Genomic DNA, 41,263 nt, shown 5'->3' with positions numbered 1-41,263 from the left:
TTTTCACCCGCATTATCGTTACTCATGTCAGCATTCGCACTTCCGATACCTCCAGCAGCCTTCTCAAGCCACCTTCAACGGCGTACGGAACGCTCCTCTACCGCGCATACAAAGTATGCACCCCAAGCTTCGGTTTCGTGCTTAGCCCCGTTAAATCTTCCGCGCAGACCGACTCGACCAGTGAGCTATTACGCTTTCTTTAAAGGGTGGCTGCTTCTAAGCCAACCTCCTGGCTGTCTGTGCCTTTCCACATCGTTTTCCACTTAGCACGAAATTTGGGACCTTAGCTGTGGGTCTGGGTTGTTTCCCTTTTCACGACGGACGTTAGCACCCGCCGTGTGTCTCCCGCGCAGTCTGTCTTGGTATTCGGAGTTTGCCATGGTTTGGTAAGTCGCAATGACCCCCTAGCCATAACAGTGCTCTACCCCCAAGAAGATTCACGCGAGGCGCTACCTAAATAGCTTTCGAGGAGAACCAGCTATCTCCGGGTTCGATTAGCTTTTCACTCCTAATCACACCTCATCCCCTACCTTTGCAACGGGAGTGGGTTCGGGCCTCCAGTACCTGTTACGGTACCTTCACCCTGGGCATGACTAGATCACCCGGTTTCGGGTCTACTGCCCGCGACTATGCGCCCTTATCAGACTCGGTTTCCCTTCGCCTCCCCTATACGGTTAAGCTCGCCACGAACAGTAAGTCGCTGACCCATTATACAAAAGGTACGCAGTCACCCCGAAGGGCTCCTACTGCTTGTACGCACACGGTTTCAGGGTCTATTTCACTCCCTTCACCAGGGTTCTTTTCGCCTTTCCCTCACGGTACTGGTTCACTATCGGTCGGTCAGGAGTATTTAGCCTTGGAGGATGGTCCCCCCATATTCAGACAGGGTTTCTCGTGCCCCGCCTTACTCGATTTCATTGAATGAGGTCTTTCGCATACCGGGCTGTCACCGTCTATGGCCGACCTTTCCAGATCGTTTTGCTAAACCTTACTCAACTTAAGGGCTGCTCCCCGTTCGCTCGTCACTACTGGGGGAATCTCGGTTGATTTCTTTTCCTCCGGGTACTTAGATATTTCAGTTCTCCGGGTTCGCTTCCAGCAGCTATGTATTCACTGCAGGATACCTATTGCTAGGTGGGTTTCCCCATTCGGACATTGCGGGATCAATGCTTGTTGCCAGCTCCCCCGCACTTTTCGCAGGCTGCCACGTCCTTCATCGCCTCTGACCGCCAAGGCATCCACCGTGTGCGCTTATTCGCTTGACCATATAACCCCAAGTCGCCTCAGGATTATCGTAGTGCCGGGGGGTACAAAGCCCCGACGCGAATTACGACAACTTCAAATGTTAGGGCCTCGAGGGCCCCGCCTTAGCCTCACGACACGTCTGTAGACCTTCTGTCTCAGAACGCTCGCTACAATTCCCAGTTTTCAAAGAACACGAATCCGGCTTCAGCGCCGCAATCGTTTCAAATCTTCATGTGTGTGCGCAGTTCAGAGTTGCCGTCGGGATTAGTGGTGGGTCTGGGAGGACTCGAACCACCGGCCTCACCCTTATCAGGGGTGCGCTCTAACCACCTGAGCTACAGACCCAAAAGTCTTGCCTGGCGTGGTGGAGCTTGTCGGGATCGAACCGACGACCCCCTGCTTGCAAAGCAGGTGCTCTCCCAGCTGAGCTAAAGCCCCATTGAAAACGGGACGCTCCCGCGGTCAATCACGGCGCGAATAACAACGTATTCGCCCCCTGACTACCGGGAACTCTGAATGCAGGTCACTTGTGCGGACGTCTGACAGGCTTAGCTGTCTTTGTCTCTAAAGGAGGTGATCCAGCCGCACCTTCCGATACGGCTACCTTGTTACGACTTCACCCCAGTCATCGGCCACACCGTGGCAAGCGCCCCCCTTGCGGTTAAGCTACCTGCTTCTGGTGCAACAAACTCCCATGGTGTGACGGGCGGTGTGTACAAGGCCCGGGAACGTATTCACCGCAGCAATGCTGATCTGCGATTACTAGCGATTCCGACTTCATGGAGTCGAGTTGCAGACTCCAATCCGGACTGAGAGAAGGTTTCTGGGATTGGCTCGCCCTCGCGGGTTTGCAGCCCTCTGTCCTTCCCATTGTAGTACGTGTGTAGCCCTGGCCGTAAGGGCCATGATGACTTGACGTCATCCCCACCTTCCTCCGGTTTGTCACCGGCGGTCTCCTTAGAGTTCCCACCATTACGTGCTGGCAACTAAGGACAAGGGTTGCGCTCGTTGCGGGACTTAACCCAACATCTCACGACACGAGCTGACGACAGCCATGCAGCACCTGTGTTCGCGTTCCCGAAGGCACCAATCCATCTCTGGAAAGTTCGCGACATGTCAAGGCCAGGTAAGGTTCTGCGCGTTGCATCGAATTAAACCACATACTCCACCGCTTGTGCGGGCCCCCGTCAATTCCTTTGAGTTTCAGTCTTGCGACCGTACTTCCCAGGCGGCGAACTTAACGCGTTAGCTTCGATACTGAGTGCCAAGTTGCACCCAACATCCAGTTCGCATCGTTTAGGGCGTGGACTACCAGGGTATCTAATCCTGTTTGCTCCCCACGCTTTCGTGCCTCAGTGTCAGTGCTGGTCCAGGTAGCCGCCTTCGCCACGGATGTTCCTCCCGATATCTACGCATTTCACTGCTACACCGGGAATTCCGCTACCCTCTACCGCACTCTAGGTCGCCAGTATCCAATGCCATTCCCAGGTTGAGCCCAGGGCTTTCACATCAGACTTAACGAACCACCTACGCACGCTTTACGCCCAGTAATTCCGAGTAACGCTTGCACCCTTCGTATTACCGCGGCTGCTGGCACGAAGTTAGCCGGTGCTTATTCTTCCGGTACCGTCATGACACCGGGTTATTAACCCGATGCTTTTCTTTCCGGACAAAAGTGCTTTACAACCCGAAGGCCTTCTTCACACACGCGGCATGGCTGGATCAGGCTTGCGCCCATTGTCCAATATTCCCCACTGCTGCCTCCCGTAGGAGTCTGGACCGTGTCTCAGTTCCAGTGTGGCTGATCATCCTCTCAGACCAGCTACGGATCGTCGCCTTGGTGGGCCTTTACCCCGCCAACTAGCTAATCCGGCGTCGGCTCATCTTTCTGCGTGAGGCCTTGCGGTCCCCCACTTTCACCCGTAGGTCGTATGCGGTATTAGCGTAAGTTTCCCTACGTTATCCCCCACAAAAAGGCAGATTCCGACGCATTCCTCACCCGTCCGCCGCTCGCCGCCAGGGTTGCCCCCGCGCTGCCGCTCGACTTGCATGTGTTAGGCCTGCCGCCAGCGTTCACTCTGAGCCAGGATCAAACTCTTCACTTAAAACTGCATGGATCCGAAGATCCAAATATTTTGAGTGCAGACGTCGTTCCTGAGCCCCAATCACTCGATTACTCGCAATTGCTTGCTTTCTTGACTCATTTGGACTCTGTTACGAACGGCTGCTGATGGACAACGCCACCGGCCAGACGCCCGCACAAGTCACCTGCGCACACTGTCAAAGATCCCAGGAATTGGCCTCAGCGCCGCTTCCCCTTTACCGCTTCCCCGCCGCACCAAAGTGCCCGAGGGAGCCGACTATCTTACAGCCAATTTCGATTCCGTCAACACCACGTCGCAATCTTTTTTGGCCTCCCCGCCTTCCCGTTCCGCCCCTCAAGGGCTACCCGGTCAGCGGGGCGCGCATTGTGCACAGCTGCGATCCAAATGGGAAGAGGATTCCCGACAAATTTCCGCTTGACGGAGCACCGTTGCCGCGCGCTCAGCTTGCTCAGCGCGCCCAGCAGTCAGGTCGCAGCGCTCCAATCGCGTTGTCGCTTCATGCCGACACCAGGCGAACTCGCGCAAACGTGCGCTTGCCTACCGCGAGCACGCCTTCGAAACCAGGCGCGAAAACCCGCTGCGCATCCTCGACCACCTCGCCATCGATCCGCACCGCCCGCTCCTTGAGCTTGCGATTGGCTTCCGAGTTGCTTGGGGTGAGGCCCGCAGCCGTGAGCAGCGCGGCTATGCGCAGTCCGTCCGCCGGCACCAGCACGTCGCTCAGCGGCAGGGATGCCGTATCGCCCTCGCCGCGCACCGCTGCATTCCAGCCGGCGACGGCGGTTTCGGCGGCAACCGGACCATGGAAGCGCGCGGCAAGTTCACGCGCCAGGCGCAGCTTGAGGTCACGCGGATTAAGGGCGCCGCATTCGATTTCGCGCTTCAACGCAGCCGCTTCGGCGATGGAGATTTCAAAGCTGAGCAGGTCAATCCAGCGCCACATCAGGGTGTCGTCGATCTTCATCGTCTTGGTAACGATATCGATCGCCGGCTCGTTGATGCCGATGTAGTTGCCGAGCGACTTCGACATCTTGTTGACGCCATCGAGTCCTTCAAGCAGCGGCATCGTCAGGACGATCTGCGGCGCCTGGCCGAAGTGTTCCTGCAGCCCGCGGCCCATCAGCAGATTGAACTTCTGGTCGGTTCCGCCGAGTTCAACGTCTGCCTTCAGCGCGACCGAGTCGTAACCCTGCACCAGCGGATACAGGAACTCGTGGATCGCGATCGACTGCTGCGCGGCATAGCGCTTGGCAAAATCGTCGCGCTCGAGCATGCGCGCCACCGTGTGCTGCGCGGCCAGCCTGACCATGTCGGCGGCCGACATCTGGCCGAACCATTCGCTGTTGAAGCGGACTTCGGTGCGCTCCTTGTCCAGGACCTTGAAGACCTGGTCGGCGTACGTCTGCGCGTTCGCGAGCACGTCCTCGCGCGTTAGCGGCTTGCGGGTAGCGTTCTTGCCGGTCGGGTCACCGATCATTCCAGTGAAGTCGCCGATCAGGAAAATCACCTGATGGCCGAGCTCCTGGAACTGCCGCATCTTGTTGAGCAGGACGGTATGGCCCAGGTGCAGGTCCGGGGCAGTCGGATCGAAGCCGGCCTTGATGCGCAGCGGCCGTCCGCCCTTGAGACGGACCTCCAGTTCGTCGCGCTTGAGGATTTCCTCGGCGCCGCGCGAGATCAGATCGAGGGTGTCGTTGGTGCGGGAGTCGGGCACGGCATTTTTCCGATGAGTGGCGCCCGCCTGAATGCGATGGCCGGCGTGAAATTCGTTAGGGGCAAGTTAACACGGTGTTAAACCGGGCTGCACGTCAAAATTCCTTTGCGCTTCAATGATTTGACGCGGACAGCTCACGTGTCTATGGTACCGCCGTCGCGTGCACGTCACACGCGTACAGCGTTCGGAACCACGGAGTGGCTACCGGAAATTTCGAATTGAATTGAGGGGGATGGTAGCGATGGGCAAATCCGGATTGGGCGCGCAACGGCGCGAACGACTCAAGGCGCTGCGCGAGGCGGCGCTGCACCGGCCGGTTCTGGCCCGCCATCTTTCTGCCGGTTTCAACGGCCGCTGGTCGCGGCGGCAGTGGGCGCAGGCGAGCCTGGTGGCGACGCTCGGCATGCTGGTGGCGGCGATCATTCCCGGTTTCACCCCGACCCACTCGGCACCGGCACCTGCCCAGCATCTTTCAATGGCATTGCCGCTCCCGTCGCTGCCGATGGCGCGCCTGCATGGGGAAGCCGGTGACAGCTGGCAGCTGGTGCGAGTCGAACGCGGCCAGACCCTTGCCGCGCTGTTCAAGGAATTCGGCCTGTCGCCAGCCACGCTGCACCAGGTGTTGCAGCAGCCGGGCGCGCGCGAATCCCTGACCCGGCTCAAGCCCGGCACGGAACTGGCATTCGACCTGCCGGTCGGCGAAGGCGGCCAGGGCAGCGAACTACGCGCCCTGCGCTTTGACCGCGACGCCACCCACCGCGTCGAGCTGACTTTCGACGGCGAGCAGATCCATCAGAAGGTGATCGAGCGTGCGACGGATACGCGCACGGTCGTGCTCAGCGGCAAGGTCGGCCGTTCGCTGTTCCGCTCGGCGCGCAAGGCCGGGCTGACGCCGGCGAACATCAACACGCTGACGGACGACATCTTCAAGTACGACATCGACTTCAACGACGACGTCGCCGCGAATGATCGCTTCAGCGTCGTGGTCGAGCAGACCTGGCGCGAAGGCAAGCTGATCAGCACCGGCCCGGTGCTCGCGGCCACCTTCACCACCGGCGACAAGCTGCACACCGGCTTCCGCTTCGCACGCAGCGGCAAGGCCGAGTATTTCACTGGCGACGGCCGTCCGCTCAAGAAGAGCTTCATCCGCATGCCGATTCCGTATGCGCGCCTCACGTCCGGCTTCGGCGCGCGTCGGCACCCGGTGCTCGGGCGCATGCGCATGCACAAGGGCGTCGATTACGCCGCCAGCGTCGGCACGCCGATCATGGCCGCTGGCGATGCGCGCGTGGTCTCGGCGGGCTGGCAGGGCGGCTACGGCAACGCAGTCGTGCTCGACCACGGCCGCGGCTACACGACCCTGTACGGCCACATGTCGCGCCTGGGCAAGATCAAGCGCGGCCAGCGCATCGCCCAGGGCACCGTCATCGGCTACGTGGGCACCACCGGCATGTCGACCGGGCCGCACCTCCACTACGAATTCCGCGTCAACGGCGTGCATCGCAATCCGCTGTCGATCACGATGCCGCCGCCGGAACCGCTGAGCGGCGTGGCGCTGGCGCAGTTCCGCCAGCAGACCGCGGTTGCGCTCGCGCGCATACAGAAGGTCGAGAACATCATCTACGCCGACGCCAGCCCCGCGTCCAAGCAGCAGGTGGCGGTCACGGCGGGCGGCAAGAAGGGCAACCGCAAGAGCTGAGACGCCCTGCGCATGAAGTGCCCGGCGCCCGCCGGGCACTATCCAAGCGCGACCCGGGATTGTTTACTGCGCGAATGGCGCAGCACACCCACGCAACGCAAGTCTTCCTTGGCCTGATCTCGGGCACCAGCGCCGACGGCATCGATGCCGCGCTGGTGCGTTTCGACGACGACGGCCACCACTGCGAACTGATCCATGGGCGCACTTACGCTTGGCCCGAGGCCTTGCGCGCGCGCCTGATTGCACTGGGCCAGGGTGCGGCGATCGATTCGATCGACGAAGTCGGCACTCTCGATGTGCGCATCGGTGAACACTTCGCCGACGCCGCCCTGCGGCTGACGGTGGAGGCAGGGTTCACCCCCGCGCAGGTGCGCGCGATCGGTTCGCACGGACAGACCGTGCGCCATCGGCCGGCAGGCGCGGCGTTCGACGGCGTCGATCCGTTCACGATGCAGCTCGGCGATGCCCACGTGATCGCGGAACGAACCGGGATTGCCACTGTCGCCGATTTCCGCCGGCGCGACGTCGCCGCGGGCGGACACGGCGCGCCGCTGCTGCCCGCGCTGCACAACGCCCTGCTGCATTCGCCGGACGAGGACCGCGCGGTGCTCAACCTCGGCGGCATCGCCAACTTCACCCTGCTGCCGCGGCAGGGCGAGGTGCGCGGCTTCGACACCGGCCCAGCCAATGCGCTCATGGATGCGTGGTGCGCGCGGCATACGGGCCAGGCCTACGACGCAGGTGGCGCCTTCGCGGCCAGCGGCGCGAGCGATGCGGAGCTGCTGCAACGCCTGCTGGACGAACCGTGGTTCGCGTTACCGCCACCGAAGAGCACCGGCCGCGAGGTCTTCCATCTGGACTGGGTGGAATCGCGCCTGGCGGGGCGCGAGTCGCCCGCCGCCGTGCAGGCGACCTTGCTGGAACTGACCGCGGCCAGCGTGGCCGCGGCCCTGCGGTCGCACCAGCCATCGACGCGCCGCGTGCTGGTGTGCGGCGGCGGCGTGCACAACCCGCAACTGTTGCGGCGGATCGCCGCGCACCTTCCCGGCATGCAGGTCGAATCCACCGCGATCCACGGCATCGACCCGGACTTCGTCGAAGCCATGGGTTTCGCCTGGCTTGCGCGCCAGGCCCTCGCCGGGCTGCCGGGAAACCTGCCCAGCGTCAGCGGGGCACGCGGCCCGCGCGTGCTCGGTGTGGTCTATCCCGCGGCTTGACCGCGCCGGAGCGCGGGCTACACCGGGTCCTTGCGCTCGCCGAAACCGGCGAAGCTGAAACTGGCGTCAGCGGTGGGCGCATCCGCTTTGTCGGGATGCTCGACGCGGCCAATCAACGAGAAGCCGGGATCGTTGGGCACGTCTTCCAGGGCGGCGATGGCCGCACGCAGGGCGTCGCTGTCGGTGTCGCTGAAACGGACATTCATGTCCGACTCCACCGCGTACAAACCCTGCTCGAGCAGGTGCTGCAAGGTGCGGGGCAGGTCCCAGCGACGCGCGTCCGCGATGCGGCGGATGCGGTCCGCCAGGACGGGATCGATGTCGCGCAGGACGATCTCGGTCATCGGGGGATGCTGACACGGGTAGGCCGAGGTCAATACTACTTCGATCATTCCCTGGTCACATATCGTCCGACGCCGTGGACCTCGACACCCGATCCGCCTCCCGGAACCGCGGCCACAGATATATGAAGAGCGCGGTCGCCGGCAGGACTGCCAAGGTGGCGATCACGAAATACGAACCATAGCCGGTCGCCTCGACGATGCCGCCGGCGAACACTCCAAGCACCTTGCCCGGCAGATTGACCATCGAACTGAGCAGCGCGTACTGGGTCGCGGTGTGCTGGCGGTTGACCAGGGTGGACAGGAACGCGACCGCCGCCGTCCCCAGGAATCCGAGCGTGATGTTCTCCGCCGAAATCACCAGGGTCAGTGCGGCGAGATCGCCATGATGGCCGATCAGCCAAACGTACAGCAGGTTGCAACTGGCGCAGAGCACGATCGATGCGATCAGCGGGCGCCGAACGCCCCACCGCGCGATCGCCATGCCGGCCAGGAACACGCCAAGGATGCCCATCCAGATGCCGTAGATCTTCGTGATCGCACCGATCTCGGTCTTGCTGAAACCCATGTCCAGGTAGAACGGACTCATGATTCCGCCCACCAGTGCCTGCTCGGGAATCTTGAACAGGAGGATGAACAACAGCGTCAACGTGGCCGTCTGCCACCCGTAACGACGGAAGAAGTCCACGAATGGTTCGGCGACGGCCTCACGCATCGCCTCGTTCCAGCCGGCGGGTCGTTTGCGCAGCACCTCAGGCTCGCGCGCGATGCACGTCACCGCGATCGGCAGGAGCATCAATACAGCCATCAACTGGTACACCGCGGCCCATGCCATCCGGTCGGCCATGAACAACGCGAACGCTCCGGTGATGATCAGCGCGATCCGGTAGCCGAGCGAATACGTGGCGGTAAGCGCTCCCTGCGCGGAAGGCGGCGCGATTTCGATTCGGTAGGCATCGACGGCGATGTCCTGGGTCGCGCCCGCGAAGGCAACCAGCAATGTGCAGCCGACGAACAGGCCCAGCTGCGACGGCGTAACCAACGACATCGCGAGCAGGCCGGCGGTCACGCCCGTCTGTGCGAACAGCAGCCATCCCCGTCGCTGCCCCAGGCGCGAGAAGATAGGCAGGCGTGAGTGGTCGAGCAACGGCGCCCACAGGAACTTCAGCGCGTAGGTCATGCCGGCGCTGGCGATGACCGTGATTTCCTTGAGCACGATACCGTGCTCCTTCAGCCAGTACGCCAGGGTGCCGGCGACCAGCAGGAACGGCAGGCCCGACGCGAAGCCGAAGAAGAACATCGTCCACGCCGCGGGTTGGGTGAACGCCTTCCAGACCGACGGCTTTGGGGGCTTGCTGGCGGGCACGGCGGCATCGGTCATGGGGCGTAATCCACGGAGAAGGGGGCGTGGTCGGAGAAGCGTGGCGTCGGGTGGATCGCGCACGCCTTCAGCCTGTCCCGCAGCGACGGCGTCACGAACTGGTAATCGATCCGCCAGCCCACGTTCTTGGCGCGCGCCGCGCCGCGGTTGCTCCACCAGGTGTAGTCCTGGCCTTCGGCATGCAGATGGCGGTAGGCATCGACCCAGCCCACGTCCGCTTGGCACATGCCGTTCAGCCAATCGCGCTCCTGCGGCAGGCAGCCCGAGTTCTTCTGGTTCGAAGTCCAGTTCTTGATGTCGAGGCGGCTGCGCACGATGTTCCAGTCGCCGCACAACACGTAGTCACGGCCGGAATGGAGCCATTGCTGCAGGATCGGCTCTAGCCACTGCATGACTTCGAACTTGAAGCCCTGGCGCAGCTCGCCCGAGGAGCCCGAGGGGATGTACATGGACACCACGCTCAGGTTGCCATACCGCGCTTCGATGTAGCGGCCCTCGTCGTCAAAGGCCGGCCAGCCCATCGCGGTCAGCACTTCGTCCGGTTCGCGCCTGGAGTAGATGGCGACGCCGCTGTAGCCCTTCTTGGTGCTGGCGTCCTTGAAGCAGGCGCGATAGCCCTGGGGGCGGAAGACGTTGTCGACCGGGCCATCGGGATCGCCGAGCTGGTGTTCCTGCGCCTTGGTCTCCTGCAGGCACAGCACGTCCGCGTCCTGCGCGGCGAACCAGTCGAAAAACCCCTTGTTGGCGGCGGAGCGGATGCCGTTGGCGTTGAAGCTGATGATGCGCATGAAGGCCGGGGCGGGGACGAAGGTCGCAGCCTAGCGCACGCAGGCGCAATTGCGATGCGGCAGAATTCACCTACTCTCCCCAGCCGCACGCCGATGAACGACCACCGTTCCCGTTTCCTCCAGCTCGCATTGCGCGCACAGGCGCTGCGCTTCGGCGAGTTCACCCTCAAGTCGGGGCGCCATAGTCCGTACTTCTTCAACGCCGGCCTGTTCAATAGCGGCGCGCTGCTGGCCGAACTGGCCACCTGCTACGCGGATGCGATCGACGCGCACGGGGTCGGCTTCGACCTGCTGTTCGGCCCGGCGTACAAGGGCATCCCGCTGGCGACCGCGGTCGCCTGCGAATACGCGCGGCGCGGCCGCGACCTGCCGCTGGCCTTCAACCGCAAGGAGGCCAAGGCCCACGGCGAGGGCGGCATCCTGATCGGCGCGCCGCTGGCCGGACAGCGGGTACTGATCGTCGACGACGTGATCACCGCCGGAACGGCCATTCGCGAGGCGCTGGCGATCATTCGCGAGGCCGGCGGCGTCGCCGCGGGCATCGTGATCGCGCTGGACCGCCAGGAAGCCGTGGATCCGAGCGCGTCGCGACGCTCCGCGGCACAAACTGTCGCGGGCGAACATGGCCTGCCGGTGATCTCGGTCGCGAGCCTGGCCGATCTCCTCCACCTCGCCGGGGGCCAGCCCGACCTGGCCGCCCAGCGCGAACGGCTGCTGGAGTACCGCGCCCGCTACGGCAGCGAAGCCGAAGCGTGACGCGACCGCGAGCACGACTGGCGCGGTCCTTGCATGCTCCAGTGCAAAGGACATTCGGCATCACTTACATGAGCAAGTCGTACTACGCACCGTTGGTGTTGGCACTCGCCACCGTCCTGGTGGCCGCTCCCGCGGGCGCCCAGGAGGCGCCGAAGAAGAAGCTGTACTGCTGGAACGAGGGTGGCCGCAAGGTGTGCGGCGATGCCCTGCCCGCCTCGGCTGCCGACAGCGCGCGCACCGAAATCAGCGCCAAGAGCGGCCTGGCGACCGGGCAGGTCGACCGTGCGCTCACCCCCGCCGAACGCGCCGCCGCGGCGGCGCAGGCCCAGATCGAGGCGGAGACGCAGTTCCAGCAGGCCGCCCGGCGTCTGCGCGAACACGCGATGGCCGAGTCCTACGCTACCGAGGCCGACCTGCGTCGGGCCTTCAACGAGCGCATCGCCCTGCTCGACGACACCATCAAGGCGTCGCAGCTGAGCATCGGCGGCCTGCGCCAGAGCCTGATCAGCCTGCTGCGGCAGGCCGGCGAGGCCGAACTGGCCGGCAAGCCCGTGCCGGCCAACCTCACCGGCACCATCCAGACCCAGCATGCCGAACTGATGCGGCAGCAGGCGATGCTGGTGAGCCACCGCAAGAACCGCACCGAGATCGATGCCGAACTGGGGCATGCGTTGCAGACCTATCGCGAGTTGAAGGCACCCAAGGGAGCGACCGAAGCCCCGGTCGAGGGCACCTGACGCCACGCGGCGCAACGCGCAAAAAAGCCGGTCCTGGACCGGCTTTTTTGTGCCTGCTTCACGCCCGCATGGGGCTCAGAACGGCAGCGGGAGATCCCGCTTCAAGGCAAGCAACTGCTCGCGGAAGGCCTGCTGGATGCGCTGCAGTGCGCCCTGGTTGTCGGCGTCGAATCGCATCACCAGCACCGGCGTGGTGTTGGACGCGCGCACCAGGCCCCAGCCGTCGCTGAAATCCACGCGCAGGCCGTCGATCGTCGACATGCGCCCGCCCTCGAACTGCGCCGCACTCCGGAACCGCTCCACGAAGGCATGCGGATCGCCGTCGGGTGCATCGACCTTGATTTCCGGCGTGGACACGCCATCGGGCAGCGCCGCCAGCGTGGCCGCCGGGGTCCCGGGCTGCACCGAGAGGATCTCGAGCAGGCGCGCCGCGGCGTAGATGCCGTCGTCGAAGCCGTACCAGCGCTCCTTGAAGAAGAAGTGGCCGCTCATCTCGCCGGCCAGCTCCGCGCCGGTTTCGCGCATCTTGCCCTTGATCAGCGAGTGTCCGGTCTTCCACATCAGCGGGCTGCCGCCGTGGCGGAGGATATGGCCCGGCAGACGGCCGGTGCACTTCACGTCGAAGATGATCATCGCGCCGGGGTTGCGTTCCAGCACGTCCTGCGCGAACAGCATCAGCAGGCGGTCGGGGTAGATGTTCTGGCCGTCGCGCGTGACCACGCCGAGGCGGTCGCCGTCGCCGTCGAAGGCGATGCCCAGGTCGGCGTCGAGGCGCTCGACCATGCGGATCAGGTCGTTGAGGTTGTGCGGCTCGCTCGGGTCCGGATGGTGGTTGGGGAAGGTGCCGTCGATCTCGCAATACAGCGGCGTGACCTCGGCGCCGATCGCCGACAGCACGCGCGGGCCGATATCGCCGGCGACGCCGTTACCGGCATCGACCACGACCTTGAGCGGGCGGTCGATCTGGACATCGCTGGCGATGCGCTGGACGTAGTCGTCGCTGATGTCCTGGAAGCGCACGTTGCCGGGCGCATCGGCGGTATGCAGGCGGTCGTCGGCGATGCGGCTGTACAGGTCGGTGATGCTGTCGCCGGACAGGGTCTCGCCGCCGACGACGATCTTGAAGCCGTTGTAGTCGGGCGGGTTGTGGCTGCCGGTGACCGACACGCAGGAGCCGGCGCGCAGGTGGTAGGCGCCGAAATAGATCACCGGCGTCGGCGCCATGCCGATGTCGATGACGTTGCGGCCGGCCTTGCGCAGGCCATTGATCAGGCCCTCGGTCAGTTCCGGCCCGGAAAGCCGCCCGTCGCGGCCCACCACGATGTCGAGCAGGCCCTGCTGCTGCATGAGCGAACCGATCGACTGGCCCAGGAGCTCGGCGATGCCGGCATCCAGGGTCTTGCCGACCACGCCGCGGACGTCGTACGCCCGGAAAATGCCGCGATCGATGATCACGCCGGTCTTCGGCGCCGGCGCGGCTTCGGGCTGCTTCGCGACGGCCGCCGGCGGCGGCGCGCCCAGGTCGGCCGCCACCTGCATCTGCGCCAGCGTCGGTTCGGCTTCGCCGACCGCCGTGGCCTGCAGGCCGCGGCGACGTCCCGCGAGCGTGGGGTAGAACCATGCGCCCAGCGCACCAAGCGCCAGCAGCACGGTCGCGATTGCACACGGCAACCAGCCCAGGCCGAGCGGTCCGCCCGCGACATCCGGCACCGCGGCGGCGATGCGCAGGTCGCTGCCCGGGACCTTGGCCGCCATGGCCTCGGCGCCATTGCCCAGGGCCTTGTCACCACGCTCGACCAGGCTCGAGGAACCCTGGCGCAGGGCCAGGTAGGTCTCCTCCGGCACCCGCGCGCCTTCGACGCCGCCGGCGAGCTTGTCCAGCGGCAGGCGCACGCTGGCGACGCCCACAAGCTCGGCGCCGCGCAGCACCGGCGCGGCCAGGGCGAGCTTCCGCTTGCCCAGGCCGTCGGTCACGACCCACGCCACCGGCTTGCGGTCCGCCAGCGCCTGCTCCATCGCGGCGAGCCGGCCGTATCCCGTCTTGGGCAGGCCGGCGTAGGCGGGATCCAGGTCGGTGGAGAGGACTTCGCCGTCGGTCGCCGATGCCCACCCCTGGGTCAGCGCTTCACCGGCCAGGCGCAGGTCGTTGGCGGCCAATGCCGCCTGCACCGGCGCGCTCTGCAGCTGCGCCGCGAACTGCTTCTGCTCCGCCGCGAGCAGGCCCTGCGCGCCCTGCACGGCCGCGTCGCGGGCCCGTGCCACCGCGTCCCTGCGGTTGCTGTCGCGGAACTGCTCCCACGCGCTCCATCCGAACCACGCGGCCAGCAGCGCCAGCACGACTGCGGCGAGCTGGCACAGCAGCTTGAGCTGCGCGGGGGCAAGGGTCTTCTTCTCGGTCATCATCCAGTCCTGTCGTAATTCCGCCGTCGCAGCGCTGCTCAGCGCACGCCGGTATGCCCGAAGCCGCCCGCGCCACGCGCGCTGGCTTCGAATTCGTCCACCACCTGCAGCGTCGCCCGCACGATCGGCAGCACCACGAGCTGGGCAATGCGGTCCCCGGGCTGAATCGTAAAAGCCTCACGACCCCGATTCCACACGCTGATCATGAGCGGCCCCTGGTAGTCCGCGTCGATCAGGCCGGTACCGTTGCCGAGCACGATCCCGTGCTTATGCCCCAGGCCGGAGCGCGGCAGGATCACCGCGCACATGGTCGGATCGCCGACGTGGATCGCGAGGCCCGATGGCACCAGGGCGGCATCGCCCGGGGCCAGCGTCAGCGCCGTGTCGAGCGCGGCGCGCAGGTCGAGGCCGGCGCTGGCCGGCGTGGCGTATTCGGGCAATGGCCACTCGGCGCCGAAGCGCGCGTCGAGGATCTTCAGTTCAAGCGTGTGGTGCATGCGGTTCCTGCGGTTGCGTTATCGCCGCGCGCGGCGCCAGGCGCTCAGTCCAGCGACGCCGAGATCAGTTCAAGCAAGTTGTCTGCCAACTCGGCCTTCGACGCCGGCCCCAACGCCCGCTCGAAACCGGCGCGCCCGTACACCACCAGCGCGTTGTCGTCGCTCTCGAAGCCGCTGCCGGCGACGCCGACGCGATTGGCGGCGATCAGATCGAGGCGCTTCTTCTCCAGCTTGCCCCGTGCGTACTGCTCCACATGGTCGGTTTCTGCCGCAAAACCGACCACCAGGCGCGGCCGCGACGCATGCGCGGCGACGTCCGCGAGGATGTCGGGGGTGCGGACCAGCTCCAGCACCAGCGTGTCCATGCCGGCCTGCTTCTTGATCTTGCCGGGAGCGACGTGGCGCGGGGTGAAGTCGGCGACGGCGGCCGCACCGATGTAGACGTCGGCGGGCAAGGCATCCAGCACCGCCGCATGCATCTGCGCGGCGCTGCGCACATCGATGCGGGCGACACCGGGCGGCGTCGGAAGCGACACCGGGCCCGCGATCAGCACCACCTGGGCACCCTGGCGTGCCGCGGCGCCGGCAATGGCAAAGCCCATCTTGCCGCTGCTGCGGTTGCCGATGAAGCGGACCGGATCCAGGTCCTCGAAGGTCGGTCCCGCGCTGACCACGACGCGGCGTCCGCGCAAGCTCATCGCATCGCCCCGGCGAGCGCGGCGACGATGTCCATGGGTTCGCTCAGCCGCCCCGGGCCGGATTCGCCCTCGGCCAGCGGGCCGTCGGCGGGGCCGATCACCTGCACCCCGCGCGCGCGCAGCGTGGCGATGTTGGCCTGGGTGGCGGGATGCAGCCACATGCGGTGGTTCATCGCCGGGCACACCGTGATGGGCGCGCTGGTGGCCAGGCAGAGCGTGCTGACCAGGTCGTCGGCGAAACCGTGGGTGAGCTTGGCCAGGGTGTTCGCGGTGGCGGGCGCGACCACGATGCGGTCGGCCCAGCGCGCCAGTTCGATGTGGCCCATTGCAGCTTCCGCCGCTTCGTCCCACAGCGAGGTGCGCACCGGGAACCCCGAGAGGGCCTGGAACGTGGTGGTACCGACGAAGCGCCTCGCGGCATCGGTCATCGCCACCTGCACCTGCGCCCCGGCGTCGCGCAGGCGCCGGACCAGTTCGGCCGCCTTGTACGCGGCAATGCCGCCGCATACGCACAGCAGGATGCGCTGGTCGGCGAGCTGGACTGCGGCGCGGGCATCGGCCATCGGTCGGAAAATTCCTGCCGCGAAACGGGCGTTTAGCTTACCCGAACGCGTGGTTTCGCCCGATTCGCCGGACGTTGGCGCATCCGCATGCTGGTTACCTCCCGGGCGCGGCGCGCACGACGCGCGGCCTGCCACTGGTTGTGCCGCGCGGTTCGCCGCGTCCGGGAACCCCTTTCCCCCGGCGAGTGAAGATGCACATCCGCGACTGGCCAGCCAGCGAACGCCCCCGCGAAAAATTGCTGGCCCGCGGCGCGGCCGCGCTGTCCGATGCGGAGCTGCTCGCATTGTTCCTCGGCTCCGGGCTGCGCGGCCGCGATGCGGTGGCCACGGCGCGGGAACTGCTGACCCAACACGGCCCGCTGCGCACGCTGCTCGAGCGCTCCCCGCGCGAGCTGCAGCGGCTGCGCGGGTTGGGACCGGCGCGCGCCTGCACCCTTGCCGCCGCGCTGGAGCTGAGCCGCCGCCTGCTGCACGCGGAGCTCAAGCGCGGCGCCGCGCTGGCCGATCCGCAGTCCGCCGGGCGCTATTTCGCCCAGCGCCTGCGTGGCCTGCCGCACGAGGTGTTCGCGGCGCTCTTCCTGGATACCCGCCACCGCGTGCTCGCCTTCGAGGAACTGTTCCAGGGCACGCTCGACGGCGCCGAGGTGCACCCGCGTGAAGTCGTCCGGCGTGCCCTGGGCCACAACGCGGCCGCGGTGATCGTTGCCCACAACCATCCGAGCGGAAACCCGGAACCGTCCGCCGCCGATCGCGCGGTCACCGCGCGGTTGAAGCAGGCCCTGGCGCTGGTGGACCTGCGACTGCTGGACCATTTCGTCATCGGCGATGGCGCCCCGGTGTCGCTGGCCGCCCGCGGCTGGGTCTAGGGGCGGGCGGCGTCCGATTGCGGGCGCCCGCGACCGGCGCCCTGGCCTCAGCCCGGCGCGCGCGCACGGCGCGGCCGCCGCTGGCGCTCGCGTACAATGCCCGGCCCGCTACACCGCCGAAAAATCCCGTGAAATCCACCCTCCGCGCGCTGGTCGCGCAGGCCATCGATTCCCTGCGCGCCGCCGGCACGATCCCCGCCGATCTGGCCACGCCCGACTTCGTGATCGAGCGCCCCAAGACCCGCGCCCAGGGCGATTTCTCCAGCAACGCGGCCATGCTGCTGGCCAAGCCGGCCAAGTCGAACCCGCGCGCGATCGCGCAGGCGCTGGTCGACGCGCTGCCCGAGAACGACGCGATCGCCAGGGTCGAGATCGCCGGCCCGGGTTTCATCAACTTCTTCGTCGCCGAGGCCGCCTGGCGCGCGCAGGTCGGCGAGGTACTCGCGCAGGGCCCGCGCTACGGCCGCAATGACTCCGGCAAGGGCCACACCGCCGGGGTCGAATATGTCTCGGCCAATCCGACCGGCCCGTTGCATGTCGGCCACGGCCGCGCCGCGGTGATCGGTGACTGCATCGCGCGCGTGCTCGATGCCAACGGCTGGAGCGTGAAGCGCGAGTTCTACTACAACGACGCCGGCGCGCAGATCAACAACCTCGCCATCTCGGTGCAGGCGCGCGCGCAGGGCAAGGGTCCGGACGACGCCGGCTGGCCCCAGGACGGCTACCGCGGCGACTACATCGTCGACGTCGCCAATGCGTACCTGCGCGGCGACAGCGTCGAAGTCGAAGGCCACACCGTGGTCGGCGCGAAGGATCCCAACGACCTCGACGCGATCCGCCAGTTCGCCGTTGCCTACCTGCGCCGCGAGCAGAACGGCGACCTCGCCGCGTACGGCGTCGGCTTCGACGTGTATTTCCTCGAGAGCTCGCTCTACACCGACGGCAAGGTCGACGAGACCGTGCGCGAGCTGGTCGCCCATGGCCACACCTACGAGGAAGGCGGCGCGCTGTGGCTGCGCACCACTGATTTCGGGGACGACAAGGACCGCGTGATGCGCAAGTCCGACGGCACCTACACGTACTTCGTGCCGGACGTCGCTTACCACCGCAGCAAGTGGCTGCGCGGCTACGAGCGCGCGATCACCGAACTGGGCGCCGACCACCACGGCTCGCTCAATCGCGTGCTGGCCGGCCTGCAGGCGCTGGACTGCGGCATTCCCACGGGCTGGCCGGAGTACGTGCTGCACCAGATGGTCACGGTGATGCGCGGCGGCGAGGAAGTGAAGCTGTCCAAGCGTGCCGGCAGTTACCTGACCCTGCGCGACCTGATCGAAGAGGTCGGCAAGGATGCGACGCGCTGGTTCCTGATCGCGCGCAAGCCCGACTCGCAGCTCACCTTCGACATCGACTTCGCGCGCAGCCAGTCGCTCGACAACCCGGTGTACTACGTGCAGGTCTCGCACGCGCGCATGCACGGCCTGACCCGCCAGCTCAAGGAGCGCGGCCTGTCGTTCGACCAGGCCAACGGCCTGGCGCAGCCGCTCGACCTCGACGACGACAGCGCGCGCGAACTCGTCACCACGCTGCTGCGCTATCCCGACGTGGTCGAGATGGCCGGTCGCGACCTGGAACCACACCAGATCGCCGTGTACCTGCTCGAACTCGCGCAGACCTTCCAGACGTATTACAACGACCACCAGTTCCTGGTCGACGACGCCAACCTGCGCGACGCGCGCCTGGTGCTGGCGTTGGCGACGCGGCAGGTGCTGGCCAACGGCCTGGAACTGCTGGGCGTGAGCGCGCCGGAAGTGATGTAAGCGCGTCCACCGTTAGGATTCACCCGGCAACACTGGCAACGAACACGAGGGCGGCATCGCCCCAAGGCAGAACGAAGTGGCAGCAAAGCGTGGCAAGTCGCAGGCACGGCGCAGTGGCGGCAGCAGCAACAGCATTCCCGGCTGGGCCTGGCTGGTACTGGGCGTGCTGCTGGCGGTAGTGGCGATGGCCGTGCTGCCCAAGTACCTCAAGTCCGATGGCGACGGCTTCTTCCGTCCGCAGCCCAATCCCGATGCGCAGCCGGTGGCGGTCGCCGAGGACGAGGACGCGGTGGCGCCCGAGGGCGACACGCCCGCGCCGAAGCCGGGCAAGGACAAGGACAAGGACAAGGCGGACAAGAACGACGAGCAGTACGACTTCTACACCCTGCTGCCGGGCAAGGAAGTGCCGCTGAGCGATGCCGAGATCGCGGCCACCGAGCGCGCCGAGGCCCAGCGCGAGGCGGCACGGCAGAAGCAGGCCCAGGCACCCACCGCGGAACCGGCCGACACCGCCGCACACGAAGCCCTGCCCAAGCCCGTCGACGAGAGCGCAGCGGCAACGGCCGCGCAGGTGCCGCGCCCGGCCGCGACCACCCCGGCCCCGGGCGTGAAGGCGGCGGCACCCGCGCCTTCGACGGCAACGGCGACTTCGCCTGCGTCGGCGCTCGACGACAACACCCGCTACCTGCTCCAGGCCGGCGCGTTCCAGGCGTCCGGCCAGGCCGAGGAACTGAAGGCGAAGATCGCGCTGCTCGGCCTGGGCGCGCGCGTTGAATCCGCCGAGATCAAGGGCGCAACGGTGTATCGCGTGCGCATGGGGCCCTATGGCACCGCCGGCGACCTGGCCGAAGCCAAGCGCAAGCTCTCGTCCGGCGGTCTGCAGGCGCTGGCGATCAAGGTGAAGTAAGCAGGTCCAGTCCGGAGACGCGTCGATGTCGAAAACCGCCCTGATCACCGGCGCCACCTCCGGCTTCGGCGCCGCCGCCGCCCGCCGCTTCGTCGCCGGCGGCTGGAACGTGGTCGCCACCGGCCGCCGCGCGGACCGACTGCAGTCGCTGGTGGACGAACTCGGCGCCGACCGCGTGCATGCCGCGGCGTTCGACATCCGCGACGCGCAGGCAATGAACGCGGCCATGGACGCGCTGCCCGAGGCCTTCCGCGGCATCGACCTGCTGGTCAACAACGCCGGCCTCGCGCAGGGCACCCGGCCTGCGCAGGATGCGCGCCTGGACGACTGGCAGCGCATGATCGACACCAACATCACCGCGCTGGTCACGCTGACCCGTCGCGTCCTGCCGACCCTGATCGAACGCCGCGGCGCGATCGTCAACATCAGTTCGACCGCGGCCAGCTACCCGTATCCCGGCGGCAACGTCTACGGCGGCACCAAGGCCTTCGTCAGCCAGTTCTCGCTCGGCCTGCGCAGCGACCTGCACGGCACCGGCGTGCGCGTGACCACGCTCGAACCGGGCATGGCCGAAACCGAATTCACCCTGGTGCGCACGCACGGCGACCAGGCCGCCTCGGATGCGCTGTACCAGGGCGCGCAGCCGATGACCGCGCAGGACATCGCCGACACCATCTTCTGGATCGCGACGCTGCCGCCGCACCTCAACGTCAACCGGCTGGAAATGATGCCGGTAAGCCAGTCGTTCGCCGGCTTCCAGGTCGCGCGCGACGCCTGAGCGCGACGTCCCTCGAATTCTTCGCTGTTAGGCGACGATCCACTCGTACACCATCACCTTCGACGACCCGCTGACGTGCACCGGGTCGCTGAAGGCAATGGCCTGGGCCTCGGCGAAATCGCCGGCACGCACGAGGTAGGCGCCGCCGCTGCGGTCGGCGAACGGACCGGACAGCTCGAGCTGTCCGTTCAGGCGCAGGCGGTCGAGGTGCTCGCGGTGCGGCACCAGCGTGGCCGGGTCGAACTGCGGCGTGCGCAGCGTGAGCACCAGGTAGCGCTTGCGACCGCCGTCGTCGCCCGCGCTCACGCCAGCGGCTCGTCGCTGAGGTAGGTGTAGGCGGTGAGGCCGGCTTCCAGCGCGGCGTTCATGCGCTCGGCTTCGTCGGCCGGCAGGTGCGCCGCCGCGACCTTGCCGCGATACGCCGCGCGCAGGTCGGCCAGCTGGTAGCCGACGTAGTCGAGCATCACGTCGGCGGTGTCGCCGCGGCGCTGCTGGCTCATCGCGTAGCCGTCGCCGTCCAGGTGCACCTCGACCGCGTCGGTGTCGCCGAACAGGTTGTGGATGTCGCCGAGGATCTCCTGGTACGCACCGACCAGGAAGAAGCCGAGCCGGTACGACTCGCCGTGCCGCATCTCGTGCAGCGGCAGCGAACTGTCCAGGCCTTCGGTCTCGACATAGGTATCGATCATGCCGTCGGAGTCGCAGGTCATGTCGGCGATCACCCCGCGCCGGGTCGGCGCCTCGTCCAGGCGCTCGATCGGCGCGATCGGGAACACCTGGTCGATCGCCCACACGTCCGGCATCGACTCGAACACGCTGAAATTGACGAAGTACTTGTCGACCAGGCGGTCGTTGAGTTCGTCGAGCAGGTCGCGGTGGCTCTTCTCGTCGTAGCTCAGGCGCGCGCGCACCGCGTGCGCGATCGCGTAGAACAGGTCGTCGATGCGCGCGCGGTGGGTCAGGTCGATCTGGCCCAGCGCGTACAGCGACAGGCCTTCGCTGTGGTGGTGCTGCGCCTCATGGAACAGCTCCACCGCCGGGCGCGCATCGATCTCGGCGTGGATCTCGCGCAGGTGGCGGATCACCGCCGGCTCGTCGTCGTGCTGGTCGGGCACGCGGCCTTCCGGCGCCTGCTCGACTTCCGACACGTTGGCAACCAGCACCGCGTGGTGCGCGGTCATCGCGCGGCCGCATTCGGTGATCACGCGCGGCGGCGGCAGGCCGTATTCCTCGCAGGCCTCGGCCAGCGGCTGCACGATGCTGGAGGCGTACTGGTTCACGCCGTAGTTGATCGAGCAGTAGCTGCGCGAACGCGTGCCTTCGTAGTCGATGCCGAGGCCGCCGCCGACGTCCATGTAGCGCACCTTGGCGCCGAGCACGGACAGTTCGACGAAGTAGCGCGTCGCCTCGCGCATGCCGTTGGCGATGTCGCGCACGTTGGAGATCTGCGAGCCCATGTGGAAATGCAGCAGGCCCAGGCAGTCCTCCAGGCCGGCGTCGCGCAATTCCTTCCACAGGTCCAGTACCTGGCGCGGCGAGAGCCCGAACTTGGCCTTGTCGCCGCCGCTGTTCTGCCATTTGCCGGCGCCCAGCGAGGCCAGGCGCATGCGCACGCCGAGGCCGGGCTTCACCCCCAGCGCGCGCGCTTCTTCGATGATCAGCGGCAGTTCGGACGGCTTCTCCACGACGATGAAGGTCTCGAGTCCGAGCTTGCGGCCGATCAGGGCCAGGCGGATGTACTCGCGGTCCTTGTAGCCGTTGCAGACGATCAGTCCGCCCGGACGCGACAGCGCCAGCACCGCCATCAGTTCCGGCTTGCTGCCGGCTTCCAGGCCGAAGCCTTCGCCGTGGTGCGAGGCCAGGGTGCCGGCCACGCCCGCGTGCTGGTTGACCTTGATCGGATAGACCGCGGTGTAGCCGCCGGCGTAGTCCCAGTCGCCCATCGCCTGGGCGAAGGCACCCTGCAACTTGCGCAGGCGGTCGCCGAGGATGTCGGGGAAGCGCACCAGCAGGGGCAGCTTCGCGCCCTGCGCCCTGGCCTTGTCGATCACTTCCGGCAGCGGGATCGACGGGCCCTGCGGCCCGCGCGGCGCCACGGTGATGCGGCCGGCCGCGTCGACATCGAAGTAACCCTCCGACCAGTGCGGAATCGAGTAGGTCCTGCGGGCGTGGTCGAGCGACCAGGCGGTCATCGGCATGCTTCCTGTAGCGAACGGGGGAGGAAAAGCGGGGTACGAGCAGGCGCGCATTCTAACGCCGCGCCGCGATTCGCCCGCAGACGCCGTCTTCGCTGCCGCGCCCGCAGCGGCCGAAGGCCCCGGCCCTGGGCGTTGGCGACAGCGTCGTAACCGGACCCACTGCAAGCGTCCGTTACAATCCGCGCCCCCCCCGATCCGGCACAGCGGAGCCTGCGATGACCACCGACACCTCCTGGCATTACGAGAACTTCGAGCGCGCCGGCTCGGCCATCGGCTACCGGATCACGAAGAAGCTGGACGAGGTGCAGTCGCCGTTCCAGTTCATCGAGATCTACGAGAGCACCGACTGGGGCAACCTGATGCTCATCGACGGGGCGATGATGCTGACCGCGCGCGACAACTTCCTCTACCACGAGATGATGTCGCACCCGGCGCTGTTCACCCACGCCAATCCGAAGCACGTCGTGATCATCGGCGGCGGCGACTGCGGCACCCTGCGCGAAGTGCTCAAGCACAGGGGCGTGGAGAAGGCCGTGCAGTGCGACATCGACGAGCAGGTGACGCGCATGGCCGAGAAGTGGTTCCCGGAGCTGTGCGATTCCAACAACGACCCGCGCGCGCAGCTGCTGTTCGACGACGGCATCGCCTACATGGCCAACTGCGCCCCGGGCAGCGTCGACATCGTCATCGTCGACTCGACCGATCCGGTCGGTCCGGCCGAGGGCCTGTTCAACAAGGCCTTCTACCAGAGCTGCTTCAAGGCGCTGAAGGACGACGGCATCCTGGTCCAGCAGTCCGAGTCGCCGCTGGTGCTGCTCGACCTGATCAAGGAAATGCGCGGCGAGATGGGCAAGGCCGGCTTCACCACCTTCAAGACCCTGCCTTTCCCGCAGCCGTGCTATCCGACCGGCTGGTGGTCCTGCACCCTGGCGCGCAAGGGCGGCGGTTTCGACTTCCGCGCCGCCGATGCGGACGCGCGGCCGTTCGACACCAAGTACTACAGCGCCGGCATCCACCAGGGCGCGCTGGTGTCCCCGCCCTTCGTCGCCGCCGCACTGGGCGAATAAGCCCTCGCGGACCAACGGCGGCGGAACAGCGCCGTGCGTCTCAAGCCCCGCGGTAGGCGTGTGTTACGGTGCCCGCCGGACGGCACATGCGCCGTCTGCGCTCGATCCGGGGGGATGTCTTGCGCACTTTGGGGTTCGTCTACCTGCTGGCCGTGTTCGGCTGGTGCGCTTCCGCGAGCGCGCCAGCGCAGGCCCTTGCGCGCGACAACGCGCAGCAACTGGCCGGTTTCGGCACCGCGCCGGATGGCGGGCAGTTCGATCGCCTGATCGAACAGATTGAACGCGGCGACCTCGTCGTGTCCGGGCCGCAGCAGGTCCGCGAGGTCGTGGCGCGCCTGGCAGCGCTGCGCCCCAGGGACGACGCCCGGCGCGAACTGCGCCTGCGCGGCTTCCGTTGCGATTACGACGACCTGGGCCAGCCGGCCGTCGGGCTGGCGTTCGCGCGGGCGGGCATGCGCGACGCGCTGCGGCTGCGCGACGTGGGCGAACAGATCCGCTTCGGCCTGTGCGAGGCCAATTACATCGACGGTTCCGGCCAGACCTCGCAGTCGATCACCACGGTCGAGGCCGCGCTCGCCCTGGCCCGCAAGCACGACGACCCGCGCCTGCTGGCGCAGGCGCTCGTCCACCGCGGCAGCCTGCGCTCGCTGCTGGGGCAGCAGGCCGCAGCCCTCTCCGACTTCCTCGAAGCGCAGCGCGTCTACACCGGCGCCGGCCTGCGCCGCGAGGCCGAAGCCGGCCTCGGCGACATCGCCGCGGCGTACCGGCGCATGGGCGACCACGCCAAGGCGCTGGAGTACCTGCGCCAGGGCGTGGCATTCGCCGAGCGCCAGGGCGATCCGGGGCTGCTGTCGGTCGCCCTGCTGCAGACGGGCTTCCTGCACGAGGACCTGGGCCACCACGACGAGGCCCTGGCCGTGCTGCGCCGCGCGATCGATGTCGCCGCCGAGCACGGGCTCGAGTACGACGTGGCCGCCGGCCACCTCGCGATGGGCTCGGCGCTGGTGAAGAAGGGCGATTTCAGCGGTGCGGAAACCGCGCTGGCGACCGCGCGCATCGGCTTTGAGCGCGTCGGCGACCGGTCCAACGAGGCCATGCTGCAGCTGCTCGAGGGCATGGTCCTCGCCGGCCGCGGCGAGGACCGGCAGGCCCTCGACCACTACGACCGCGCAACGCGCGCGTTCGATGCCGATCCCAACCTGCGCTACCAGGTCGACCTGTACGCCGCCCGCGCGCTCAGCCACGAGGCGCTGGGCGACTACCGCGCGGCGATGGACGACCTGAAGCTCGAACGCACCGGCCGCCGCAAGCTCAACGACGACGCGCGCACGCAGCAGTCGCTGCTGCTGCAGTACCAGTTCGACACCGCGCGCCGCGACCTCGAGAACGCCCGCCTGCAGGCCGAGCGGCGCAGCCAGCAGCAGCGGCTGCAGGCTATCGAGCGCGCCAATCGCTGGCAGGTCGCGGCATTGATCAGCATCGCCCTGTTGATGGTGCTGCTGCTGGGCCTGTTCCTGCGCCAGCTGCGCAGCATGCGCAGGATCAACAAGCTGGCCCTCACCGATGCACTCACCGGCGTCGCCAATCGCCGCCACGTCGAGGTCGCCGCCGAGCAGGCGGTCGAGCATGCGCGCGCACTGGGCGAACCGCTGGCGGTGCTGACCTTCGACCTCGACTGGTTCAAGCGCATCAACGACGGCCACGGCCATGCCGGCGGCGACCAGGTGCTGGTGCGCGTGGCGCGCGCGTGCGAGTCGGTGCTGCGGCAGAAGGACCTGCTCGGGCGCATGGGCGGCGAGGAATTCATCGTCCTGCTGCCGAATACCTCGCCCGACGCCGCCCTGATCGTCGCCGAACGCCTGCGCGACAGCGTGCATCGCCTCGACCTGTCGGACATCGCCGAGGAACTCAACGTCACCATCAGCCTCGGCCTGGCGCTGCTGCGTGCGCACGACGACGGCGTGCACGACGTGATCGATCGCGCCGACGCCGCGCTGTACCGGGCGAAGGAAGCCGGCCGCAACCGCGTGGCCGTCGAGATCTGATCCGGCGGGCGGCGCGACCGCGGCTGGGTCAGAGCGCGTCGCCGTCCATTTCGCCGGTGCGGATGCGCACCACCCGGTCCAGGTCCCAGACGAAGATCTTGCCATCGCCTATCTTGCCGGTGCCGGCGGCCTTCATGATCGCTTCGACCACCGCATCGGCCTGATCGTCGGTAACCGCGACCTCGAGCTTGATCTTGGGCAGGAAGTCGACCACGTACTCGGCGCCGCGGTAGAGCTCGGTGTGGCCCTTCTGGCGACCGAACCCCTTGACCTCGGTGGCGGTGATGCCCGCGACACCGGCTTCGGCCAGCGCTTCGCGCACGTCGTCGAGCTTGAACGGCTTGATCACCGCCATGACCATCTTCATCGCATGTCTCCCTGGCTTGCGCGAGGAGGATAAGCCGCGCGGCGGTGGCCGGCGAGCGCCGGCGCTGCATGCGGCGTGAAGCCTGGATCGGGCCGTGACCTACAATGGCGGCATCGGATGTTTCCTACCCCGCGCCAAGGCTTCGGCCGAGTGCGCCGCTTCGGCCCCCGGTCCACGCTGGACCCAACGCCGAAGGAGCCAAACCCATGATCGACCTCAGCCATCTCGACGACCTCGCCCGCCGCCTCAGCTCGCTGGTGCCGCCCGGCCTGCGCGAGGGTCAGGAAGAACTCCAGCAGAACTTCAAGTCGGTGCTGCAGTCGGGCCTGGCCAAGCTCGACCTCGTGACGCGCGAGGAATTCGAAGTGCAGCGCGCCGTGCTGCTGCGCACCCGCGAGAAGCTGGAAGAACTGCAGCGCACCGTCGCCGAGCTGGAAGCGCAGCTAGGCGCCGGCGCGGCGCAACCGCCGCACCACTGAGTCGACCCCATGAACCTGGCTCTCGTGCACAGCCGTGCGCGAACGGGCGTGCGTGCGCCGGCGGTCCGCGTCGAAGTGCACCTCGCCGGCGGTTTGCCGCGCTTCTCGCTGGTCGGCCTGCCGGAAGCGGCGGTGCGCGAAGCCAAGGACCGCGTGCGCGCGGCGATCACCTGCGCGCAGTACGAATTCCCCGCGCGCGTGATCACCGTGAACCTGGCGCCCGCCGACCTGCGCAAGGACGGCGGGCGCTTCGATCTGCCGATCGCGCTGGGCATCCTGGCAGCCAGCGGCCAGATACCGCTGCAGGCGCTCAACGAGTTCGAGTTCCTCGGCGAGCTGGGCCTCACCGGGGAACTGCGCGCGGTCGACGGCGCCCTGCCCGCCGCCCTCGCGGCCGCACAGGCGGGCCGCAAGCTGGTCGTGCCCGAGGGCAATGGCGCCGAAGCCGCGCTCGCGTCGCAGGTGGAAGTGCATACCGCGCGCACGCTGCTGGAAGTGTGCGCGATGCTCGACGGCCGCAAACAGCTGCCGCCGGCGCAGGCCTTGCCGATGCAGTGCACGGCAACGGTGGACCTGGCCGACGTCCGCGGCCAGGCGCATGCGCGCCGTGCCCTGGAAGTCGCCGCGGCCGGTGGGCATCACCTGCTGTTCGTGGGCCCGCCGGGTTGCGGCAAGACCCTGCTGGCGTCGCGCCTGCCGGGATTGTTGCCGGAGGCGAGCGAGGACGAAGCGCTCGAGACGGCGGCCATCGCATCGGTCAGCGGGCGTGGCCTGGACCCGACCCGCTGGCGCGACCGGCCGTTCCGCGCGCCGCACCACACGGCCAGCGCCGTCGCCCTGGTCGGCGGCGGGGGCGAACCGCGCCCGGGGGAGATCTCGCTCGCCCACAACGGCGTGCTGTTCCTGGACGAGCTGCCGGAATGGGACCGGCGGGCGTTGGAAGTCCTGCGCGAACCGCTCGAGTCCGGCGTGGTGACGATCTCGCGCGCGGCGCGACACAGCGAGTTTCCCGCGCGTTTCCAGCTGGTGGCCGCAATGAACCCCTGTCCGTGCGGCTGGGCGGGCGATCCCAGTGGCCGCTGCCGATGCGGCGGCGAAGCGGTGCACCGCTATCGCGCGCGCATTTCCGGGCCGCTGCTGGACCGCATCGACCTGCACGTGGAGGTGCCACGGCTGGCGCCGGCCGAGCTGCGGGCGGAGCAGCCGGCGGGCGAGACCAGCGCGGACGTACGCACGCGTGTCGCCCGGGCCCGCGAGCTGCAGCTGACGCGCACGGGCACGATCAACGCGCGCCTCAACCAGCGCGACACCATGACGGTGTGCCGGCTGGCGCCAGCCGACCAGGCGCTGCTGGAGCGCGCCGTGGATGCGCTCCAGCTCTCGGCGCGCTCGCTCCATCGCATCCTGCGGGTTGCGCGCACCATTGCCGACCTCGACGCGGAGCCGCAGATCCGCACCGCGCATCTCACCGAAGCGCTCGGCTTCCGTTGCGCCGAACGGAGCGCCCGCCCCGCAGCAGCGGGCGCCGGCAAACGGCTATGAACCTCCGCCCCCGCACTGCTCTCCGCATACCTTGGGCCGGTCGAGGAAGTCGCGCGCACCTTCACGGGCCTCGCGCATTTCCGCCTTCGTGCCGCAGCGCGTCGTCTTCAGGTTGGAGCCGCTGACCCGCTCGCGCCAGCAGACGTTCTGATCGTCGCTGGCCGTGCGCGTGTTCTTGACCTCGGCGTTGATCCGCTCGAGCGAATTTTCCACGCGGACCTTGTCGTCCATGGACAGGTCGTCGAGCCGCGCCTTGCCTTGGGTAAGCGCAAAGAACTCGTCCTGGGCCTTGCGCACGATGTTGTTCTGTCGTGGGGTGAGCCCTGCGATGCCACCGTCGTCCAGGTCCGCGCGCAAGGCGCGTTGCTGGTCGACCAGGATCTGCAGCGAATCGGGCGCGGCTTGCTGGGCGGCGGCGGGCGCCTGTGCGACCACCGTTGCCGGAAGCGAAAGCAGGAGCGCTAATACCAGGGTTTTCATGTTTGCCTCCCGTTGCGACCGGAAGTGGCAGCCGCCGGCCGCATCTGTCTACCCGGGAAGGACATTACGCCTGCCTCCCCGGGCGGGCAATCACGCTGGCGGGCACAAAAGAAAGGGCGGTCGCCCGCCCTTTTCCACATCTGCGATTGCCGCCTGGCCGCTACGGCGGCCAAGGCCGCAAAACCAGGCGATCAGCTGCCGCCGCACCCGGGGGGAACGCAAACCTTCGGCTTTTCCATGTAGTCGCGGGCGCCTTCGCGCGCCTCGCGCATCTCCGCCTTGGTGCCGCAGCGGGTGGTCTTCATCTTCGAACCGCTGGCCCGCTCGCGCCAGCACACGTTCTGGTCGTCGCTGGCGGCACGGTTGTTCTTCACTTCCGCATTGATTCGCTCCAGCGCGTTTTCCATGCGGATCTTCTCGTCCATCGACAGCTGTTCCAGCCGCGTCTTGCCCTCGGTCACGGCGAAGACTTCCGCCTGCGCCTTGCGCACGATGCCGTTCTGGCGCGGGGTCAGGCCGGCGATGCCGCCATCCTCCAGGTCGGCGCGCAGTTCGGCTTGCTGGTGGAGGATCACCTGCAGTCCGTCTTCGGTGGCTTCCGCTGCAAGTCCGGTTTGCGCGAATGCGGCAAGACAGGCGGCGATCAGGTAGCGCTTGATCATTGGTCCATTCCTCGTCGCTGGATGATGTGAGGCCGGCTGCAACCTCCCTATCGCAACGGCGCCGGTCGATCGTCGCGATGCGGGGCGACACTACGCCCGGCCCGCAGCTACCGCAATACGCTCGTGCGCCTCCCGATGCCGGCCCGCGCCGCCAGCTCCGCCCTGCCCTGCAACGAAAACGGGCGCCCAGCGGGCGCCCGTCCTGTACAGCGTGGTGTGGGCTCAATTGCCCTTGCAGTCGTCGCAGATGCTTCGGCGGTCCATGCGATCCCGCGCCGCATCGCGCTGCGCGCGCATCTGGGCCGCGGTCATGCAGACACGCTCCTTGCGATTGCTGCCGAGAATCTGGCGGCGTTCGCACACCATGCGCTCGTCACCTGCCTGCTTCAGCTCGGTGTCGATCCAGGCGATGGTCTGCGCAACCTGGGCCTGCTGGTTGTCGGTCAGCTCGCTCGCTGCCTGCTTGCCCTCGAGCAGCGCGAGCATGGCCGACTGCCTGGCCAGCAACTCGGCCCGCGACTGGGCCGACATTTCCTTGTAGACGCCGGTGCTGTGCGCTTCGAGCCCGGCCTTGATTTCGGCTTGGCGAACGCGCAGTGCATTGAGGTCCTGCGGGATGTCGCTGGCGAGGGCGCACAACGGAACCGCGAAGAGGAAGCTCACCAGAAGACGCCGGAAAATCGCACGCATGGATGACACACCGCTGTGGGGAGCGTCAGAGCCTACCGAGAGCGTCGGCGAATGTCGCCTGCCTGCAGTCATGTTCACTGAACCGACGGCGCCGACCACACCCGCGCGTCCGGATCGAGTTCCGCCGTGGTCATCACGCCCGCCCGCCAGCCGAAGCCGCAGACGGCCAGGGCGCCCTGTTTCACGGGATCCAAGCTGAATGCGGCTTCCAGCTCCTTCTCGTTGATCGCCCCGGTGATGAATGCGCCCAGGCCCGCGTCCGTCGCCGACAGGTACAGGGCCTGCGAGAGGTGGCCCGCCTCCAGGGCGACGACCCGGTAGCCCTTGGCGTGCTGGCGGTACTTCCAGAACGTGCGGTCGAAGCGCGGCGACAGCAGCACCACCACGTGCGCGTCGGCGAACCAGTGCTGCTGCGCGAGCATGTCCTGGACGAAGGTGCGCAAGCCGCCTTCCGCCCAGGTGCGGCCCGCGGGTACCGGCAACGGCTCCAGCGCATGCTCGACCGCCTGGTAGTGGTACAGGCCGGGCGCCACGCCTTCGACGTTCTGCACGATCAGGTAGCACTCGATCGGGTGCAGGCCGCCGCCCGAGGGCACGTTCTTCTTCAGGAACACCGTGTCGGCGCTGACGCGCACTTCCGCCTGCGCCGCGAACACCCGCTGCAGCAGCTGCGCGAACAGGGCGAACGGCAGCGCGCGCGTGGGATCGAAATTGCGGCAGGTGACGCGCCGCGCGAGCAGGCGATCGAACTCGGTCGCCGCTGCGCGCGGCAACGGAAGCTGTGCCGTGACATCGACGCGCCGCGCGGCTTCGGTTGGCGGCGCGCCCAGCACTTCGCGCATCTGCACCGCGGTTTCGGTACCGCTGTCCTTCATGTTCTGCACCGCGTCCACGCCGCTCCAGCGGGTGAAGGCATGCAGGGTGGCGCCGAGCGGGTGCCAGTACGTCGACCGTTGCGCGTCATCGCGCCGGCGCCACGCGATGTGGGCCTCGTGGTCGCTGACCACCAGGCCGTGTGCGAGCAGGCGCGCGAGCGCAGCCGGCGTGCATGCATCCGACATGTCCGCATCGACCCATCGGACCGGGCTGAGCGTGCCGAGCAGTTCGCGCTCGTCGGCGTCGACTTCGACCTCCTCGCCCACGTGCGGGGCCAGTGCGATCCAGCGCTGTTCGCGACGCAGGCCGTCACCGCCGTTCAAAAGCTCCCGCAGATCGAAGCCGACCTCCTCGCGCGGCTCCAGGTATACGACCGCACAGCGCCGAACCTTCATCACTCCACCCCGTTCGTCCTTCCCCGGGCTGCATTGTGCTGGCAATCCGCTGCGCCGATGGAACCAAGACAGGCGCCCGGCGCCATCCCGGCCGATGCACACTGCCGGTAGGGGAAGCACGCCCCAGCAACCGTGCCCACCGGGAAGAGTCGGAGTGCGCTTGCTGGATCTGTCGAGCAGCGCCCGTCCTTTCCGATCCGCGCGCGGCGTTGGCCACGGTCGGGTTTTCAATCAAACCGAAGTCGCGTCGCCACACCTTTGTTTCCAGGGAATTTCAAGGCTGGCCTTGAGGCCGGGGTCGCTGCGGCGCGGGCCGAGATTCGCGACAGGGAAGCGTGCAAGGACGCGATGTTCGGCCGCGCCGCGAAGTTGTTCCACGCGGGGTCTGGGGCTAGATTCCCCTTGCTTGGCCCTCGCGGGCCCACTACAGGGGAATGCAATGGCTGGACCGAAGAAGACCGCGCCTATCGATGCGGAGACGGCCGGGAAGCTGCTCGAGCTTCTTGGCACCGATGACGGGTTCCGCCAGAGGTTCCAGGAGAACCCTTCCGCTGCCCTGGAATCCATCGGCTACGCCAGCGATAGCCTCGCGTCCGCGCAGGCGGAGTCGCTCCCGCAACCCTTCTCCGCGTGCAGCGTCAGCCAGCTGGCCAGCAAGGAGCAGATCCTTGCCGCCAAGGAGGAACTGACCACCACGCTCACGCAAGGGCTTGCCTACAACACGCCCACGCTCGAAGCCGAAACCCTGGCGCGACGCACGCGCAAGTGAGTAGGCAGGGCTTCGGTCGGCCAACGCCGATCGAAGCTTTCCAGTACTTTTTCCGCCTCGGGCCGGCGCCCGAGCGCCACGAGGATTTCCGCCTCGCTCACGGCCGCGAGATTGCTGTCGGCCACGTTGAGCAACTGGATGCAGTAGCCGCAGGTCTGTTCGGCGTATGCCCTGCCGCGGTGCTGTTGCAGCCAGCGCGCCTGCTCCAGCGCCGCTGCCGGATCTTCCGCGTCGACATAGGCACTGAGCAGCGCACTGCGCGTCTGATAGAGCTCGTGGCCGTTGACGAATGGCCGCAGCAAGCGGATCGAATCCCGCGGGTGCCCGCTGGTTCGCAGCGATTCCGCCCGCAGCAGGGCCTGCAACTCGGCCAGGTTGGGCGCCTGCACCAGCTCCGGGCGCTGCTCCAACACTGACAGCGTTCGCTTCGCAGGCTGGTCGACCCCCAGCCGCAACGCCAGCAGCGAAGCGGCCATTGCGACGGCGGCATCATCCTCGGCATCCGGATCGCGGGTATCGGCCAGGGCGGCAAGGGCCCGATCGACCGCAAGCTGCGCCTTGGCGCGCGCGGGTTCGGGATCGCCGGCGATCCACGCCGCGGTTGCCGCGGGTACCGGGAAATTGCGACTGTCGAATCCGCCAGCACTCTCCGCCTGCTCCAGCGCGGCGTCGGCGTACCTGGCTGCGTCGGGCCAGCGCGCCTGGTCCACGGCGAGACTGGCCCGTTCGAAGGCAGCGTAGCGATCGTCCACAGCCAGTTTCGCCGCCAGGGCGTTCGCTTCGGGAAACTTGCGCGCGGCCGCCGCGACGGCCACGCGGCGCCGCAGGCTGCTGCGGTAGCCGTCGGCCATGGCCCGGTCGAAGGCCCTGCCCGCTTCGGCGTAGTGGCCGAGCCCCAGTTGGGCGCGACCGATCGTGTCGTAGGCAATGCCCTGCAAGGCATTGCGCGAGTCGAGCGCCTTGCCGGCGTAGGCCAGGGCTGCGTCGTAGCGGTTTTCCGCGAACAGCCACATCGCCGCGTTCATCTGTGCCTGCGCGTAATCCGGATACAGGCGCGCCAGTTGCTCCCACTTCTGCGTCGCCTGCCCCGGGGTATCGAACCGGGCCGCCCACGCGTCCAGGTACAAGGCGTCGCGCGCTGGCAGGTTTTCCCGCAGCGCCTGGGCGCGCCGCAGGAACGCGATCGCCGACGGCGCGTCCGATTGCGCGTACTTCACCCGCATCTGGCCCACCCAGGCCAGCGCGAACTCCGGATCCAGCGCGGTCGCCCGCTCGTAGAACTGCTGCGCGTCGCGGTATTCGCCATGCAGGTAGGCGCGTTCGGCCAGCGCATACGCGCGCAACGCGTCCAGGTTCTTCGTCGTCACCTGCGGCAGCGGCTTGGAATCGCGCTCGACCGACTTCAGCGCCTCGCCGAGCTGGCCGCGCAGCGCGGCAGTCACGTCGTCTATGGACTCCAGCGCCGATCCGATGCCGGTGCCTTCCGCGGACTCGGCATACACCGTGGTCTGGGTGCGCGGGTCGATGACCTCGGCGCTCACGCGCACGCGTCCGCCGACTTCGGCGACCGTGGGCAGGATCACCGCGCGCGCGCCGTCGCGCAGCGCGATCTCGGAGGCCACGGCGCGGTCGAGCACGGTGTCGGGCGCGCGCTGCATGCGTTGCAGGGTGTCGCGCGCCTTGAGGTCGCTCAGTACGTTGACGTAGCGCGACTGCTCGAGGCTGATGCGGAACGCCTGCTCGAGCGAATCGTCGAGCGCGCTCTGCCCGGTAAGGTTGCGCAGGTCGCCGACGACGACCCAGTCGCGCTGGTTGAAGGCGATCGCCGGCTCGGGCCGGGCGATGAACCACACGCCCAGGGCCGCACCGGCGAGCAGCGCGACTTCCGCGGCCAGCGCGGCGGGCCGGCGCCACAGCGGTATGTCGCGCCAGGCCTTGGGCGTGTTGGGCGGCATGCGCAGCGGGGCAACGCCTGGTTCGCCGACTTCGAAGACCTGCTGCGGTTCGGGCACGCCCTTGAAGCGCCAGCGCCCCCAGGATTTCCACGCCAGGTGCTGGCCGCGCTCGCCCAGTTCGCGCGCGGCGCGATGCGCCAGCGGCTCGGCCACCGCCGACAGCAGGATCTGCCCGGGCCGCGCCATCGCCATCAGGCGCGCGGCGATCGGCTTGGCCAGGCCTTCGACTTCCAGCGGCTTGGCGCCGATGCTTACTGCCTCGTCGCTGTTGCGCCAGGTCAGCACTTCGCCCACGTGCAGTCCGGCGCGCGCGCGCAATGCGAGGTTGCGCGCCTTGCCCAGGTCGATCAGTCCGCGCGCGTAGTCGAGTGCGAAGCCGAGGCCGTCGATGGGGCGCTCGAACAGCAGCAGCAGGCCGTCGGAGCGGTCGATTAGGCGGCCACGCCACAGCTGCTGCAACTGCAGGACCAGGCGGTCGTGGGCGCGGAACAGTTCGCTGGCGGGCTCGTCGCCGAGGCGCTCGACCAGGCCGGTGGAATCGACCAGGTCGGTCAGCAGCAGCGTGCGCAACTGCGGTGCGTTGCCCGGCGTGCGCGGCGCCGGTTCGGGCGTGGGATCGTACGTCTGTACCGCGGTGTCCATTCGCTTCAATCCATTCAGGCCGCGGCCATCGCGTCGTCCTGCCATTCCACGCGATTGCCGCCCAGGCGCTTGGCACGGTACAGCGCCGTGTCCGCCTGCGCGTACCAGTCGTTCCAGTCGCGCCCGCCGTCGATCAGGCAGGCGCCGATGCTGACCGAGCAGGCCAGCGGCGCCTCGCCCGGCTCGGCGTGGCGCGGCACCTGCATCAGGCCGCGCGTGGTGGTGACGATGAAGTCGGCGATGCCGGTGACGGCCTCGCGGTTGTCGGCGCCCACCACCAGGCAGAACTCGTCGCCGCCCAGGCGGCAGGCGATGTCGCCTTCGCCCGCCACCGAACGCAGGATGCTGGCGATGCTCTGCAGCACGCGATCGCCGACCAAATGACCGTGGTCGTCGTTGACCTGCTTGAAGCGGTCGCAATCGATCAGCACCAGCCCCAGGCCCTTGAGCGAGCCGTTGCGGCGGCGTTCGGACAGGTGCTGGGCCAGGCCGCGGCGGTTGTGCAGGCCGGTGAGTTCGTCGGTGCGGATCAGCTCTTCGGTCTGGTTGAGCTGGTGCGCGGTCGCGCGCAGGGAATCCAGCGCCGACTGCAGGTCCTGGTTGCGCCGGCGCAGGCGGCGGATGAGGCTCTGCTCGTTGAGCACCACGCGCATGATCGCGCGGCGCAGGAAATGCGAGACCAGCGACGGATCGTCGTCGACCAGGCGCTGGAACTCCTCGTGGCGCAGTTCGATCAGTTCGCCGTCCATCGCCGCGACCGCGTCGGCGCTGCGCGCGTGGTCGCCGATGAGCAGGCCGAGTTCGCCGAAGAATTCGTACGGACCCAGGCGCTTGGACACGAGGTCGTCGCCGAAGTCGAGATCGACCGCGCCTTGCGCGATCACGTACATCGTGGTGCCCAGGTCACCGCGGCGGAACAGGGTCTCGCCGGCGTAGCAGCGGCGCGGGCGGCCGACCTCGGCGAACAGCGCGTACTCGGCAGGCGTCAGCGCCGCGGCCGCCGCATCCGGGGCCGCGGTCGACATGGCGGTGTCCTGCAGCGACTCCGTCGCAGTCCTGCGCTTCATCCACACGTACCCGGCCCTGCGGAAGGGTTGAGGATATCACCCGATCTGGATGACCAACGCGGCCCGGCACCGCCCCCGGCCAGCGCGGTCGGACATGCGGCGGCAGGCCGGCGTTGCGCAGGCCGTGGGGATGAATCGGGGCAGCCGCGCGCGGGCGCCTGCCCCGGTCAGTGCGACCTCAGGCGGCCTTCTGCTCGTGGAACTGTTCTTCCTCGGTCGAGCCCTTCAGCGCGACGGTCGAGGACTGGCCGTTCTGGATCACCTGGGTCACGGCATCGAAGTAGCCGGTGCCCACCTCGCGCTGGTGCTTGACCGCGGTGAAACCGCGCTCGGCCGCCGCGAACTCGGCTTCCTGCAATTCGACGAACGCGCTCATCTGCCGGCGCGCGTAGCCGTGCGCGAGGTTGAACATGCCGTAGTTGAGGCTGTGGAAACCGGCCAGGGTGATGAACTGGAACTTGTAGCCGTAGCTGGCGAGTTCCTGCTGGAACGTCGCGATCGTGGCGTCGTCCAGGTTCTTCTTCCAGTTGAAGCTCGGCGAGCAGTTGTAGGCGAGCAGCTTGCCCGGGTACTTCGCGTGGATCGCCTCGGCGAACTTGCGCGCGAATTCCAGGTCCGGCTTGCCGGTCTCGCACCACACCAGGTCGGCGTACGGCGCGTAGGCCAGGCCGCGGCTGATCGCCTGGTCGATGCCGTTGCGGGTCTTGTAGAAGCCCTCGACCGTGCGCTCGCCGGTGGCGAACGGTTGGTCGTTGGCATCGATGTCGGAGGTGATCAGGTCGGCGGCTTCGGCATCGGTGCGCGCGACGATCAGCGTCGGCACGCCCATCACGTCGGCGGCCAGGCGCGCGGCCACCAGCTTCTCGATCGCCTCGCGCGTGGGCACCAGCACCTTGCCGCCCATGTGGCCGCACTTCTTCACCGAGGCGAGCTGGTCCTCGAAATGCACGCCGGCGGCGCCGGCTTCGATCATGCCCTTCATCAGCTCGAAGGCGTTGAGCACGCCGCCGAAGCCGGCCTCCGCGTCGGCCACGATCGGCTGCAGGAAGTCGACGTCGCCGCCGCCTTCGGCGTGCTGGATCTGGTCGGCGCGCAGCAGCGTGTTGTTGATCCGGCGCACGACCTGGGGCACCGAGTTGGCCGGGTACAGCGACTGGTCCGGATACATCTCGCCGGCGATGTTGGCGTCGGCGGCGACCTGCCAGCCCGACAGGTAGATCGCCTTGAGGCCGGCCTTCACCTGTTGCATGGCCTGGTTGCCGGTGAGCGCGCCGAGGGCGTTGACGAAATCCTCGCGCTGCAGCGAGTTCCACAGCTTCTCGGCGCCCAGGCGCGCGAGCGAGTGCTCGACCTGCACGGTGCCGCGCAGGCGCACCACGTCGTCGGCGCAGTACGGACGGGTCACGCCGGCCCAGCGGGGGTTGGTCTGCCAGTCGTGGCGGAGCTGGTCGGCGGTGGCTTGCTTGTTCATGGCGTATCCCTCTGGTTCTTCGGCGTTGGCGCGGTGGAGGTGGCGTGCGTGGGGTCAGTCGAGCCGCGCGTACGCAGGCAGGGTCAGGAACTCTTCGAGCGTGTCGGCGTGGGTGAGGCGGTCGAGCATTCCGATCGCCTCGCTGATGCGGCTGCCGCCGGGCAGCCTGCTGCGGTCGCCGAGCTTCGTCGGCAGGTTGATCAGGGCGCGTTCGAACAGCGCGAGGTCGACTTCGCTGCCGTCGTCGAGGTGCAGGCCATTCGTGTGCAGCCACTGCCACAGCTGGGTGCGCGCGATCTCGGCGGTCGCGGCGTCTTCCATCAGCCAGTGGATCGGCACGCAGCCGTTGCCGTCGAGCCAGGCAGCGAGATAGCGCACGCAGACCTCGACGTTGTTCTCGAAGCCGGCGCGGGTGATCGTGCCCAGGCTCGGCTTGATCAGGTCGTCGCGGGTGGCGTGCACATCCTCGCGGCGCACGCCGTGCTGGTTCGGGCCGGGCATGCGCTCGTCGAAAATCTGCCTGGCCAGCGGGATCAGCGCCGGGTGCGCGACCCAGGTGCCGTCGTGGCCGGCGGTGACCTCGCGCAGCTTGTCGGCGCGCACCTTGGCCAGCGCCGCTTCATTCGCGGCGTCGTCGCCGCTGATCGGAATCTGCGCGGCCATGCCGCCCATCGCGTGCGCGCCGCGCTTGTGGCAGGTCTGGATCAGCAGCTCCGAGTACGCGCGCAGGAACGGCTGGGTCATCGTCACCTGGCCGCGCTCGGGCAGCACCTTGTCGCGGTGCGCGCGGAAGGTCTTGATGTAGGAGAAGACGTAATCCCAGCGCCCGCAGTTGAGCCCGGCGATGCGGCTGCGCAGGACGTACAGGATCTCGTCCATCTCGAACACCGCCGGCAGGGTTTCGATCAGCACCGTGACCTTGAGCTGGCCCGGCGGCAGCTGCAGCGCGGCTTCGACGTGCTCGAGGACGTCGTTCCACAGCTGCGCCTCTTCCATCGACTGCAGCTTGGGCAGGTAGAAGTACGGACCGCGGTCCTTGGCCGCGAGCGCGTGCGCGTTGTGGAAGGCGAACAGGGCGAGGTCGAACAGCGAGGCGGACAGCGACGCGCCGTCGACCAGCACGTGCTTCTCCTCGAGGTGCCAGCCGCGCGGGCGCACCAGCAGCACCGCCTGCTGCGCAAACGGCTTGAGCGCGTAGTGCTTGCCGGGAACGCCGTCGGCGGCGGGCGCGGTGAACTCGAGGGTGCCCGCGACGGCTTCGCGCAGCGCGCGCTGGCCGGCAAGCAGGTTCGCCCAGGTCGGGGCGGTCGAATCCTCGAAGTCGGCCATGTAGCAGCTCGCGCCGGAGTTCAGCGCGTTGATCACCATCTTCGGATCGGTCGGGCCGGTGATCTCGACGCGTCGGTCCTGCAGCGCGGCCGGCAGCGGCGCGACGCGCCAGTCGCCGGCGCGGATGGCGGCGGTATCGGTACGGAAGTCGGGCAGCCCGCCGGCGTCGAAGTAGGCCTGGCGTTCGCGGCGCGCGGCCAGACGGGCCTGGCGGACGGGTTCGAAGCGACGGTGGAGGTCGGCCAGCAAGGCCAGCGCCGCCGGCGTGAGCAGGTGGGCGACCTCGGGATGGGCCGCGCGCACTTCGACGCCCCCTGCATCGGACCCGAAGTCCCGCGTTTCCAGCACTGCCGACATGCGTTCGCTCCTCACGTGTTCGATGTAACGGGTGAGGCGTGACCATGCGGTCAAGTGTGGTATAAGACAATCAAGTTTTTTCAATACATTGCATTAGCTTTATTAATATCGTGGCGAAACGATGACGGCCAAACCGCCTCCTGCCCCCCGTTTCGCCTACAAGGGCGACCGCCTCAAGCCCCTGCGCGCGTTCTGCCAGACCGCGCGGCTCGGGTCGATCTCGCGCGCGGCCGAGGCCTTGTTCCTCAGCCAGCCGGCGGTCACCCTGCAGTTGCAGGCGCTGGAGCGCGACCTGGGCACCCGTCTGCTCGAGCGCAGCGGGCGCCGCATCACCCTCACCCGGGAGGGTCAGGAGCTGTACGAGCTGGCGCGGCCCCTGGTCGAGGGCCTGGACGGCCTGGACGGCGCCTTCCGCGACCGGGTCCGCGGCCTGGACGCCGGCGAACTGCACGTCGCCGCCGGCAGTTCCACCATCCTCTACCTGTTGCCAAAGATCGTCGAAGCCTTCCAGGCGCGGCACCCCGAGGTCCGCCTCAGCCTGCACAACGTCACCGGCGCCGGCGGCCTCGAGCTGCTGCGCTCGGACGCCGTCGACCTCGCCGTCGGTTCCATGCTCGACGTGCCCGCGGACCTCGACTACGCGCCGGTGTACCGCTTCGAGCCGATGCTGATCACGCCGCGCGAGCATCCGCTGGCGGGCAAGCACGATCTCACCCTGCAGGACCTCTCGCCCTACGGCCTGATCCTGCCGCCACAACGCCTGACCACCTACCGCCTGGTCGACCTGGTGTTCCAGCAGAACCGCGTGCCCTACACCGTGGCCCTGGAAGTGGGCGGCTGGGAGGTGATCAAGCAGTACGTGGCGATGGGCCTGGGCATCAGCATCGTCACCGCGATCTGCCTGACCGATGCCGACCGCGGACGCCTGGCCGCACGTTCGCTGGCGAAGTACTTCCCCTCGCGCAGTTACGGCGTGGTGGTGCGCAAGGGCAAGTTCCTGTCGCCGCAGGCGCGCGCGTTCATCGCCTTGATCAAGCCGGCGCTGTTCGAGCGCGGCGGCTACGACGAGACCGGGCAATCCGCGCGCTGAGGACTCAGCGCGCGCGCTGCGCGTCGATCCATTCGCGATAGCTGCGGTAGTGGTGCAGCGCGAAGCCGGCAAACGCAGGTGAGCGGGCGTACGCGGCTGCCGTTGCGGCCATCGCGCGGTCCAGGTCGGCTTCGCTGCGATGGTGGAAGGTGACCTTCTGCAGTTCGTTCGGGCCCAGTTCCAGCCCGATCACCACCCGCTTGCCGGCCGCCTGAGCGTAGGCCATCTCCCGCGCGGCGTGCGCGACGATGCCGTCGCGGCCGTCGGCGTGGTCGCGGTAGTCCATCAGCGCGAGGTAGTCGTACAGGTCGGCCAGGTGCTCGCTGGCCGGCTTGACGGTCCCGCGCCAGCGCACCGCGATGCCGTCGAACCAGAACGGCACCGCCGGCCCGATCGGCAGCGCCTGCCCGGAGGCGCGCTTCATCCGCATCCATTCCGCGCCGATCTCGAGGAAGTCGCGCAGCAGGTCCTCGCGGTGGGCGTCGTCCCACTGCGCGAGCAGGTGCGGCTCGATGTCGAGATTGATGCCGTCGAAGCGCGCGCTGATGGGCGCATGGGCGTTGTAGTCGAGCACGCGCTGCAGCATCGCCAGCGCTTCGCGGCGATGCTCGGGGAGGATGTAGCGCTCGGTGTTGAGATGGGCCGAACCGAGCAGCGCATACACCTGGAAGCCGCGCCGATGCGCGCGGTCGATGAAGTCGCGATACGCCTGCGGCTGCGCGGCCACCAGGTTGCGGCCCTGGTAGCCGTCGGCGTACAGGTAGATCGTGTCGACGCCGTGTTCGCGCAGGAACGCGAACGCCACCTCGGCATCGGCGCGCGATTCGAGCATCGCGTAACTGTCGCGCTCCCAGGTCCACACCCCGCGCGGCGCAGCCGTTGCCGGCGGCACTGCGGCTGCGAGCAGCGCGGCCAGCAGCCATTGCGTCACCGGCATGCGGGTTTCATCCCGTCGGCCGTGCCGGCGCCGCTGTCGCCAATCTGGCACCGGCAATGTTCGCCGCGCGCCACGCGCGATCGTCACCAGCGCGAGTAGAGCGTGGCAGTGACGCTGCGCTCATCGAAGCCATCCACGTCGTTGGCGACGCCCGCCCCGAGCTTGAACCCCCAATGCGGCGCGAAGAACTTCACGTACGACGCGCCGAACGAGGAATGGCTGTCGGCGACGACGCGGTCGAAACCGCCGGCATCGAGTTCATGGCTGCGGCCATGGCCGCCGCTGAGCTCGAAGTAGTCGTCGGCATTCCCGGCGTAGTACCAGCGCAGTTGCGCG

The 41,263-nt window shown here is 67.9% G+C and carries 31 protein-coding genes, 2 tRNA genes, 2 rRNA genes and 3 pseudogenes (1 of these 38 only partly in view); 14 read left to right on the top strand and 24 right to left on the bottom strand.

The window, feature by feature from the left end; genetic code table 11:
* The 5 genes from BP05_RS12220 to tyrS all read right to left on the bottom strand — a co-directional run.
* Positions 1–1,265, bottom strand: a 23S ribosomal RNA gene (locus BP05_RS12220); the annotation flags it as partial.
* Between the two features lie 248 nt (positions 1,266–1,513).
* A tRNA-Ile gene (locus tag BP05_RS12215) sits at positions 1,514–1,590 on the bottom strand.
* Positions 1,591–1,607: 17 nt separating this feature from the next.
* Positions 1,608–1,683: transfer RNA gene (locus BP05_RS12210), tRNA-Ala, on the bottom strand.
* A 128-nt stretch (positions 1,684–1,811) separates the two neighbouring features.
* Positions 1,812–3,350, bottom strand: a 16S ribosomal RNA gene (locus BP05_RS12205).
* A 496-nt stretch (positions 3,351–3,846) separates the two neighbouring features.
* The gene (tyrS, locus tag BP05_RS12200) at positions 3,847–5,064 is read right to left on the bottom strand and encodes a tyrosine--tRNA ligase (protein ID WP_496363801.1); all 1,218 of its coding nucleotides are present in this window, start codon (positions 5,062–5,064) and stop codon (positions 3,847–3,849) included.
* Positions 5,065–5,305: 241 nt separating this feature from the next.
* Between tyrS and BP05_RS12195 the strand changes: the two genes are divergently transcribed.
* Together BP05_RS12195 and BP05_RS12190 are read left to right on the top strand one after the other, a co-directional pair.
* Complete coding sequence (locus BP05_RS12195; RefSeq protein WP_496363799.1) at positions 5,306–6,763, top strand: peptidoglycan DD-metalloendopeptidase family protein; 1,458 nt, start codon at positions 5,306–5,308, stop codon at positions 6,761–6,763.
* Between the two features lie 74 nt (positions 6,764–6,837).
* Positions 6,838–7,980 carry an anhydro-N-acetylmuramic acid kinase gene (locus BP05_RS12190; protein ID WP_496363797.1) on the top strand — a complete coding sequence of 381 codons (1,143 nt, stop codon included), beginning with the start codon at positions 6,838–6,840 and terminating at the stop codon, positions 7,978–7,980.
* A 125-nt stretch (positions 7,981–8,105) separates the two neighbouring features.
* Here BP05_RS12190 and BP05_RS12185 read toward each other — a convergent pair.
* The 3 genes and pseudogenes from BP05_RS12185 to BP05_RS12175 all read right to left on the bottom strand — a co-directional run.
* Positions 8,106–8,324 (bottom strand): annotated as a pseudogene (locus tag BP05_RS12185) (hypothetical protein); the annotation flags it as partial.
* A gap of 55 nt (positions 8,325–8,379) precedes the next feature.
* The gene (locus BP05_RS12180; RefSeq protein ID WP_496363795.1) at positions 8,380–9,702 is read right to left on the bottom strand and encodes an AmpG family muropeptide MFS transporter; all 1,323 of its coding nucleotides are present in this window, start codon (positions 9,700–9,702) and stop codon (positions 8,380–8,382) included.
* Positions 9,699–10,490, bottom strand: coding sequence for an exodeoxyribonuclease III (locus tag BP05_RS12175; RefSeq protein WP_496363793.1), 792 nt, complete (start codon positions 10,488–10,490; stop codon positions 9,699–9,701). The genes BP05_RS12180 and BP05_RS12175 overlap by 4 nt, the downstream gene beginning before the upstream one ends.
* Positions 10,491–10,583: 93 nt before the next feature.
* On the opposite strand from BP05_RS12175, the gene pyrE reads away from it, so the two are divergent.
* Both pyrE and BP05_RS12165 read left to right on the top strand, forming a co-directional pair.
* Positions 10,584–11,246 (top strand): orotate phosphoribosyltransferase, encoded by a 663-nt coding sequence (pyrE, locus tag BP05_RS12170; RefSeq protein ID WP_496363791.1) that lies wholly within the window; start codon positions 10,584–10,586, stop codon positions 11,244–11,246.
* Between the two features lie 68 nt (positions 11,247–11,314).
* Positions 11,315–11,983 (top strand): hypothetical protein, encoded by a 669-nt coding sequence (locus BP05_RS12165; protein ID WP_496363789.1) that lies wholly within the window; start codon positions 11,315–11,317, stop codon positions 11,981–11,983.
* A gap of 75 nt (positions 11,984–12,058) precedes the next feature.
* Here the strand turns inward: BP05_RS12165 and BP05_RS12160 are convergent, their stop codons facing one another.
* The 3 genes and pseudogenes from BP05_RS12160 to coaBC form a co-directional block, all read right to left on the bottom strand.
* Entirely contained in the window at positions 12,059–14,383 is a 2,325-nt protein-coding gene (locus BP05_RS12160; RefSeq protein WP_496363787.1) for a phosphomannomutase/phosphoglucomutase, read from the bottom strand.
* 38 nt (positions 14,384–14,421) lie between these two features.
* Positions 14,422–14,880 (bottom strand): dUTP diphosphatase, encoded by a 459-nt coding sequence (dut, locus tag BP05_RS12155; protein ID WP_496363785.1) that lies wholly within the window; start codon positions 14,878–14,880, stop codon positions 14,422–14,424.
* Between the two features lie 44 nt (positions 14,881–14,924).
* Positions 14,925–16,141: pseudogene (gene coaBC / locus BP05_RS12150) on the bottom strand (bifunctional phosphopantothenoylcysteine decarboxylase/phosphopantothenate--cysteine ligase CoaBC).
* A gap of 191 nt (positions 16,142–16,332) precedes the next feature.
* Between coaBC and radC the strand changes: the two are divergent.
* The 4 genes from radC (at position 16,333) to BP05_RS12130 (ending at position 20,509) form a co-directional block, all read left to right on the top strand.
* A complete protein-coding gene (gene radC, locus BP05_RS12145) occupies positions 16,333–17,007 on the top strand; it encodes a RadC family protein (protein ID WP_496363783.1) in 675 nt (224 codons plus the stop codon).
* Positions 17,008–17,135: 128 nt separating this feature from the next.
* The gene (argS, locus tag BP05_RS12140) at positions 17,136–18,824 is read left to right on the top strand and encodes an arginine--tRNA ligase (RefSeq protein WP_496363782.1); all 1,689 of its coding nucleotides are present in this window, start codon (positions 17,136–17,138) and stop codon (positions 18,822–18,824) included.
* 76 nt (positions 18,825–18,900) lie between these two features.
* Positions 18,901–19,731, top strand: a complete 831-nt coding sequence (locus BP05_RS12135) for an SPOR domain-containing protein (RefSeq protein ID WP_496363780.1) — start codon at positions 18,901–18,903, stop codon at positions 19,729–19,731.
* A 25-nt stretch (positions 19,732–19,756) separates the two neighbouring features.
* Positions 19,757–20,509: an SDR family NAD(P)-dependent oxidoreductase gene (locus BP05_RS12130; RefSeq protein WP_496363778.1), complete on the top strand. Its 753-nt coding sequence runs from the start codon at positions 19,757–19,759 to the stop codon at positions 20,507–20,509.
* 27 nt (positions 20,510–20,536) lie between these two features.
* Here BP05_RS12130 and BP05_RS12125 read toward each other — a convergent pair whose 3' ends face one another.
* A complete protein-coding gene (locus BP05_RS12125) occupies positions 20,537–20,815 on the bottom strand; it encodes a YciI family protein (RefSeq protein WP_496363776.1) in 279 nt (92 codons plus the stop codon).
* The gene (speA, locus tag BP05_RS12120; RefSeq protein ID WP_496363774.1) at positions 20,812–22,701 is read right to left on the bottom strand and encodes an arginine decarboxylase; all 1,890 of its coding nucleotides are present in this window, start codon (positions 22,699–22,701) and stop codon (positions 20,812–20,814) included. The genes BP05_RS12125 and speA overlap by 4 nt, the downstream gene beginning before the upstream one ends.
* Positions 22,702–22,922: 221 nt before the next feature.
* Here speA and speE point away from each other — a divergent pair, with 221 nt between their 5' ends.
* Positions 22,923–23,774, top strand: coding sequence for a polyamine aminopropyltransferase (speE, locus tag BP05_RS12115; protein WP_496363772.1), 852 nt, complete (start codon positions 22,923–22,925; stop codon positions 23,772–23,774).
* Positions 23,775–23,893: 119 nt separating this feature from the next.
* Positions 23,894–25,819 carry a diguanylate cyclase gene (locus tag BP05_RS12110; RefSeq protein ID WP_496363770.1) on the top strand — a complete coding sequence of 642 codons (1,926 nt, stop codon included), beginning with the start codon at positions 23,894–23,896 and terminating at the stop codon, positions 25,817–25,819.
* A 28-nt stretch (positions 25,820–25,847) separates the two neighbouring features.
* Here the strand turns inward: BP05_RS12110 and BP05_RS12105 are convergent, their stop codons facing one another.
* A complete protein-coding gene (locus BP05_RS12105; RefSeq protein ID WP_496363768.1) occupies positions 25,848–26,186 on the bottom strand; it encodes a P-II family nitrogen regulator in 339 nt (112 codons plus the stop codon).
* Positions 26,187–26,392: 206 nt separating this feature from the next.
* Between BP05_RS12105 and ubiK the strand changes: the two genes are divergently transcribed.
* A complete protein-coding gene (ubiK, locus tag BP05_RS12100) occupies positions 26,393–26,665 on the top strand; it encodes a ubiquinone biosynthesis accessory factor UbiK (RefSeq protein ID WP_496363766.1) in 273 nt (90 codons plus the stop codon).
* A gap of 9 nt (positions 26,666–26,674) precedes the next feature.
* Positions 26,675–28,207 carry a YifB family Mg chelatase-like AAA ATPase gene (locus BP05_RS12095; protein WP_496363764.1) on the top strand — a complete coding sequence of 511 codons (1,533 nt, stop codon included), beginning with the start codon at positions 26,675–26,677 and terminating at the stop codon, positions 28,205–28,207.
* Here the strand turns inward: BP05_RS12095 and BP05_RS12090 are convergent.
* The 4 genes from BP05_RS12090 to BP05_RS12075 form a co-directional block, all read right to left on the bottom strand.
* On the bottom strand, positions 28,202–28,687 hold the full coding sequence (locus BP05_RS12090; RefSeq protein WP_496363762.1) for a hypothetical protein: 486 nt from the start codon (positions 28,685–28,687) through the stop codon (positions 28,202–28,204). The two genes, BP05_RS12095 and BP05_RS12090, sit on opposite strands and share 6 nt — an antisense overlap.
* Before the next feature lie 191 nt (positions 28,688–28,878).
* On the bottom strand, positions 28,879–29,349 hold the full coding sequence (locus BP05_RS12085) for a hypothetical protein (RefSeq protein WP_496363760.1): 471 nt from the start codon (positions 29,347–29,349) through the stop codon (positions 28,879–28,881).
* A gap of 222 nt (positions 29,350–29,571) precedes the next feature.
* A complete protein-coding gene (locus tag BP05_RS12080; protein WP_496363758.1) occupies positions 29,572–30,039 on the bottom strand; it encodes a hypothetical protein in 468 nt (155 codons plus the stop codon).
* A 74-nt stretch (positions 30,040–30,113) separates the two neighbouring features.
* Positions 30,114–31,310 carry a putative peptide maturation dehydrogenase gene (locus BP05_RS12075; protein WP_496363756.1) on the bottom strand — a complete coding sequence of 399 codons (1,197 nt, stop codon included), beginning with the start codon at positions 31,308–31,310 and terminating at the stop codon, positions 30,114–30,116.
* Positions 31,311–31,749: 439 nt separating this feature from the next.
* On the opposite strand from BP05_RS12075, the gene BP05_RS12070 reads away from it, so the two are divergent.
* Complete coding sequence (locus BP05_RS12070) at positions 31,750–32,079, top strand: NHLP-related RiPP peptide (RefSeq protein WP_496363754.1); 330 nt, start codon at positions 31,750–31,752, stop codon at positions 32,077–32,079.
* Here the strand turns inward: BP05_RS12070 and BP05_RS12065 are convergent.
* The 4 genes and pseudogenes from BP05_RS12065 to aceB form a co-directional block, all read right to left on the bottom strand.
* Positions 32,025–34,686: pseudogene (locus BP05_RS12065) on the bottom strand (putative peptide modification system cyclase). The gene BP05_RS12070 and the pseudogene BP05_RS12065 overlap by 55 nt on opposite strands.
* A gap of 4 nt (positions 34,687–34,690) precedes the next feature.
* Positions 34,691–35,701: a GGDEF domain-containing protein gene (locus BP05_RS12060; protein ID WP_496363752.1), complete on the bottom strand. Its 1,011-nt coding sequence runs from the start codon at positions 35,699–35,701 to the stop codon at positions 34,691–34,693.
* A gap of 220 nt (positions 35,702–35,921) precedes the next feature.
* Positions 35,922–37,214 carry an isocitrate lyase gene (aceA, locus tag BP05_RS12055; protein ID WP_496363750.1) on the bottom strand — a complete coding sequence of 431 codons (1,293 nt, stop codon included), beginning with the start codon at positions 37,212–37,214 and terminating at the stop codon, positions 35,922–35,924.
* A gap of 54 nt (positions 37,215–37,268) precedes the next feature.
* Positions 37,269–38,900, bottom strand: a complete 1,632-nt coding sequence (aceB, locus tag BP05_RS12050) for a malate synthase A (protein ID WP_496363748.1) — start codon at positions 38,898–38,900, stop codon at positions 37,269–37,271.
* Positions 38,901–39,021: 121 nt separating this feature from the next.
* On the opposite strand from aceB, the gene BP05_RS12045 reads away from it, so the two are divergent.
* Positions 39,022–39,990: a LysR family transcriptional regulator gene (locus BP05_RS12045; protein ID WP_496363746.1), complete on the top strand. Its 969-nt coding sequence runs from the start codon at positions 39,022–39,024 to the stop codon at positions 39,988–39,990.
* Positions 39,991–39,994: 4 nt separating this feature from the next.
* On the opposite strand, the gene BP05_RS12040 is transcribed toward BP05_RS12045, so the two are convergent.
* Positions 39,995–40,927, bottom strand: coding sequence for a hypothetical protein (locus BP05_RS12040; protein ID WP_496363744.1), 933 nt, complete (start codon positions 40,925–40,927; stop codon positions 39,995–39,997).
* 83 nt (positions 40,928–41,010) lie between these two features.
* On the bottom strand, positions 41,011–41,263 hold the 3' portion of the coding sequence (locus BP05_RS12035; protein ID WP_496363742.1) for a YaiO family outer membrane beta-barrel protein. Its footprint extends 1,040 nt past the window's final position; 253 of the gene's 1,293 nt are visible here — the last part of the coding sequence; its start codon lies beyond the right edge, outside the window; its stop codon occupies positions 41,011–41,013.

The organism is Lysobacter oryzae DSM 21044 (assembly GCF_059568595.1).
This window is presented reverse-complemented; position numbering and strand designations above follow the sequence as displayed.

Excerpts from the sequence above, each read along its gene's own strand:
- BP05_RS12195 (WP_496363799.1), top strand. The coding sequence starts at position 5,306 with ATGGGCAAATCCGGATTGGGCGCGCAACGGCGCGAACGACTCAAGGCG.
- BP05_RS12190 (WP_496363797.1), top strand. The coding sequence starts at position 6,838 with ATGGCGCAGCACACCCACGCAACGCAAGTCTTCCTTGGCCTGATCTCG.
- BP05_RS12180 (WP_496363795.1), bottom strand. The coding sequence starts at position 9,702 with ATGACCGATGCCGCCGTGCCCGCCAGCAAGCCCCCAAAGCCGTCGGTC.
- BP05_RS12175 (WP_496363793.1), bottom strand. The coding sequence starts at position 10,490 with ATGCGCATCATCAGCTTCAACGCCAACGGCATCCGCTCCGCCGCCAAC.
- pyrE (WP_496363791.1), top strand. The coding sequence starts at position 10,584 with ATGAACGACCACCGTTCCCGTTTCCTCCAGCTCGCATTGCGCGCACAG.
- BP05_RS12165 (WP_496363789.1), top strand. The coding sequence starts at position 11,315 with ATGAGCAAGTCGTACTACGCACCGTTGGTGTTGGCACTCGCCACCGTC.
- BP05_RS12160 (WP_496363787.1), bottom strand. The coding sequence starts at position 14,383 with ATGACCGAGAAGAAGACCCTTGCCCCCGCGCAGCTCAAGCTGCTGTGC.
- dut (WP_496363785.1), bottom strand. The coding sequence starts at position 14,880 with ATGCACCACACGCTTGAACTGAAGATCCTCGACGCGCGCTTCGGCGCC.
- radC (WP_496363783.1), top strand. The coding sequence starts at position 16,333 with ATGCACATCCGCGACTGGCCAGCCAGCGAACGCCCCCGCGAAAAATTG.
- BP05_RS12130 (WP_496363778.1), top strand. The coding sequence starts at position 19,757 with ATGTCGAAAACCGCCCTGATCACCGGCGCCACCTCCGGCTTCGGCGCC.
- speA (WP_496363774.1), bottom strand. The coding sequence starts at position 22,701 with ATGACCGCCTGGTCGCTCGACCACGCCCGCAGGACCTACTCGATTCCG.
- speE (WP_496363772.1), top strand. The coding sequence starts at position 22,923 with ATGACCACCGACACCTCCTGGCATTACGAGAACTTCGAGCGCGCCGGC.
- BP05_RS12105 (WP_496363768.1), bottom strand. The coding sequence starts at position 26,186 with ATGAAGATGGTCATGGCGGTGATCAAGCCGTTCAAGCTCGACGACGTG.
- ubiK (WP_496363766.1), top strand. The coding sequence starts at position 26,393 with ATGATCGACCTCAGCCATCTCGACGACCTCGCCCGCCGCCTCAGCTCG.
- BP05_RS12095 (WP_496363764.1), top strand. The coding sequence starts at position 26,675 with ATGAACCTGGCTCTCGTGCACAGCCGTGCGCGAACGGGCGTGCGTGCG.
- BP05_RS12090 (WP_496363762.1), bottom strand. The coding sequence starts at position 28,687 with ATGAAAACCCTGGTATTAGCGCTCCTGCTTTCGCTTCCGGCAACGGTG.
- BP05_RS12085 (WP_496363760.1), bottom strand. The coding sequence starts at position 29,349 with ATGATCAAGCGCTACCTGATCGCCGCCTGTCTTGCCGCATTCGCGCAA.
- BP05_RS12080 (WP_496363758.1), bottom strand. The coding sequence starts at position 30,039 with ATGCGTGCGATTTTCCGGCGTCTTCTGGTGAGCTTCCTCTTCGCGGTT.
- BP05_RS12075 (WP_496363756.1), bottom strand. The coding sequence starts at position 31,310 with ATGAAGGTTCGGCGCTGTGCGGTCGTATACCTGGAGCCGCGCGAGGAG.
- BP05_RS12070 (WP_496363754.1), top strand. The coding sequence starts at position 31,750 with ATGGCTGGACCGAAGAAGACCGCGCCTATCGATGCGGAGACGGCCGGG.
- BP05_RS12060 (WP_496363752.1), bottom strand. The coding sequence starts at position 35,701 with ATGTCGACCGCGGCCCCGGATGCGGCGGCCGCGGCGCTGACGCCTGCC.
- aceA (WP_496363750.1), bottom strand. The coding sequence starts at position 37,214 with ATGAACAAGCAAGCCACCGCCGACCAGCTCCGCCACGACTGGCAGACC.
- aceB (WP_496363748.1), bottom strand. The coding sequence starts at position 38,900 with ATGTCGGCAGTGCTGGAAACGCGGGACTTCGGGTCCGATGCAGGGGGC.
- BP05_RS12045 (WP_496363746.1), top strand. The coding sequence starts at position 39,022 with ATGACGGCCAAACCGCCTCCTGCCCCCCGTTTCGCCTACAAGGGCGAC.
- BP05_RS12040 (WP_496363744.1), bottom strand. The coding sequence starts at position 40,927 with ATGCCGGTGACGCAATGGCTGCTGGCCGCGCTGCTCGCAGCCGCAGTG.